The organism is Bifidobacterium stellenboschense (assembly GCF_000741785.1).
Taxonomy (GTDB): domain Bacteria; phylum Actinomycetota; class Actinomycetes; order Actinomycetales; family Bifidobacteriaceae; genus Bifidobacterium; species Bifidobacterium stellenboschense.
This window is the reverse complement of record NZ_JGZP01000012.1, coordinates 1-57671: the sequence shown is the minus strand read 5'-3', so window position 1 is coordinate 57671 and position 57671 is coordinate 1. Positions and strand designations below refer to the sequence as shown.

General features: G+C 67.0%; 27 protein-coding genes, 1 tRNA gene, 2 rRNA genes and 2 pseudogenes. 9 read left to right on the top strand and 23 right to left on the bottom strand.

The window, feature by feature from the left end:
• Positions 1–3: 3 nt before the first annotated feature.
• Complete coding sequence (locus BSTEL_RS05060; RefSeq protein ID WP_034527952.1) at positions 4–747, bottom strand: LysE/ArgO family amino acid transporter; 744 nt, start codon at positions 745–747, stop codon at positions 4–6.
• A gap of 347 nt (positions 748–1094) precedes the next feature.
• Here BSTEL_RS05060 and BSTEL_RS05055 point away from each other — a divergent pair, with 347 nt between their 5' ends.
• Entirely contained in the window at positions 1095–2651 is a 1557-nt protein-coding gene (locus BSTEL_RS05055; RefSeq protein WP_034527950.1) for an aminotransferase-like domain-containing protein, read from the top strand.
• 101 nt (positions 2652–2752) lie between these two features.
• On the opposite strand, the gene BSTEL_RS05050 is transcribed toward BSTEL_RS05055, so the two are convergent.
• Both BSTEL_RS05050 and BSTEL_RS05045 read right to left on the bottom strand, forming a co-directional pair.
• Positions 2753–3619, bottom strand: coding sequence for an aldo/keto reductase (locus tag BSTEL_RS05050; RefSeq protein WP_034527948.1), 867 nt, complete (start codon positions 3617–3619; stop codon positions 2753–2755).
• A 142-nt stretch (positions 3620–3761) separates the two neighbouring features.
• Entirely contained in the window at positions 3762–13211 is a 9450-nt protein-coding gene (locus BSTEL_RS05045) for a Spy0128 family protein (RefSeq protein ID WP_034527946.1), read from the bottom strand.
• 393 nt (positions 13212–13604) lie between these two features.
• On the opposite strand from BSTEL_RS05045, the gene BSTEL_RS05040 reads away from it, so the two are divergent.
• Positions 13605–14939, top strand: a complete 1335-nt coding sequence (locus tag BSTEL_RS05040; protein WP_034527944.1) for an RNA-binding domain-containing protein — start codon at positions 13605–13607, stop codon at positions 14937–14939.
• Between the two features lie 83 nt (positions 14940–15022).
• Here BSTEL_RS05040 and BSTEL_RS05035 read toward each other — a convergent pair whose 3' ends face one another.
• The 3 genes from BSTEL_RS05035 to BSTEL_RS05025 all read right to left on the bottom strand — a co-directional run bounded on the left by BSTEL_RS05035 (position 15023) and on the right by BSTEL_RS05025 (position 20442).
• The gene (locus tag BSTEL_RS05035; RefSeq protein ID WP_034527941.1) at positions 15023–17287 is read right to left on the bottom strand and encodes a DUF2207 domain-containing protein; all 2265 of its coding nucleotides are present in this window, start codon (positions 17285–17287) and stop codon (positions 15023–15025) included.
• 79 nt (positions 17288–17366) lie between these two features.
• On the bottom strand, positions 17367–17954 hold the full coding sequence (locus BSTEL_RS05030) for a LemA family protein (protein ID WP_034527938.1): 588 nt from the start codon (positions 17952–17954) through the stop codon (positions 17367–17369).
• A 541-nt stretch (positions 17955–18495) separates the two neighbouring features.
• Complete coding sequence (locus BSTEL_RS05025; protein ID WP_084686123.1) at positions 18496–20442, bottom strand: InlB B-repeat-containing protein; 1947 nt, start codon at positions 20440–20442, stop codon at positions 18496–18498.
• A gap of 315 nt (positions 20443–20757) precedes the next feature.
• Between BSTEL_RS05025 and BSTEL_RS05020 the strand changes: the two genes are divergently transcribed.
• Positions 20758–21978 carry a trans-sulfuration enzyme family protein gene (locus BSTEL_RS05020; RefSeq protein ID WP_034527933.1) on the top strand — a complete coding sequence of 407 codons (1221 nt, stop codon included), beginning with the start codon at positions 20758–20760 and terminating at the stop codon, positions 21976–21978.
• Positions 21979–22275: 297 nt separating this feature from the next.
• Here the strand turns inward: BSTEL_RS05020 and BSTEL_RS05015 are convergent, their stop codons facing one another.
• The 14 genes and pseudogenes from BSTEL_RS05015 to BSTEL_RS04955 form a co-directional block, all read right to left on the bottom strand.
• The gene (locus tag BSTEL_RS05015; RefSeq protein WP_034527931.1) at positions 22276–24993 is read right to left on the bottom strand and encodes a polyribonucleotide nucleotidyltransferase; all 2718 of its coding nucleotides are present in this window, start codon (positions 24991–24993) and stop codon (positions 22276–22278) included.
• A gap of 311 nt (positions 24994–25304) precedes the next feature.
• On the bottom strand, positions 25305–25574 hold the full coding sequence (gene rpsO / locus BSTEL_RS05010; protein WP_034527929.1) for a 30S ribosomal protein S15: 270 nt from the start codon (positions 25572–25574) through the stop codon (positions 25305–25307).
• Between the two features lie 114 nt (positions 25575–25688).
• Positions 25689–26372: a membrane protein gene (locus BSTEL_RS05005; protein WP_034527926.1), complete on the bottom strand. Its 684-nt coding sequence runs from the start codon at positions 26370–26372 to the stop codon at positions 25689–25691.
• A gap of 251 nt (positions 26373–26623) precedes the next feature.
• Positions 26624–26956, bottom strand: coding sequence for a type II toxin-antitoxin system RelE family toxin (locus tag BSTEL_RS05000; protein ID WP_034527923.1), 333 nt, complete (start codon positions 26954–26956; stop codon positions 26624–26626).
• A complete protein-coding gene (locus tag BSTEL_RS04995; RefSeq protein WP_034527920.1) occupies positions 26953–27273 on the bottom strand; it encodes a type II toxin-antitoxin system Phd/YefM family antitoxin in 321 nt (106 codons plus the stop codon). Before BSTEL_RS04995 ends, BSTEL_RS05000 begins: the two co-directional genes overlap by 4 nt.
• 182 nt (positions 27274–27455) lie before the next feature.
• Positions 27456–30263, bottom strand: a complete 2808-nt coding sequence (locus BSTEL_RS04990; RefSeq protein ID WP_034528422.1) for a DNA methyltransferase — start codon at positions 30261–30263, stop codon at positions 27456–27458.
• 131 nt (positions 30264–30394) lie between these two features.
• A tRNA-Gly gene (locus BSTEL_RS04985) sits at positions 30395–30468 on the bottom strand.
• A gap of 100 nt (positions 30469–30568) precedes the next feature.
• Positions 30569–31534, bottom strand: a complete 966-nt coding sequence (locus BSTEL_RS04980; protein ID WP_034527918.1) for a biotin--[acetyl-CoA-carboxylase] ligase — start codon at positions 31532–31534, stop codon at positions 30569–30571.
• A gap of 352 nt (positions 31535–31886) precedes the next feature.
• Positions 31887–33737, bottom strand: coding sequence for an alpha-amylase family protein (locus BSTEL_RS04975; protein ID WP_034527916.1), 1851 nt, complete (start codon positions 33735–33737; stop codon positions 31887–31889).
• Positions 33738–34119: 382 nt separating this feature from the next.
• Positions 34120–34596, bottom strand: coding sequence for a holo-ACP synthase (locus BSTEL_RS04970; RefSeq protein WP_034528420.1), 477 nt, complete (start codon positions 34594–34596; stop codon positions 34120–34122).
• A 282-nt stretch (positions 34597–34878) separates the two neighbouring features.
• Positions 34879–38980 (bottom strand): annotated as a pseudogene (locus BSTEL_RS12990) (beta-ketoacyl synthase N-terminal-like domain-containing protein); the annotation flags it as partial.
• Between the two features lie 191 nt (positions 38981–39171).
• A pseudogene (locus BSTEL_RS12985) lies at positions 39172–44500 on the bottom strand (fatty acid synthase subunit beta domain-containing protein); the annotation flags it as partial.
• Positions 44501–44657: 157 nt separating this feature from the next.
• On the bottom strand, positions 44658–46283 hold the full coding sequence (locus BSTEL_RS04960; protein ID WP_034527913.1) for an acyl-CoA carboxylase subunit beta: 1626 nt from the start codon (positions 46281–46283) through the stop codon (positions 44658–44660).
• Positions 46280–48172 (bottom strand): ATP-binding protein, encoded by a 1893-nt coding sequence (locus BSTEL_RS04955; protein WP_034527911.1) that lies wholly within the window; start codon positions 48170–48172, stop codon positions 46280–46282. Before BSTEL_RS04955 ends, BSTEL_RS04960 begins: the two co-directional genes overlap by 4 nt.
• A 230-nt stretch (positions 48173–48402) precedes the next feature.
• On the opposite strand from BSTEL_RS04955, the gene BSTEL_RS04950 reads away from it, so the two are divergent.
• Positions 48403–49011, top strand: coding sequence for a biotin transporter BioY (locus tag BSTEL_RS04950; protein ID WP_034527908.1), 609 nt, complete (start codon positions 48403–48405; stop codon positions 49009–49011).
• 202 nt (positions 49012–49213) lie between these two features.
• On the opposite strand, the gene BSTEL_RS04945 is transcribed toward BSTEL_RS04950, so the two are convergent.
• Positions 49214–50095, bottom strand: coding sequence for a biotin--[acetyl-CoA-carboxylase] ligase (locus BSTEL_RS04945; RefSeq protein ID WP_034528418.1), 882 nt, complete (start codon positions 50093–50095; stop codon positions 49214–49216).
• Between the two features lie 139 nt (positions 50096–50234).
• Here BSTEL_RS04945 and BSTEL_RS04940 point away from each other — a divergent pair, with 139 nt between their 5' ends.
• The 5 genes from BSTEL_RS04940 to BSTEL_RS12325 all read left to right on the top strand — a co-directional run bounded on the left by BSTEL_RS04940 (position 50235) and on the right by BSTEL_RS12325 (position 56877).
• Entirely contained in the window at positions 50235–52460 is a 2226-nt protein-coding gene (locus tag BSTEL_RS04940; protein ID WP_051922861.1) for a DUF6020 family protein, read from the top strand.
• 171 nt (positions 52461–52631) lie between these two features.
• On the top strand, positions 52632–53822 hold the full coding sequence (locus BSTEL_RS04935; protein WP_051922860.1) for a hypothetical protein: 1191 nt from the start codon (positions 52632–52634) through the stop codon (positions 53820–53822).
• Between the two features lie 4 nt (positions 53823–53826).
• Positions 53827–54516 carry an ATP-binding cassette domain-containing protein gene (locus BSTEL_RS04930; protein ID WP_084686122.1) on the top strand — a complete coding sequence of 230 codons (690 nt, stop codon included), beginning with the start codon at positions 53827–53829 and terminating at the stop codon, positions 54514–54516.
• 32 nt (positions 54517–54548) lie between these two features.
• Positions 54549–55727 carry a hypothetical protein gene (locus tag BSTEL_RS04925; protein ID WP_156963171.1) on the top strand — a complete coding sequence of 393 codons (1179 nt, stop codon included), beginning with the start codon at positions 54549–54551 and terminating at the stop codon, positions 55725–55727.
• Between the two features lie 124 nt (positions 55728–55851).
• The gene (locus tag BSTEL_RS12325; RefSeq protein ID WP_034527906.1) at positions 55852–56877 is read left to right on the top strand and encodes a helix-turn-helix domain-containing protein; all 1026 of its coding nucleotides are present in this window, start codon (positions 55852–55854) and stop codon (positions 56875–56877) included.
• A 318-nt stretch (positions 56878–57195) separates the two neighbouring features.
• On the opposite strand, the gene rrf is transcribed toward BSTEL_RS12325, so the two are convergent.
• Together rrf and BSTEL_RS04910 are read right to left on the bottom strand one after the other, a co-directional pair.
• Positions 57196–57311: ribosomal RNA gene (gene rrf, locus BSTEL_RS04915) — 5S ribosomal RNA — on the bottom strand.
• A gap of 155 nt (positions 57312–57466) precedes the next feature.
• Positions 57467–57671, bottom strand: a 23S ribosomal RNA gene (locus tag BSTEL_RS04910); the annotation flags it as partial.

The window sequence follows — 57671 nt, the reverse complement described above, 5'->3', positions numbered from 1 at the left end:
GCGTCAGAGGACGGCGAGGGCGAAGTCGATGAGGAGTTTGACGCCATAGAGGGTGATGACGCCGCCGCACACGCGGTTGAGGACGTCGATGATCTTCGGGCTGAACTTGTGGGCGAACGCGTTGACGACGAGCGTGACGCCGAGGAACCACAGCACGGAGGCGGTCTCCACGCCGGTGATGAACGGGGTGGTCTGGCCGGCGTGCAGCGTGGCTGCGAACGCGCCGAGCATCAGTGTGCCGTCGATGATGGCCTGCGGGTTGAACCAGGTGACCGCGCAGGCGGTGCCGATCGTGTCGATGAGTCCGCGTGCGCCGAGATGGGTGGCGGGGCGGGCGATTCCCGGACGGCCTGCGGCCGGACCACCCTCACCCGCTTCGCGGGAGCTCCCGCCAGCGGGAGCAGAGAGAGGGGTCGCGTCGGCACGAACACCCGGCGCCACGGAGACGGCGGCGTTGTCGGCGGTGCGACGCTTGGGGAGGACGAGACCCATGCCGATGCGGATGACGACGAGTCCGCCGAGGCCGAGCACGATGTTCTCCAGCCATGGGTGCGCCTGCATGATCGCGCCGATGCCGAAGAAGCAGGACAGGCTCAGTGCCATGTCGAAGCAGATGACGATGAGCGCGGTGATGAGCGCGTTGCGGCGCGTGCGCGTCAACGCCGAATTGATGACGAACAGGTTCTGCATGCCGATCGGCGCGATATACGCCAATCCCATCGTGAGCCCCTGAATATACAGTCCCATCCTCGCTCCTCGTTCCCTCGGCTCCCCTTGTCAGAGAAACCGGCGACCAGTATCCGCATTACGGATCCCGCCTGTCCCTCGGCTCCCCTTGTCAGGGGAGCTGGCGGCCGCAGGCCGACTGAGGGGTAGTCACGGCAACCCCTCAACCGGCTTTTTGATTTTGGCTGGGCGATTCACACCCAGCCAAAACCAGCCAAATACCGTTCAGCCAGCCAGCCATATACGAATTGCATATCATGCAATCCGCATCGTTCCAATACCGTTGCCATATCCTACGCAGCGGATTACACTTGGCAACCAGCCAAGATTATCTTGCTTCACCCAACCAAAATCCATAAGGAACCACCATGCCGCGCACCACGCCGCTTGACATCGATTGGACGCCGGACCGCACGAACACCACGCCCGTCACCGAACAGATCGTCGATTATATGTGCGGGCGCATCGCGTCCGGCGCATGGCCAATCGGCGCACGGCTCCCCAGCCAACGCGCGCTCGCGGAATCATTCGGCGTGAACCGGTCCACCATCATCGCCGCCGTGCAGGAGCTCGCCGACTACGGCATCGTCGAAGGCCGGCACGGGGCGGGTACGCGCATCGTGAGCAACACGTGGTCGCTGATGCTGCCCGGCGCGCCCGACTGGGCGGACTACGTCTCATCCGGATTCTTCAAGGCGAACAACACGACCATCCAAGCCATCAACCGGCTTGAATTCGACGCCACGAAGACGCGACTCGGCACCGGCGAGCTCGATCCTCGGCTTTTCCCGCGCGACATGTGGCGGCGCGTGGCGAGCGAGGCGGCCGCCGAGATCGACGCGCTCGGTTACCCGCCGCCGGAAGGATTGGACGTGCTGCGGGAGGCGATCGCCGCGCACATGCGCGATTGGGGCGTCGACTGCCGCCCTGGACAGGTGCTCGTCTCCTCGGGAGCATTGCAGGGATTGCAGATGATTTCGGTGAGCCTGTTATCGGCCGGATCGACCGTCTACGCGGAGGCGCCGAGCTACATCAAGTCGCTGCAGGTGTTCCAGTCGGCGGGTATGCGGCTCGCCGGCGTGCCGATGGACGGCGACGGTCTCGACGCGGACGCGCTGGGCGCGCTGCTCGACGGGAACGGCACGGCGGACCATACGGCCGTCACTGCGACGAGACGCGAAGGGCCCCGACAACCCGCGCCCGACACACCCGCCTTCCCCCGCAACCGCTCCGGCATCATTCGACAGGACGGTTCCGTCCTCTACACGATTCCCACGAACCACAATCCGACCGGCGTCACGATGCCCGAGCAGCGCCGCCGCACGCTCATCGACGCGTGCGTGACGCACCGGATGCCGATCATCGAGGATTGCGCGTATCAGGATCTCGTCTTCGAGGGAACCACGCCGCGCGCGCTCAAATCCTATGACGAGACGGGCATGGTGATCACGCTGGGCAGCGCGTCGAAGGCGCTCGCGCCGGGACTGCGCATCGGGTGGATCGTGGCCGACGAGCGAATCGTACACCGTCTCGCGGACGTGAAGATGCAGATGGATTACGGTGCGAGCACGCTCAGCCAATGGGTGTTCGCACGGTTCCTGACGAGCGGACTGTACGCGGAATATCTGGAGCGTCTGCGCGCCGAACTGCGTCGCCGGCGCGACGCGGCGCTGGAGACGCTGGAACGGCTGTTCGCCGGTCGCGCGCATTGGAACGTTCCGCACGGCGGGTTCTACATCTGGCTCACGTTCGACGAGCCGGTGCGCATGGGACGGCTGTTCCAGCAGGCCGCCGACCGCGGCGTGCTGCTCAATCCGGGCGACATCTACGATTTCGAGGGCGACAACGCCCTGCGCCTGAGCTACTCCTACACCACCCCGGAGGAGTTCGCCGGGGCGGCGCAGATAGTGGCCGGACTGGTGTGAGGCCGGGAATCAGCCGAGCTTGGCGGGCCGAGCCGTCAAGCGGACGGTCCGGTGGACCGTCCGTAGGCGAGGCCGAACGGCGACAGCCGTGAGGCGATGAATCAGCCGAGCTTGGCGAGGTCCTCTTCCGTGAGTTCGAGCTGGTCGGCCTTGAGGGAGTCGAGGATCGTCTCGGGGCGGTGGGCGCCGGGGATGACGAACATGTGGTCGCCCTTGGCGAGCTCCCACGCGAGCGTGACCTGCTGGTAGCTCACGCCGTGCGCGGCCGCGACCTCGCGGAACGGGTCGAACTTGGATTCGTCGTACGGGTGGCGGTAGCCGCCGAGCGGGCTCCAACACACGAACGCGAGGCCGAGCTTCGCGCAGTAGTCGAGCGTGTCCTGCGTCTCCAGGTGGATCGGCGAATACTGGTTCTGCACGGCGACGAGCTTGTCGCCGAGGATCGAACGCGCGATGTCGATCTGTTCGATCGACGCGTTGGACACGCCGGCCACGCGGGCCACGCCCTCGTCGACGAGCTGCTTCAGCGCTTCGATGGACTCGTTGTACGGCACTTCCGGATCGTGGCGGTGCAGGTACAACAGGTCGATGGTGTCGACGCCGAGCGCCATCGCCGACTGCTTGCCGTATTCGATGAGATGCTCCGGTTTGCCGTCGCGCGGCCACAGCGGCTCGCCGTGTTCGCCCCACACGCGACGCAGTCCGATCTTCGTGGCGACGGTCACCTCGCTCTTCGGCCCCTTCCACGTGTCGAGTGCCTCGTGCACGAGCTTCTCGCCGGTCTGTTCCTCCTCGCCGGGCGTGTAGTACGCCCACGCGGTGTCGATGTGGCGGCAGCCGGCGTCGAGCGAGGCGTGCAGCGTCTCGATGCCGACCTCATGCCCGCGGTTGTTCTCGATGGTCAGCGGCATTTCGCCGTGTCCGATCGCGGTGGTGGAGAATGGTCCCAGATTACGGTACAGCGCCATGATGCGTCCTTGTCCTTCCGTGGTTTCCCGTTGATGTCACGTTGCGCACGACCGACCGTATGCGAACATATACGAAACGACCGTGCCCGTGAAGTCCAGCGTAGACTTCACGGGCACGGTCATCAAGTCAGGCGAACATCACCTACCGGCGGTGGCGTCCGTTCGCCGTGCCGGTGCCGGCCACGTCGCGCCTGCGGCGTTCCGCCATGAGGATCGCCGCTCCCCCGCCGAGCAGCAGCAGGGCGATCAGGGCGGGCATGGCCACGCCGGCGCCGGTGGTGCTCAGCGGCGGCGTGTACGTGTTCTCGAACGCGGGCGCCTTGTGGTCGCGACCGAACAGGCCGGACTGGTAGGCGGCGGTGGCGGTCATCGTGCCGTCGAGGTTGTCGGTGACGGTCACCTTGGCCGTGTACACGGTGGTGTCGTAGGTGACGCCGGTCGCGTCGCCCTTCGACTCGCGGATCGTGTACGTGTATTCGCCCGCCTTGTCGAACGTGATCGGCGTGAACGCGATCGCGCCGTCCGCCGAGTTCTTCGCGGTCTGGATGGTCTTGCCGTCCGCGTCGCGCAGCTCGAACGTGAATTCGCCGTCCTTCAAGTCACGGCCCTTGATGGTCTTGGTGGCCGTGAACGTGAATTCGGTGGGTGCGGGCGCGTACGTGTTGGCGAACACGGCATCCTCGTCCTTGACGGGCGTGGATTCGACCGTGCCGTCGGCGGCGTCCGAACCGTTCGAGGTGGAACCGGCGGACTGCGTGGTGCGGGCGATCGCGTGCGTGGCGGTCATCGTGCCGTCATGGTTGTCCGTGACGGTGACGGTGACGGTGTACACGGTGTCGTCGTAGGTCACGCCGCCCAGGTCGCCGGCGGTTTCGCGCACGGTGTACGCGTAGGTGCCGGGCTTGTCGTACGTGATCTCGCCGAAGGAGACCTTGCCGTCCGCGGCATTCGTGACGGTCTTGACGCCGTCCTTCGCGCCTTCGGGCATCGGGGCGGTGGAACCGTCCGCGCCGATCGCGCCGGTGAGGGTGAACGTGAACTCGCCCTTGTCGAGCGCACGGCCGTCGAGCGTCTTCGTGAAGTCGAACGCGTCGGTCGTGGCGCCGCCGGAGTACGTGTTCTCGAAGGAGAACAGAGCACCGGTGGCCGGGTCTGCGGTGGCGCTCATCGTGCCGTCGCCGTTGTCGTGCAACGTGACGGTGAATTCGCGCGTGAGGTCCGCGTCGTTCGTGACGCCCGCGACGTCGCCGGATTCGGTGACGGTGTACGTGAGCGTGCGGTCGGTCCGGCCAGCGAGGTCGGCGAAGTGGTAGACGACCTTGCCGAAGTCGACGTTGCCGGCATCATCGTTCTTCGCGGTGACTTCGGTCTTGTCGGTGGCGGTCTTGCCGTCCGCGCCGAGCACGTGGAGCGGCGCGCCGTCCTTGCCTTTGAGCGTGAACGTGAACCGGCCCTTGAGCTGGGCGAGGGTGGTGTCGTAGTCGCCGCCGTCGAGCAGCTTCACGCCCTTGAACTCGATCGGGGTGGAGTCCGTGGTCGTGTAGTTGTTCTCGAACGCGAGACCGTTCTTGCCGTCCGCGTCGAGGCCGCTCGTGGTGAGCTTGAGCGTGCCGTTGTGATCCGTGTCCGCCACGTTCACGGTGAACGTGTGCGTGCGGGTCACGGCGGTCACGCCGCCGGGAAGGTTCGTTTCGGATTCGACGACCGTGTACGTGTGGTCCCCGAGATCCTTGAGCGTGTAGCTCAGGGCCTTGTCGAACGTGATCTTGCCGGTGGCGTCGCTGGTGCCGGTGGCGACCGGGGTGCCGGTGGCGTCCGTGCCTTCGTACACGTCGAACGTGTACCGGTCGTTCGCGGTGAGTTTGCGGCCGGTCATGGTCTTCGTGCCGGTGAGGGTGAGGGTGGCGGAGGCGGCGTACGTGTTCGTGAAGGAGAACAGGTTGGCCGTGTCGGCGGGCGCGGTGGTCACGTCGAGCTTGCCGGTACCGTCGTCCTTCACCGTGACGGTGAAGTCGTGCGTCGTGGTCGCGTCGTTGGTGACGCCTGCGACGGTCTTGGCATCCTCCGAGACCTCATAGGTGAAGGTCTTGGAGCGGGTGCCGTCGGCGGCGGGCGTGACGTCGGCCAGGTCGGCGAGCGTGTAGTGCAGCGTGCCGAAGTCCACGACGCCGGCCGCGGTGTTGGACGCGGTGAGCTTGGTCTTGTCGACGAGCTTGCCCGCGTCGGAGCCGGTGCCGTCCACGTGGATGGGGGCGCCGTCCTTGCCGGTGAGCGTGAACGTGAACGCGTTCGCGAAGTGCGCGGTCTGGTCGCTGCCATCGTCACCGGTCACCTTCTTGACGCCGGCGATGGCGGTCTGGCCGGCCGCGGCGTAGGTGTTGGTGAACGTCGGCTGCTGGACGCCGGACTTGCCGTCGACCTTCACCGTGGTGGTGAGCTTGCCGTTGCCGGCGTTGGTGACGGTCACCGTGTAGGTGTGGCCGGCGGTGTCGTAGGTGACGCCGGGCAGCTTGCCGTTGCCGGCGGGCGTGACCTCGTTCACGGTGTAGGTGAACGTCTTCGACTTCGCGCCGCCCAGGTCGCCCAGCTTGTAGGCGATCGGGTCGAACGTCACGGAACCGTCGGTCCTGGCGGCCTTGGTCTGGAGGACCTTGCCGGTCGTGGTCGCGCCTTCATGCAGCTGGAACGTGAAGTCGTTCTCCAGGATCGGGCGGGCGGAGCCGTCCGAGTTCCTGAAGTCCTTCTTCGCGCCGAGCGTGGCCGCGCCGGCCGCGTCGTAGGTGTTCGTGAACTCGGCGGTGCCGGTGCCGCTGTTCGCGTCGGTGACGGCGGCCTTGAGCGCGCCGGCCGTCTTGTCGAGCGTCACCTTGACCTGCACGTACTGCCACGTGTGGTCGTAGGTGATGCCGTTCCTGACGTCGTTCACGGCGTCGGCGGGCACGACCTCGCGGATGGAGTACGTGTGCGTGCCGGTCGTGTCGAAGTCGAGCCCGTCGAAGGTGACGTCGCCGTTCGCGTCGTTGGCCTTCGTCTGGAGCAGCTTCGTCTGGTCGCCGTCGCCGAACTGGACGCCGTCGTACAGCTGGAACGTGAACTGGCCGTCCTTGAGCGTCGCGCCGTTCAGGGTCTTGTGGGCCTTGAGCCGCGCGGCGACCTTGGTGGGCGTGTACGTGTTCGTGAACACGGGGCGTCCGGTGTCGATTCTGTCGGCCGGGACCGGGTCGCCGTTCTCGTACTTGAACGCGGGGGCGACGGTGAGGTAGCCGTTGCCGTCGACCGCGACCGTGACGTCGACCGTGTAGACGGTCGTGTCATAGGCCATGCCGGCTTCGGAGCCCTTGGCCTCGGCGATCTCATAGCGGTAGGTCTTCGCGCCGCCGTCCGCCGCGAGGTCGGCGTCGGTGAACTGCACGTCCTTGAACGCGGCCTCGCCGTTGGCGGCGTTTTCGGCCGTGAGGCTCGTGGCTTCGGTCACCTTGCCGGAGGCGTCGACCACGTGGAGCGGCGCGTTCTTGACCGGTGTGAGCGTGAACTTGAACTTGCCGGCGGTGAGCGGGTTGGCTCCGCTCAGATCGGTGTAGGACTTATAGACCTTCGGGCTCCAGTTCTGGGAGAGCTTAGCGTACGTGTTGGTGATCGTCGCGACCGGATCGCCGGTGGCGGGGTCGGCCTTGACGGCCTTGCCCTGCTTGGCGGAATCAGGATCGACCTTGGAGACGAGCTCCATGGCGGTCTTGGCGGTCAGCTTGCCGGCGCCGTCATCGGTCACGGTGACGGTGGCGCGGTAGAGGTCGGTGGAGTAGCTGACGCCGGGGAGGGCGTCGGCCGCCGAGGGCTGGACCTCGCTGATGTTGTACACGTAGGTGCCGGCCTTCGTGTAGGTCATCTGGCCGAAGCCGAACACGTCGCCGTTGGTGGCGGTGTGCGTGAGCACGCCGTTCTGTGCGCCCGCAGGCATCGGCACGTCGGCCTTGGCGACGGTCGCCTTGTTCGCGGCGAGCGTGCCGCCCACGGCTTCGAGCTTGAAGTCGAAGCGGTCGGTGCCGTCGGTCTTCCAGTCGCGGCCGTCGAGCTTCTTCTGCGCGTGCAGTTCGGCGGTGGCGGACGTGGGCGTGTACATGTTGTCGAACGCGGTGTCCTCGGAGTCGGTGGCGCCGGACGTGTTCGAGCCATTGCCGCTGATCGTGTAGGAGGTCTGCAGCGTGCCGCTGCCGGCGTCCTTGACGGTCACCGTGATGGTGCGGGTCGACGCGTCGTAGGCGATGCCGTCCTTCACGTCGCCGGTCTTGGCCGGAGTCTGGCCGTCGGGACCGAGTTCGGCCGCCGTGTAGGTCAGCGTCCAGGTCTTCGCGGCGGCGTCATAGGTGGCGTAGCCGTCGGTCACGGCCTGGTTGAGCGACGCGGGCGTGTAGTCGATCCAGTTGAAGGTGACGTGGCCGGAGGCTTCGCCGGCTGCGGGAGCCGTGTTCGTCGCGGTCTGTATCGGCGTCTTGCCGTCCGTGCCGTCGCCCTGGTACAGACCGAAGGTGTACGCGTTGGCCTTGAGTTGCGGCGCGACGGAGCCCTCGGCGGCGGTGATCTTCTTGTGGAGCAGGAAGAACGCGTGTCCGGCGGGCGCGTAGGCGTTGGTGAACGTGGACGCGTCGGTCGCGGACTTGTCGGCGTCGGTCGTCGCCGCGGCGTTGTCGTAGACGGTGGAGGCGATGGCGAGCGTGCCGTCGCCGTTGTCCTTCACCGTGACCGTGACGTTTCCGACGTGCTCGTCCTTCTGCGTGCCGGTCTTCACGTTGCCGGCCTCGGTGACCGCGAACTTGAAGACGCCCGGCTTGCTGAAGTGGAGGCCGTCGAAGGTGAATGCGGCGGGCTGTCCGTCCTTCGCTCCGGTGACGGTGGTCTCAAGCGTGTCGGCCTTCTTGTCGGAGCCGAGGACGATGGAGTCGTCCTTCAGTCCGGCACGGGCGGCCTTGGCGGCATCCGTGTTGTCGGAGGCGGCGGCGAGACGGAACGTGAACGTCTCGTTCGGATCCATGTCGCGGCCGGTCAGGGTCTTGCGCCCGGCGACGGACGTCTCGGCCGGCGTCAGATCATAGGTGTTGGAGAACACGGGGCGGCCGTTGTCGAGCTTGGACGGGTCGACCGCGTTGCCGTTCGCATCGAGGATGGTGGTGGTGTAGCCGAGCACCTGCCTGCCGTCCTTGTCCTCGGTGAGGCCGACCTTGACCTTCACCGTGTAGGCGGTGAGGTCGTAGGTCATGCCGTTCAGCGTGGCGGTCCTGCCGTCGGCGCTGGGCGTGGCGCCCGCGGGCACGTTCTCCTTGAGCGTGTACTCGTAGGTCTTGCCGTCGTCGCGGGCGGATGTGAGCTTGATGAGGCCGAACGAGGCGACGCCGGCACTGGTGACGTTCGCCGTGGCGGAATCGCCGGTGGCGCCGTCAGGCAGCGGGGCGCCGTCCTGCGCAGTGAGCGTGAACGAGAACATGCTGTCGGTCAGCGGCTTGGAACCGGTCTCATCGGCGTACTTCTTGGTGACGAGCAGGCCGAGGTTGGCCTCCTGCGCCTTGAAGACGTTGGTCACGGCCGCGACGTTGCCGTCGACCGCGACATTGCCGGCGGACGTGCCGTCGTCGTTCTGCGCCTTGGTCATGACGACGCCGCCGTTGGACAGCTTGCCGTTGCCGTCATCGGTGATGGTGACCGTCACGTCGTACAGCGCGTTCGAATAGTCGACGCCGGGGATGGCGTGCTCGCCGCTGTTCGCGGTGGGCGTGCGCTCGAACACGGTGTAGTGGTATTCGCCGGCCCTGTCGTAGGTGATGTCGCCGAACGCATGCGTCTTGCCGTCGGTCACCGTGAGCGAGGCGTAGCCGTTCTTCGCGCCCGCGGGCAGCGGAGCGTCCTCGGTGGGCGCCGCCGGCTGCAGGCGGAACTCGAACGAATCGCCGTCACGCCACTGGCGGCCGGTGAGCGTCTTCTGCACCTTGATGGCGCCGGAGGTCGTGACCGGCGTGGGCTTGTACGTGTTGTCGAACGTCCAGTCGCCGTGGTTCTCGTCGATGCCCTCGATCTTCGCCTGGCCGCCCTTGATCTCGAGCTTGCCGGAGGCGTTGCGCGTGACGGTGAACACGACGTTCGCGGTACGGGTGTCGACGGTCATGCCGTCGCCGCCCTTGCCGGCCTCCTTGACCGTGTAGGCGTAGGTGCCGGGTTCGGGGAACGTGAAGTCGCCGAACGTGAACGGCGAGGCGCTGCCGTCGGCGCCGTCGCCGGTCTTGCCGACGGTGGCGGTGGCGTCGGCGGGCATGGCGGCCTTGAGCGCGGCCTCGCCCACGCCCTTGCTGTTCGCGGCGTCCGCGGCGAGCTGGAACGTGAACGTGTCGGAATCGCTCCATGCGCGGCCGGTCAGCTGCTTGTACAGGGTGACGGAGCCCTTTACGGCGGCGGGCTTGCGCTTGTCGTACATGTTGAACGACGTGCCGTCGGAGACGGCGAGGCCGAAGCCCTTGGCGCGGTCCAGCGCGTTCGCGGCCTGTTCGGCGTCCGTGCCGGGGAGCATGAAGTAGCGCGGCGTGGAGTCGAGCTCGTAGGCGGTGCCGTCCGTGCCGGTGGGGGCTTGGGTCTCCACGAAGTAGTAGAGCGTGTTGGTCTCGAGCGGCTTGTCGGCGGAGCCGAACGTGGCGACGCCGTTGGCGTCGGTGGTGACCTCGCCGCCGGACCGCGTGGCGGCGGTCTTCACCTGGTCGAAGGTGACGTGCGTGCCGGACAGCCTGTTCATGTCGACCGTGTAGAGCGCGAACTTCGCGCCGGCGAGCTTGCGGGAGAGGTCGTCGGCGTCGGTCTTGGTGATGGAGATCGAGCCGGCGGCGCCGTCGGTGCCGGAGTTCGGGTTGGTGACGGTCCAGTCCTTCTTGTTGATGTCCTCGCCGTTGGCGACGCCTTCCAGCGTGGCCGTGTTGGTGAGGTTCACCTTGTCGCCGGGCTTGCCGTTGGGCTTCACGTCATAGGTCACGGTGACGGGCGTGGAGTCCGGCAGGGTGAGCGTGAGCTTGGTGGTGGGGTTCCCGTTCGCGTCGGTCACGTCCTCGACCTTGACGGGCACGATGAGCGTGGCGCCCGTGTTGCTGTTGGTGACGGTGAGCGAGGCGGGGATGAACGTGCCTTCGGCGTCCATCACGTCGGACAGGGTGACGGTGTCCGCATTCTTGATGAGGTCGGCGCCCTGCGGGTTCACCTTGATGGTGTAGCGCACGCGGTTGAGGTCCTTGATCTGCGCGGCGGACTTGTCGATGACCTTGCTGTCGCCGGTCACGGTGCTGGAATCCTCGCCGAAGTGGGTGCTGCCGGAGTCGGCGGTCGCCGTGTTGGTGAAGGAGACCGCGCCGCCGGTGGTCTTGGCGGCGGTGGAGTAGGTGAGCACGGCATACGCCTTGTCGGAGCCGTCGGTCTGCACGACGCCGCTGGTGGGAATCGTGAACGTGAGCGTGCCGTTCGCGTTCGTCATGACCGCGTCGAGGTCCTGCTTGTCGAAGGCGCCCGGATTATAGCCGGCCTGCACCTTGTAGGTGCCGCCGGGCACGTAGCTCATGCCCTGGGGGAGGGTGTCGTTGACGACGATCGGCTTGCCGTCGAGCTCGGTCTTGCCGACGCCGTTGTACGGGTCGTCGTCCTCGTTGACGGTCACCTTCCACGTGGCGACCCACGCGCCCTTGGTGGCGTCGTTCGGGTCGATCGTCGACCAGTCGAAGTCCTTGACCCACTTCATCGAGCCGGTCTTGGACACGAGGTTCGTGTTCTCGATGTCGTAGGAGTCGCTGGCGGAGGTGGTCTTGCCGTTGACCTTCACGCTGGCCGTGTTCTTGTACGTGCCGGGCGTCTTGTCGCTCGTGGTGGCGTAGCGGACGGTCACGTCCTGCTTGCCGACGGCGGCCTTGAGCGTGTCGGTCGCCTTGAACGTGATGGTGAACTGGTCGTTCGTCTTGTTGTAGGCGAGCGTGTAGTCGACGCCTTCGGCGAGCGTCGTGTCGCCGATCGTGAGCGTCGGTTTGCCGTCGAACGTGAACGTGGCGCCGTCGGGCTCGGAGAGCTTGTCGGTGAACGTCACCTTGGACGGGTCGGTGCCGGCGGCCATCTTGGAGAACTCCACGGTGGACGTCCACGTGGCCTTGCCGTTGGCGGCGATGGCGGCCTGATCGGTGTCGAGCTTCTTGGTGACGTATGTGTTGGTGTCCTTCGGCGTGTACTTGCCGGAGTCCTCGCCGCCGGGCCGGTCGCTCGGATCGGGCGGGGTGATCTTCGCGTCGTTGTTCACCGTGGCGGTCGACGAGGCGTCATCGAGCGCGGTGTGGTACACGATGTAGTAGGTCTGCGCGCCCGCGTCGGCGGGGAACGTGTAGGTGAAGCTCTTCGCGGAGGCGTCGAGCGTGCCGGAGGCGACGGGGTTCTTCCAGTCGGTGCCCTTGATGACCTCGTACGTGCCGGTGTAGTGCTGGCCGTCTTTGATGGCGTCGGTGAACACGTAGCCGCCCATGTCGGCCTTGAGGTTGCCGGTGTTGAGTTCGACGGTCCACTTGATGTCGGAGGCGGTGCCGGTGCCGTCGTTCTTGTGGATCATCTTGTAGCTGAGGTTCGGCGTGACGTCCGCCTCGCCGGGCTTGTCGGCGCCGTTCCACGTCCATTGCGCGGTGTTCTGGGCGTCATCGAGCTTGCCGCCCTGCGCGAGCGTCTTCTTCGCCTCGTCGGTGAGCTTCGCCTTGTAGGTGAGCTGGTAGCCGTTCTTGTCGGCCTTGGCGAGATCGCCGAGGGCGATGGTGGCTTTCCGCCCCTCAATCGCGGCGTTGACGGGCTGGCCGTCGAGCTGGAAGGTGCCGTCGACGAACGTGAAGTTGGAGCCCATCGTGTCGGTGACGACCATGTTCGTCACGTCGAACTGGGGTTTCAGGGTGACGGTGAACGTGACGGTGCCGTCGTCGTTGATCGTGTAGTTCTTCTGGCCGTTCACCTTGGACTTGTCGATGGTGATGGTGATGTCGCCGCCGCCACCGGGGAACGTGATGTGCTCCTGGTTGCCGTCGCCGCCGGCGTCCTCGCCGAGCGTGAAGTCGAAGCTCACGTACGAGGTGATCTCGGAGGGGTGCTGGGTGAGCCAGTCCTTGTTCCAATGCGCGGTGACCACGCCGTCCGCGATCTGCCACGTGCCGGCCACGTTGCCGTCCTTGTCGTAGAGCGTGGAGGTCTTCACGTCCTTCACGTCGATGTTCTTCGGGAACGTGTAGGAGCGGTTCGGGCTGTCGAGCGTGGGCTTCTGTTCGTCGGCGAAGTCGAAGCTGATGGACCCGTAGAACGTCTGGCCGACCGTGGCCTTGTCGGTGTTCGGATCGAACTTCTGCGTATGGTTCTTGTCCTTGTAGACGTCGACGGTCACGCCGCTTGTGACCTCGACGGCCGGTGCGTCGGGATTGTAGACCGTCTCCGCCGCGACCGCGGACGGCGTGAGGTTCACGCCCGTCAGCAGCATCGCCACGGCGGCGATCAACGCCACCAGCACCTTGCCTATGTTGCCTGTGTTCCTGCCTATCTTGTTCTCCAGCGATTCCATGGCCGAACGCCCCTTACTGGCTGTGTTCCTGGTTCTCTCCGTCGTGAAGCGTCTGAACGAGCCCGCCTCGATGGCGCAGGGAATTCCCAATACGCCTATACGCGTCGAACGTAGCCCCCCCCCCCGGGACAAAACCGACCGGAGAATCAGCGGAATTCCAGCGATGCCAACGTTGGCAATACATTCAGTGGCGTGTCTCACATCGCGAAGGCGCTTTCGCCATCCGATCGAATGCACACGACCGGAATCAATCAATCGAATCTTATACTATAAGATAATATAAGATAATGTAAGATAGTAGAAGAAACAGCCGGCAATCACGATAGTCCGGAGCCACGAGCTCATGGCCCGTCCGGGCCGCGATTCCACCACGATAACGATAAGGAGACCACGATGACGTCGCTCCACGAGAATCTCATCACCGAATTCAAACGGGATTGGGTGGATGGTGCGAAACGCACAGCGGTCGCCTTCGCCAACACGGACGGCGGCGTCATCTATCTCGGCGTGGAAGACGACGGCACACCAATAGGCGTTCCGGACGCGGACGAGAGCATGCGACGCGCCACCCAGGCGATAGCGGACGGCATTCACCCCGACCTGATGGGATTCACCTCGGTGGAGACGGAACAAATGAACGACGTTCCCGTGGTGGCCGTACACATCCAACGCGGTACGAACCGTCCCTATTATCTGGCCGACAAGGGAATCAGACCTGCCGGAGTGTACGTCCGTTCCGGCGCGGCGTCGATTCCCGCCAGCGAATCCGCAATCGTCGATATGATCCGCCAGACGGCTGGCGACTCCTTTGAGGACGCGGTGTCACTGCAACAGACATTGACGTTCACGGCCGCCGAGCTTGCGTTTTCCGATACCGGACTCGCCTTCACCGAAGCCACCCAACGCACGCTGGGTCTACGCGCCGATGATGGCAGATACACGAACCTGGCATGGCTGCTTTCCGACCAGTGCACGGTCTCCATCAAAGCCGCCGCGTTCGCCGACGATGACAAGGAGACGTTCCTGAACCGGCAGGAATTCAGCGGATCGCTGCTCACCCAGTTCAACCAGGTCAATGAATTCATCAACCGGCACAACACCGTGGTCTCGCACACCGGCGACGACATGCGCCGCGTCGATGACTACGATTACACGCCGCTGGTGTTGCGCGAGGCTCTGCTCAATCTCATCGTGCACCGCGACTATGGGCTGTCCGGCCCGTCACTGGTCAGCGTGTTCGCCGACCGTATGGAATTCCTCAATCTTGGCGGCCTTCCCGGCAGGTTCACCCGTGAGGACATGATGAACGGCATCTCCGCCCAACGCAATCCGAAACTAGCGAACGTGTTCTACCGGCTGCGGCTCGTGGAGGCGTATGGAACGGGAATCCGCCGCATCATGGGGGATTATCGGGATTCCAAGGAACAACCATCATTCCATATCACCGATCACACGTTCCGGCTGGTGTTGCCCAAGCACGCATCGTCCCACGCCACCGCCCACGGTCACGATGCCGCCGCAAGCCACGATACGGAGCAGCCGCTGTCCCCCAACGAACGCATGGTACTCGACTATGCGCGAAATCACGGCGTTATCACCCGGCGACAGGCACAGGCGCTCACCGGACTATCCCAAGCCTCCGCCTACCAGATAATCGCATCGCTGGCGGGACGTGGCATGCTCGCCCGAACCGGGAAAGCGCGCTCCACACGCTACATGCCGGTATAGCCGCTTCGCAGTGCGGCACTCCACGTCACGCCGTCCCGCGCAGATGCTCTCCGCCAGAGCCACTGCCGGAGAGCATCGCCGGGCTACCGGCCGCCGCCCGAGCCGCCGCCGGAACCGCCGCCGCCTCCGCCGAAACCGCCGCCGCCGGACGAGGAGGACGGCGCGGCGGCGGAGATCGTCGAGGCGACCGAATCGAATCCGGAGCTCAATTGCGAGCCGATGTCGCCCAGTCCGCCGGCGAACGCGTCGCCGCCGAAACCCCCCATGCCGCCGGACGACGAACCGTCCGACCACGGGCCGGAGGACCCGAACCCGCCGCCGTGACCATACCGGCGATGCCACTCGTGACGACGGTAGTTCCAGTACCACACGGAACCGGCGCCGTACGCGTCGAGCCATGCAGGATCGGCGAGCTGCGGGTAGGCTTTGGCGAGTTCGGCCGCCATCTTCCCGGAGATGCCGAACGCGGCCGCGTACACCATGTACCAGTCCCACAGGGCGAGGTCAGCGGGGCCGCGGTCGGTGAAGTCGGAGAAATCCTCCATGTACCGTTTGAGGCCGAGGCACCGGCCGGCGTAGTCCTCGCCGGCGGCCGTGAACCGTTTCGGCATGCCGGCGCCGAGGATGAACACGCTGGTCCACACGCTCGGGGCGCCCACGCACAGCTGCACGGCGATGTTCGAGGTGAGTACCGGGGAGGTGAGCAGCGCCGAGCCGAGGATCAGCAGGAACGCCATGGGAAGCATGTACCCCTTCGCCATGGAGCGCACGGCGTCGAGCATCGCGTATTCGTTCGCCGCGGCCGTCGTGAACCGCTCCATCGACTTGTAGCCGTCCCGCCAGTTCTTGCAGGCTGTCTTCATCTGCGTGAAGTCGAACACCGGGGAGCCGACGCGGCGCGAGATGTCGACGATGAGGTCGAGGCACGCGGATTCCGATCGGCAGAGCCCGAGCGAGGCGCGTTGCGGCGTGAACACGGCCGGCAGGATCACGATCGTGCTCGTCTCGTCGCTCGCCGCGACGAGCCGCGGGTCGGCGCCGATCATGCGCGACAGGCCGACCGGATCCGCGCGGCTCAGGTCGACGCCCCGGTACATCCACGAGGGCCCCGGGTAGATGGCGACCGCCTTCTTCACCGCGAGCGCCATCACGGTGCCGGCGAGCGAGCACTCGTTCAGCATGCGGTCGGCGCGTTTGCCAGTGATGCCGCCGACCGGCAGCCCGTCCATCGCGTCCATGAGCCGTGCCGCGCTGGCGGGGCTCACCTGCGGCGGGTCGCGCCAGTAGACGATCGGGCCGTGATAGCCGGCGAGGCGGCGCGACCGGAATGCGGCGATGAGTCCCCACGCGCACAGGCCGATCGCGGCGGCGGCAAGCGCTCCCCACCAGCCGAGCTGCGTCCACGCCTCGCGACGCCGCCCGTCGCGCCACTCCTGTTCCTTGGCGCGTTCGGTGGATGTGAGGTCGGCGAGCGCGTCGTCGTGTACGGTGTGCGCGATGTCGCCGGCGAATCGGGAGTCGTAGGCGGCGACGACGTTGAGATAGTCGCCGGAGCGGAGGTCGTGGACGGTGAAGTCGAACGTGCCGTCGCCGGTGCGGCCGTCGGCGTCCGTATCGGTTTCGCTGTCGCGTTCGGTGTGCAGCCAGCTCCACACGTTCGACGCGCCGGCGCCGCCGGGGAAGCGCACGCTGCCGGTGATGGTCCCGGCGGGCACCTGGCTGGTGCTCTTGATCGGCTCCCATTGGAAGGTGGTGACGTCGTCGTGTTTCGTGGCGATGTCGTGCATGGTGAACGACACGTCGAATTTCAGGCTGTCGGTCTCCTTGGTGGCGGGGATGTTCCAGCCGATTTCGATGGTTTTGGTGCCGTCCGTCGCGTCGGCGCCGTCGAGTCCGTCCCTGCCGGGCTCGTAGGGTCGCGGGTCGTCGGCGCCGTCGGTCACGTCGGCGATGTACCAGTGGTTCGCGTATTTGAGGTCCCAGGTGCCGTCGTTGATGGGTTCGGGGTTCTGCGGGTCGATGCGCGTGTACGTTTCGCCGGTGGTGACGTTGCGCACGGTGATGTCGGTGATGTCGGTGAGCTTGCCGCGTTCGAGCGTGTACTGCCAGTACAGCTGCTTCCAACGTTTCGTATACCCGTCGTCGTCCTCACGCGCCTTGAGCCGGTAGTCGTAGCGCGTGTCGACCTTGAGGTCGCCTTCTGCGGTGGCGACGGCCGTGTAGTCGATGGTGCGGCAGCTGAGCAGGGCGCCGCCGACGAGGCCGCTGTGCCCGAGGAGCAGGATGCCCACGAGGATCGCCGTGGCGATGAGGGCGTTGACCGCCGATCTGACCAGTCCGTGTCGCATGTTGCCGTCCCGTCCGTGCCGTTTGTTCGTGTCGTTCGTGCTCTACATGTTCGGTGTCCGCCGGTCACCCGTCCGGCGGTCAGAACCTCACCTGCGGCACGGCGCGGCTCGCCTCGTCCGCCGCGAAGTACTGCGCCTGCGTGAAGTGGAAGAGCCCCGCGATGATGTTGCTCGGCACGGTCTCGATGCGCGTGTTGTACTTCATCACCACGTCGTTGTAGAACTGGCGGGCGAACGCGATCTTCTGCTCCAACGCCTGCAGCTGGTTCTGGAGGTTCATGAAGTTCTGGTTGGCTTGCAGCTGCGGGTATGCCTCGGCCGTGGCCGTGAGGTTGACCAGGGCGCGCGACAGCTGGTTCTCGGCGGCGGCGCGCTGGGCGATCGTGGCGCCCGGGTTCGCGGCGGCGGCCATCGCGCCGGCGCGCGCGGCCGTCACCTGCGTGAGCACGCCGGACTCGTGCGCCGCATAGCCTTTCACCGTCTCCACGAGGTTCGGAATCAGGTCGGCGCGCTGTTTCAACTGCACGTCAATCTGCGCCCAACCGTTGCCTACCCGGTTGCGCAGCTGTACGAGGCCGTTGTAGGCGGCGATCGCCCACGCGACCAGTCCGATGATGACCGCCAGAATCACCACCACAATCACTATCGCCACTGCCGCACCGCCCATGGCCCGCTCCTTCGTCCGTGGGACACGGCCGCGCATGCACGCGCCCATGTTCCGCAATCGTCCGATCGTCGTCCGATCGTCCACGATCATCCGTAACCGCTTGCACCCCATTCTTCCACGCCCCGCGCCACACCGGTAGATATCTACCGGTCATCGCCCCGCCCGGCGTGTCACCCCACCCACATCCCATGGTGCGGCAACACATAATCTCCATAACGGCGAAATCAAGCCGTTTTCCGACACCGCACCATGGGTGATTCACCGCACCATGGGAAGTCGGAGTACACGCCACCGGGACACCGCCGTACCGGCATCCCCTAGCTGGTCTTTTGGTGGTTTCTCAGGCAACGACAAGCCCATTAACAAAAACAGAGGTCCGGAACATCGTAAGATGTTCCGGACCCCCTTGAGTTGGCGGCCGTTAGGCCATACATCCGGCATGAGACGATTTCGAAGGCGATCTCATACCCTCAACTGCATGTGAAGAAGCTTGACCGGACGCCAACCCAAGCTTCGGGGAGCCTGAATCGGCATGGCACGATCAGGCGCGCTTGCGCAGCAGCATGATGGCGGCGGCACCGGCGATCGCGACGACCGCGAACACCGCGATGCCCGCGATGGCGGAACCGGTCTCGCCGAGGATGGCGCCATCGTTCTTCTTCGCGTCGGACTTCGTCGCGGCCTGCGGCTTGGACTGGTCACCCTTGGCGACGACCTTGGTCCACTGCGCCACGATCTTGTACACGTTGCCGGTCGCGGTATCGGTCGCCTTCACGGCGGAACCATCCTTGTCGGTGCCGGTCTCGGCGTACTTCCAACCGGACAGCTTGTAGCCGTCGCGAGTGATCTCGTCGGTGGTGGGAAGCTTGTCCAGGATGGTGTCGCCCTTGGCGACCTGCACGGAGAAGTCGCCGACTTCGCCGTTGATGTTGCCGCCGTTCGTGTTGTACACGACGGTGAACTGCTCGACGTTCATATCGGGGTCGGGGTCGGCCACATCCCACAGGGCGATGACGGTCACGTCACCGGTCACGGTATCGGTCGCCTTGACGGTCGTGTTGGTGCCGTGCGCGACGACATCCTCGTAGTGCCAGCCGCGGAACGTGTACCCGTCGCGCTTGAGCTTCGGCAGCTTGTCCAGCAGCGTGTCGTTCTCGGCCGCGGTGAACTGCACATCACCGGACTGACCGTCGAACTCACCGCCCTCGATCACACCGCCCTTGGTCTTCACCGTCACGTTGTACGTCTTGACGTTCATGCCGGAATCCGGGTCGGCCACATCCCACAGGGCGATGACGGTCACGTCACCGGTCACGGTATCGGTCGCCTTGACGGTCGTGTTGGTGCCGTGCGCGACGACATCCTCGTAGTGCCAGCCGCGGAACGTGTACCCGTCGCGCTTGAGCTTCGGCAGCTTGTCCAGCAGCGTGTCGTTCTCGGCCGCGGTGAACTTCACATCACCGGACTGACCGTCGAACTCACCGCCCTCGATCACACCGCCCTTGGTCTTCACCGTCACATCGTACGTCTTGACGTTCATGCCGGAATCCGGGTCGGCAACATCCCACAGGGCGCGCACGACGAGATCCTTGGTGACGGTATCACCCTCGCCGACCTTCGTGGAGGTGCCGTAGGACTGGTTGTCGTTCTCATCCCAGCCGTAATACCAGCCACGCTGCACGAAACCATCGCGCTTGAGGGACGGCAGCACGGAAAGCAGGTTGTCGCCCTCGCCGACGGTGATGGACACGTCACCGGTCTGGCCCTTGGCCTCGCCGTCCTGAACGGTGCCGCCGTTGGTGCGCACGACCACCGTATGCGTGGTCACCTGCATACCGGGATCGACCTTGTCGAGGTTCCACGTGGCGTAGACGGTGACGTTGCCCTTCACCGTGTCCTGGGCACCGACCTGGGTGCCGGCGTTGTCAGCGTAATGCCAGGCGACGAAATCGAACCCGTCACGCTTGAGCTTCGGCAGCACGGAGAGGAGGTTCGTGCCTTCCTTCACCTGATACTGGAGGTCGCCCGTCTGGCCGGCGTTCTCGCCGTTCTGGACGGTGCCGCCGTTGGTGCTCACGATAACGTTGTAGGTCGCCGTCGGCTGCTCGGGAGTCAGAGAGGTCCACTGGGCCTGAACCTCGTAATAATCCTTGCCGAGCTTGGCGACGTCACTGCTCTGGACGGGCGTGCCATCGGTGTACGCCCAACCGGCGAACTTGTAGCCGTCGCGCTGGAGGTCGACAGCGGTCGGCAGCTTGTCCAGAATCGTCTGTCCCGCGGGGACCTGCACGCTGCCATCGCCGCTCACACCGTTGATGCTACCACCGTTCATGTGGTACAGGACGGGCACGGACTGCTGGTTTGCCACCTGCGAATTAGTGGTTTCGGTAGCGGCCGGCGTACTCTCCTCGGCCTGGGCCGTCATAGGTGCCAACACCGCCAATGCGGCGATTGCAGTGGCACCCGCAATAATCTTCTTCAAAGTCATGATGGTACCTCGACAGTACTTTCCTACTATCTCCTTGAGTTATTCATTCCCATCAGGTGCCTTCGAAAATCCCTCAGGATACGCGAAATTCCTCTTCACTGAAATCTCACAGAGAGAAGATACCCCCCCCCCCGCGGACAAATCTCACCCAACGAGACATGCCGGGCCGATCCGTATGGGCGAGACCCGGGGCACCGCGGGCACCGCAATCCCCACGGTTCTTCCTATGGACGGCTATCAAACGGCGGGATTCCGCGGGTTTCCGCAGACCACGCGCACTCGCGCGGGAAACGCGCGACTGCTAGAGATGGAACCATGACCTCAGATCTCGTGCATCATGGCGAATCCTTCGACGGCACGCCGCTCGGATTCGCGACCAAATCCATCCACCTCGGCAACGGGGTCGACGCCGAAACCGGCGCGATTCGCCGTCCGATCACGCTGGCGAACGCCTACGCTCTGCCCTACGATCCCTCCGACATCAACTGGTCCAGTTCCGACGTGAACCTGTACACGCGCAACGGCCATCCGAACCAGCGCTATCTGGAGGCGAAGCTCGCGAATCTGGAAGGCACGGAGGACGCGGTCGTGCTCGCCTCCGGCGTCGCCGCCCTCGCCGCCACGTTCACCACGCTCCTGAATCGCGGCGACCACGCGATCTTCTCCGACACGACGTATATCGCCGCCTACCGTCTGCTCAACCAGATCCTGCCGGAGAAGTACGGCATCGAGACGTCGATCGTCGACACGTCGGATCCGAAGAACATCGAGGACGCGATCCGCCCGAACACGAAGCTCGTGCACATCGAGACGCCCGCCAACCCGACCCTCAAGGTCACGGACATCGAAGCTGCGGCGAAGCTCGCGCACGACGCGGGCGCGCTGCTGTCCGTCGACAACACGTTCAACTCGCCGTTCAACGTGCGTCCCGCCGATCTCGGCGCGGACGTCGTCATCGAAAGCCTCACCAAGTACATCAACGGCCACGGCGACGCGCTCGGCGGTGCCATCGCCACCTGCAAGGAGCTCACCGACCAGATCCGCTTCACCTATCAGGTGAACTACGGCGGCATCATCTCGCCGTTCAACGCGTGGCTCATCAACCGCGGCTCGGTCACACTCCCCCTGCGCATGCGTCAGCACAACGCCTCCGCACTGGCCATCGCGAAGCACTTGGAAAGCCTGCCGCAGGTGCGGTTCGTCGCCTATCCGGGGCTCGAATCCCACCCGCATCACGACGTGGCGGCACGTCAGCTCGCCCGCCCGGATGCGGGATTCGGCGGCGTGCTCTCGTTCGGCCTCGACACCGACCATGACGGGCACAACCGGTTCGTGAGCAAGCTCAACGTGATCACGTCGGCCGTCTCGCTCGGCCACGACGAAAGCCTGATCGTGTTCCTCGGCGAGGACGACGAACGCCAGTACCTGTACCCGGAGGAGTTCCACCGCGGATTCTTCCGTCTCGCCGTCGGTCTGGAGGACACCGACGACCTCATCCGCGACATCGACCACGCCCTCGCCGAATCCGAACTGTAGCGCCCCACCACCAACACCCCACACCAACACCCCATGGTGCGGCAACACACAATCTCCACAACGGCGGAATACCAACGTTTTCCACCACCGCACCATGGGAGTTTTACCGCACCATGGGAATAACGGCGGGGAATAACGGTAGGGAATGACGGCGGGGAATGACGGCAAGGGAATAACGACATACAAATAGGGGGCCGCACCGGGAGATAATTCCGGTGCGGCCCCCTACGTTTGATCGGCAGCCCCTATGTTCGTCGTGCTACGCCGAGGTGGCGATCAGACCGAATCGATCAGCGATCAGTCCTCGAACGGATCGAAGTCGCGACGGACGCGGCGGCGCGGGCGCTCGGTGCGCTCGATGCGGTCCGCGTGGTACTCGTCGTAGTTCTCGTCGGTCGCGTAGCGCGGGTTGCGGTCGTAGCCGCCACGGCCGCGGCCGCCGCGACGATCGTCACGGTCGGAACGACGGTCGTCGCGGTCGTCGGAACGACGGCGACGCGGACGATCGTCATCGCGGGAGGCGCGACGGTCGTCACGGTCGTCGTAGTCGCGGTCGGAACGACGGCGACGCGGACGATCATCGTAATCACGATCGCGGTCGTCGTAGTCGCGCTCGACGCGGCGGCGACGCGGACGATCATCGTAGTCACGGTCGTCGCGGTCGTCGGAACGACGACGGCGCGGACGATCGTCGAAATCGTCGTCGCGGTCGCGGCGGTCGTCACGGTCGCGGCGCGGGCCGCGGGCGCCGCGACGGTCGTCGCGATCGCCGCGGGCCGGACGGTCACCGCCGCGGCGCGCGTTGTTCTCCTGATCCTCGAAACCGGGGATCGCGAGGGAGATCTTGCCGCGATCGTCGACGCCCTGGACGACGACCTCGACGGTGTCGCCCTCCTTGAGCACGTCCTCGACCTGATCGATGCGCTCACCGTTGGTGAGGTTGCGGATCTGCGAGATGTGCAGCAGGCCGTCGGTGCCCGGCGTGAGGTTCACGAACGCGCCGAACGACGTGGTCTTGACGACCTTGCCGTTGTAGGTCTCGCCGGCCTGCGGCACGTGCGGGTTGGCGATGGAGTCGATGATCTGCTTCGCCTTCTCGGCGGCCTCGCCGCCTTCGGAGGAGATGAAGACGGTGCCGTCGTCCTCAATCGCGATCTCGGCGCCGGTGTCCTCCTGGATCTGGTTGATCATCTTGCCCTTCGGGCCGATGACCTCGCCAATCTTCTCGACCGGGACGGTGGTGGTGATGATGCGCGGGGCGAACTCGCTCATCTCGGCCGGGCCGTCGATGCACTCGTTGATGACCTCGAGGATCGTGGTGCGGGCGTCCTTCGCCTGCTGCAGCGCGGCGGCGAGGATGTCGGCCGGGATGCCGTCCAGCTTGGTGTCGAGCTGCAGGGCGGTGATGAACTCGGAGGTGCCGGCCACCTTGAAGTCCATGTCGCCGAACGCGTCCTCGGCGCCCAGGATGTCGGTCAGGGTCTTGTAGATGTGCTGGCCGTCGACGTCGCCGGAGACCAGACCCATCGCGATGCCCGCGACCGGGGCCTTCAGCGGCACGCCCGCCGCGAGCAGCGACAGGGTGGAGGCGCACACGGAGCCCATGGAGGTGGAGCCGTTGGAGCCGATGGCCTCGGAGACCTGACGGATCGCGTACGGGAACTCCTCACGGCTCGGCAGCACCGGCACGAGGGCCTTCTCGGCGAGGGCGCCATGGCCGATCTCGCGACGCTTCGGGGAGCCGACGCGGCCGGTCTCGCCGGTGGAGTACGGCGGCATCTCGTAGTTGTGCATGTAGCGCTTGGACTGCGGGCCGGACAGGGAGTCGAGCTGCTGCTCCATCTTGAGCATGTTCAGCGTGGTGATGCCCAGGATCTGGGTCTCGCCGCGCTGGAAGAGGGCGGAGCCGTGGACGCGCGGCACGATGTCCACCTCGGCGGACAGGGTGCGGATGTCCTTGAGGCCGCGGCCGTCGATGCGGTAGTCCTCGGTGAGGATGCGGCGGCGCACGATCTGGCGCTGCAGCTCCTTGAACGCGTTGCCGAGTTCCTTGTCCTTCTCGGCGTCGTCCATGTCGGTGAACTCGTTGGCGAGGATCTCGCGCACGTGCTCCTTGATCTCGTGGATGCGCTCCTGACGCGGCAGCTTCTCCGCGATGGTCAGCGCCTCGTCGAGATCCTTGTGGGCGATCTCGTCGATGCGGTTGTAGAGATCCTCGGTGTACTCCGGGAACAGCGGGAACTCGCGGGTCTCCTTCGCGGCGGCGGCCTTGAGCTCGTTCTGGGCCTCGCAGATGACCTTGATGAACGGCTTGGCGGCCTCAAGGCCCTCGGCCACGACGGTCTCGTCCGGCTTGGTCTGGCCCTCGTCGTAGATGAGGTGCCAGGCGTTCTTGCCGGCGCCCGCCTCGATCATGGCGATCGCGACATCACCGTTGTCGATCACGCGGCCGGCGACCACGATCTCGAACACGGCGCGCTCACGCTCGGACCAGGTCGGGAAGGCGACCCACTGGCCGTCGATGAGGGCCAGGCGCACGCCGGAGACCGGGCCGGAGAACGGCAGGCCGGAGATCATGGTGGAGGCGGAGGCCGCGTTGAGGGCGACCACGTCGTACGCGTCGTCCGGGTTGACGGACAGGATCGTCTCGACGACCTGCACCTCGTTGCGCAGCGTGTGCGGGAACAGCGGGCGCAGCGGACGGTCGATGATGCGGCAGGCGAGAATCGCGTCGTTGGACGGGCGGCCTTCGCGGCGGAAGAAGGAGCCGGGGATCTTGCCGGCGGCGTACATCTTCTCCTCGACGTCGACGGTCAGCGGGAAGAAGTCGTAGTTCTCCTTCGGGCTGTTGCCGGCGGTGGTGGTGCTCAGCACCATGGTGTCGTCGTCCAGGTAGGCGGCGACGGCACCGTCGGCCTGCTGGGCGAGACGGCCGGTCTCGAAGCGCAGCGTGCGCTTGCCGAACGACCCATTGTCGATGATGGCCTCTGCGGCCTTGATTTCGGGACCCTCCATAGGGTTCCTCCTTTGCCTTGTCTTTTCCTACAAACATGCGGCCCTTCTTCAGCCGGGCCAGGCTCTTACATTCGCTTTCGTTCCGGCGGCACGGCCCATCCGTTCGGACCTCCGTTCGGGCCTCCCGCCGCCGCCATGCGCGACCCCCGGCCGCGCCCTCGTGTCAACTCACGATTCGTAAACCGGATTCTCTCGCCGACCGCACCTCGCGGCCCGTCCTCTCGAATCCGTCCCCTCTTCGGTTGTGTTGCCGTTTGGCAGGCGTATGTAAAACGCCCGAACGCCGTAAGGCGCCCGGGCGGAAGTCTGTACTATCGACGCAGACCAAGCTTCTCGATCAGCGCACGGTAACGGTTGATGTCGTTGCGCTTGAGGTAGTCGAGCAGGGAGCGACGGTCACCGATCATCATCTGCATGCCGCGACGGGAGTGGTGGTCGTGCTGGTGCTTCTTCAGGTGCTCGGTCAGGTCGGAGATGCGCTTGGAGAGCAGCGCGACCTGGACCTCCGGGGAGCCGGTGTCGCCCTCGTGCGTCGCGAACTCGTTGATGATCTGGGACTTCTCTTCAGCCGTAAGTGCCACGGCATCCTCCTTATGGTCGTTGCGCGGTGCCCCATGCTCGGTGCGTGGAGCGCTCTCTATCCGCGGGCGATTTACGCCAAATGGAAACTATAGGACGCGGTGCGGACGTGCGTGTCACGCGGCGACGGTGGTGAGCAGACCGCCGAACATGACGACGAGCAGCGCCGCCGCCTCGATCGCGAAGAACAGGATGAACGACGCCCAGCTGCGCGTGAGCACGTTGAGCGGCGACTCCTTCCGGATGACGACGAGCAGGCCCACCCAGATCACGGCGAACACGGCCACGCCGAATCCGGCGGCGATGATGCCGAGGTTGGCCGCGTTCGCGATGGTCGCCGATTCGCCGTACACGACGTACGTCGAATACCAGAAGTCGAGTCTGAGCAGCGCCACGCCGGCGACGAACTGTTCGGCGGCGAGACCGATCGCGAACAGGATGCGCCAGATCCAGCGCCCGGAGTCGACGATCGCGACGCCCAGCATGGCGATGGCCGTCAGGGTGACCGTCCACGAGAGGAACGCCATGCCCTGCGGCGTGAACGCGTCGAGGTGCATGGTCAGCCACGCGGTGTCGTTGACGGCGAGCGCGCGCCCGTACCAGTACGGCGCGATGATCGCGACGAGCACGGCCGCGGCGTACACGGCCCAGCGCACGGGGTGGGAGCGTCCGCGTTCGATGTCCGCGAGCGACAGGTCGGTCTCGGGGATCGTCGCCTCCGGATGCTTCGACACCTCGACCGTCTCGACCTTGCCGTCCACGATCTCGGTGGCCTCGTTGCGTTCGCTCTCGTCCGCCATATACCGCCTCGCTTGCCGTCGTTCCTTCACATCCGTCGCGCCAAGGCCGACCGCAGCCGTGGCGCGCGCTGTTTTCCTCCGTCCACGATACTGCACGCCACCGGCGAAGCGGGCACCCCGCGCAATCATTCATGTTTCGGCGCCGGCAATCACGAAACGGCGGGTACGAAACGCCCGCTTGCGGTGATTCCGCCGTTGCGATCCGCGAATCTCCGGGGCGACGATTCGACTGTCATGGCGGACGATCCGGTTCAGATGTCGTAGCTTCGTCGTCTTTTGTCCGCGATCCGGTACACTTCGTCGTCCGCGCGGATGCCGACCACGATGATGAGCATGCGGCTGTCGGTGCGAATCGGCTTGTAGACGACGCGTACGCCGATGTTCCTGAACTTGATTTTGCATAGTCCGGCGAGCTTCGTCTTGTTGTCGTTGCGCAACGGCTTCCCGTACCCGCCCTCGGTCGCGAGAAGCGGATTCTCGGCGACCTTCCGCAATCCTTTGATGACCTGGGCTTGAATCGAGGCGTCGAACTTGCTGAAATCATGTTCCGCTTCGGGGAGCCACTCCCGCTCCCATGCGGTCACTCGAATTCGACCTCCGGAGCGGCGGCGATGTCCGCCTCCGTGATGCCGGCGTGCCGCATGACATCATGCTCGTTGATGGTGGTCCCGTTCCAATGGTTCAAACGCTCTTCGGCCATGCGGGCGTCGTCCATGTCCTCCAGGTATTCCTGGATCCGATTGTATTGGTCGATGTCGAGGATGACTGCCGTCGGCTTGTTGCGGTTGAGGACGACCACGGGGGCCTTGCGGGCGAGGAGGCATGTTTCGGTGGCCTTGCCGCGGTTGAGGTCGCTGATGGAGACCGTCTGGTTGATGCGGGGCAGTGTGGAAACGCTCATCGATTCCTCCTTATATCGTTGTCTATGACGATATTAACATCATCATAGACAACGACAGATTCGTTCTCGACACCGCATCCTCCGGATGTATGCGCGGGTAGCGGGACATGATTGCGCGAACCTTGTCTATGTCGAACATGGGCGGGCTCCTCTCTCCCTCTTCGTTTTGTTTTCGGTCTGTCTCAGACCTTGGTCAGGTCCTGGTAGCGGTCGAAGAGGATTTGGAGGCGTTCGTCGTCCGATCCGCAGGGTCTGCCGGCACCGAACGCGACATCGACGATGCGGTCGAGCCGTTCGTGGGCCTTGAGCAGGTCGGGGTGCATGAGCAGCGGGTTATACAGGTCGGCGAGGCTTTCGCCCGGATGGTTCGCGCGCGCCTCGATCACCCCGCGTCCGGCCTCGATGACCTTCCCGCGCATGGCATCGGACAGCTTCGGCAATGGGAGCGTGTTCCAGACGACGGTATTGCTGAATCGACAGTCCGATTTCATCTGCCCGCCAATGGTTTTCTGCCACGTGATGAACATCGACGACTCGATGATAGAGAACGCGAATCCCTCGGCATCGCCAGTGGTGAACACCTGATCCCCGGCAATCACCTCCGGTCCAAGCAACGCACAGGTAGCCCACCTGCGACGGCCGCTGAACACTTTGGGAATGGCGAGATACGCTTCCTCCGGCTGGTGGTTCTCACCGAACAGCTGCGGCGTCGCCGCGCGTTCCCGCGTCGCCGCACGCTTGCTCTGTTCCCGGAAGGACTTTACCGCTTCGACCCTCGTCTTGAGATACGGGGATTTGAGGATGTCGGACGCGGGCGCGTCGGCGAGCCACAGGCACCAGCGTTCGATGCCGTTGATGAGCTCGCGTCCCATACGGAACGGGCGCACGTACTTCGCGGCGATCGGATCGCCCATCGCCTTCGCGTATTCGTCCGCATCGTTGATGAGCAGGTTGCCGCCGTCCAACGGCATCGAGCCGAAATCGACCCGGCCGAGCATCGGCGAAAGCGGTCCGACCTTCTGGCTGCGCTTCTCCGCGTACACGTCCGGCCCGTCGAGCAGGTACCCGTTGACGTGCCGCGGATGCGTGGCCTCCGGCTCGCCGTCGATGTCGGGGTATTCGAACAGGATGGGCGGTTTCGTCGCGTCGTCGGCACGGTCCATGCCGATGATGACGACGTGGACGTGCGCATTGTCCGTGGACTGCGCGTTCCACGCGAACGTGCGATGCGCGAACGCGATGCGCCACCCGTCCGCCATGATCGGCCCGAACAGGTGGGGCACGGGCTGGCCCTGCGTGATCGAGTTCGTGCTGACGAGCGCGAACGCCGCCGAAGGCTTGGTCAGATACCGCGACGCCTTGCGGAACCAGCCGGTCGCATAGTCGAGATACCCGTCGTAGTCCCCACCCCACACGGCCTTCAGATCGCCCGTCTGCTCCGGCGTCTTGCTGATATGGCCGAGGAACGGCGGATTGCCCATCACATAATCGCACTCGTCGCCGGGCAGCAGGTCGTTCCAGTCGTAGCGCAGGGCGTTCGCCTGCACGATGTTGCCGGAATCCTTGAACGGAAGCCGGTCGAGACCCCTGCCGGACACCGATTCGGTCTCATCGAGCATCTGCTGCTCCGCGATCCACAACGCGGTACGCGCCACCGCGCACGCGAACCCGTTGATCTCCACGCCGTACATCTGCGCGATCGACACCTTGACGCTGAATCCCTCCATGTCGAACGCGATCTGGTCGCCCTGCAACGCCTCGATGATCCGGTTCTCCAACCGTCGCACGCAGATGAACGTCTCCGTAAGGAAATTACCCGAACCGGCCGCGAAATCCGCCCACTTGAGGCCTGCGAGACGATCCTGGTAATCCTGAAGCCCCTGACGCCACTCCTTGAACGCGCGCCCCTTCTCCACGGCCGGACGGGCGGCGATCAGCCGATCGCATTCGGCGGTCAACCCGTCGAGGAACAACGGGTCGATGAGCCGGTGGATGTTCGTCACACTCGTATAATGCATGCCGCCGCGCCGCCGCTCGTCATGGCTGAGCGTCTCCTCCATGAGCGAACCGAAAATGACCGGGCTGATGCCGCTCCAGTCGAACCCCTCGCTGATCTCCATGAGCGCGTCCTGAATGTCCCGTCCCATCGGCGGTATCTCGATCTGGTCACGGAACAGGCCGCCGTCCACATACGGGAAACACGCGAGGGCCGCATCCAGGTATTTGCTCCGACCATCCTCGGGCGTATCGAGCACGTCGAACAGGTCCTCGATGTCGCCGCGCAGATGCCGCGGATCGGACGCCTTCACCAAGTCGCGGAAACTGTTGGCCGGAAACAGGCCCGCATCCTCGGCATACAGGCAGAAGACGATCCGCACCGTCAGCATCGCCAGATCGTCATGCGCCTTCGCCTCGTCCGGATCGTCGTAGCAGGACGCGAGGGCGTCGTGCAGCCTCGCACCCAACTGGCCCGCCTTCTCCGACAACTGCTGCTGGACGATGGTACGGCTGCGCCCCCGGTCGAACAGGCCCGCCAGCTCGCCGACATGATCAGGCAGCTCCTCCAACGCGAACTCCGAGCGCGGCGCCTTCGCCAACGGGTCCGACTCCAGATCATAAAGACGGAACACGCCGAAATTGCAGGTAATCAACACCACCGGCCGCTCCGACGGCGGCAACGCGTTCGCATAATCCAACGCCTGACGCACCGGCGTCTTCATCACACCCTGCCGTGGCTCCTCCTTATCCAAATCCACGCCAAGGCTCTTCTGCTCGACCAGCACACGCGCCTCGACCATCAGCACGTCGATCAGACCATTGCCCGCCGTACGCCGCTCGAACCACAACACCTGCCGGTCGCTCAACCGGTCCACATGCAGCACGTCGCCCAGCAGATCCATCCAGAACTGCTGGGTCTCGCTGTTCTCATCGCCACGACCACGCCACCGCTCCACGAACGCCCCGGCGCGCATCCTCAACTCATCAGCCATGCCCACCATCATCCCCGATGGCATGCCCCAATCGGCGCAGCGGAAACACCATGTTCTCACCGTGTTCTCACGGGGGCCAAAACAACCCCCTGAAAAACAAAAGAACCGTTGGAATTCCAACGGTTCTTGAGTGGAGCGGATGACGGGAATCGAACCCGCGTAATCAGTTTGGAAGACTGAGGCTCTACCATTGAGCTACATCCGCGCATCATCCCATCGAATCACTCCGATGAAACAACTCGTGCCATTATACACAAGGCCACGCGACGCACAACCCGCGCGACGCCGTCGTGTCGCATCGCGCGTCATGCGGGCAGTACGCCGACGTCGGCGGTGCGCACGACGTGCGTTGCGCCGGCGTCGTCGCAGATTGTGAGCGACGCGTCGTCGTTCAACGCGACGGCCTCGCCTTCCAGCGAACTGCCATCGGTGAAGTGCGCGACGGCGCGGCGTCCGAGCGTGACGCACACGCCGGCCGTCTCGCGCCGCAACGCCGCCGCCGCGTCGCGCGGACCGGCGGCGAACGCGGCGAGACGGCGGCGCAGCGCGGCGACGGTTCCGGCGGCGATTCGGTCGCGCAGCTCCTCCCCCGACGGCAACGGCGCGTAGTGCAGTTGCAGCGACGTGGCCTGCGGCGTGGGCAGCCGGTCAGCAGGCACGGCGAGGTTCAGTCCGACGCCGAAGATGATGGCGACGCGACCGGCATCGTCGGACGTTTCAACCGATGATTCACCACCCGATGCGTCTGTTCCCGATTCGGCCGTGTCCGGCAGTGGCACGAGTTCGGCGAGGATGCCGCCGAGCTTCTTGTCGCCGACGAAGATGTCGTTCGGCCATTTGAGTCCGAGACGGTCGGCGGGGGCGGCGCGCAGCGGCTTCGCGCCGACGGCCACGAGCGCGTCGCGGATGCCGTCGAGTGTGGCGAGGCCGGCGGTCATCTGCAGCCAGCCGTTGACGGTCTCGTCGACGGCGAGCGCGCGCGGCACGGTCACGACGTACGACACGGTGGACGACTCCCCCGGTGCGCTCTCCCACGTGTGGTCGAGACGTCCGCGGCCGGCGGTCTGACGGTCGGCGACGACGACGGCGACATACGGGCGGTCCGATGCGGCGGAGCCACCTGCGACCGCCCCGGCGGCACCCGCGAGCTTCCCCGATGCGACCAGTTCGCGCGCAAGCGTGTTCGTCGATCCGGTCTGGTCGACGGCGATGACGCGGTCGGCGACCTGTGCCGTGCGCGGCATGCGCGCGTTGTTTCCCAGGATTCCCATATGGGCGACTGTAGCGCGCGGCGACGGGCCATGCCGCGGTTCTTCCGCCGTCGCGGGATACCGCCGCCGGAGAGCACCGGGACATCCGGGCCGCCAAGTCTACCGGGCCACCGGGCCACCGGAGGGCACCGACCTACCGGGAGCACTAGGCCACCGCCTGCATCGCGACCGGATTCCCGCCATCGGACTCAACGGATATGGATGACCCCGGCCGTGCGGGAAGGGGATCCGCGCGGCCGGGGCCACAGGTGGGACGGCATCGCGTCCGAGAGGAATAGGACACGATGCCGATGATGGTACGTCGTGGAGCGGCGCGTGCGGCGTCACCCCACGACGACGATTCTGGGAACGCTCACTCGTGGGCGACGATGATCTTCGCCTCGTAGGGCTTCAGATCGACGCGCTCGGGGAGCGTGACGTCGGCGGTGCTGTCGAGCACAGCGTAGGTGTCGGCGTTGGTGAAGTTGAACAGGCCGACGATCGTGCGCTCGCCCTCCTTGCGCAGGACGCCGAGGATCGCGTCGTCGTGCGTGTCCCACGTGGTCACCCACGCGTCCGGGCCGAAGCACGGGTCGTCGCGCATCTCGCGCAGCGACTCCATGCCCTCCCACAGGCGGTTCTGGAGCGTGCCGGGCGTGTTGCGTTCGGCGGCCTTCTTCCAGTCGAACTTGCTGCGGTGCAGGTTGCGGCTGTCGGCCACGCGGTCCGGGTCCTCCTTGTAGTCCCAGCCGTTGAGCTGGCCGATCTCGTCGCCGCAGTTGAGCATCGGGAAGCCGCGCAGGAACGCCATCGCGCGGTGCAGGAGCAGGTCACGGTCGATGGCCTTCTCGTAGGCGGGCTTGTCGTGGGTGATGAGCGCCTTCTCGACGCCGCACAGGGAGGCGGCGGTGCCGCAGCTGCGGGCGTCCTTGCTGGCCTCGTCGTAGTTGTACAGTTCGCCCATGGCCCAGCTGCCGGGCACGGTGCCCTCGTAGAAGTGGTACAGGAACTCCTTGTGCTTGAGCGGGTCGATGGCAAGGCGCACCTCCTCGTCCTCGTCGAGGCCCCAGCCGATGTCGTCGTGGCAGCGCAGGTAGTTGACGAACCAGCAGTTGTCCGGCAGGGCGTTGAGCTTGTCGGCCTGACGCTTGAGCAGGCGCACGTCGCCGCTGGCGAGCGCGGCCCACAGGTTCACCATGATGGACACGTTGTACAGCATGTGACATTCGGGGCGCTCGGGGGTGCCGAAGTAGGCGGCGAGCTCCTTGGGGGCCATGACGACCTCGCCCTTGAGGACGACGGCCGGGCAGACGATCTCCAGCATCATGCGCATCATGCGCACGATGGTGTGGACCTGCGGCAGGTTGCGGCAGTTGGTGCCGAACTGCTTCCAGATGTACGGCACCGCGTCGAGGCGGAACACTTCGACGCCGAGGTTGGCGAGGTGCATGACGGAGGTCATCATCGCGGTGAAGACCTTCGGGTTGCGGTAGTTGAGGTCCCACTGGAACGGGTAGAACTGGGTCATGACCCACTTGCCCATCTTCTCGTTCCAGGAGAAGTTGCCGGGGGCGGTGTTCGGGAAGACCTGCGGGACGACGGCGTCGTACTGGTCGGGGATGGTGCGGTCGTCGTAGCAGAAGTAGTAGTCCTGGTATTCGGGGTCGCCGGCCTCGGCGGCCTTCGCCCAGCGGTGGGAGGAGGCGGTGTGGTTCATCACGAAGTCGAGGCACAGGCTGATGCCGGCCTTGCGCAGCTTCTTGGTGAGGGCGGCGAGGTCCTCGTTGGAGCCGAGCAGCGGGTCGACGGTGTCGAAGTCCTCGATGGCGTAGCCACCGTCGTTGTCCGGGTGGGGCATCTTCAGCAGCGGCATGAGGTGCAGATAGGTGAGCTTCTGCTCCTTCAGGTAGTCGATCTTGCCGGCGAGCTTCTTCAGGTCGCCCGCGAACAGGTCGGTGTACATGGTCATGCCGAACATGTCGCCGCGCTTGTACCATTCCGGGTCCTTCTCGCGCTCGATGTCGAGCTTCTTCAGGTCGGCGGGGCGCGCGGCGTAGGCGTCGGCCATGGCGCGCTCGAAGACGGCGAGCTCCGGGGAGTCGCCGTACAGCATGCGGAACAGGGATTCGAATTCGTCGTGATGGCGGGCGAGTCGCGCGGCGAACACGTCGTCGGTCGCGGGCGCGGACTTGGTCTTGGACTTGGCTTCGGTGGTTTCGGCCATCTGTGACTCCTTTTAGCTGCGATGCCTAACTTCGTCGTTGGTTGTTGTGCGATGACGGTGTCCAGTGTAACGTCGCGCGCGCGTGTTATCAAACCGGTTCGATAATCGGCGTGTCAAACCGTTTCGACACACGTCGCCCCAACGGTAACAGCGTTTGCACCCATCCACTCACCCATCCACTCACCCATCCATCCTCTCCACCACTCACCCATCCATCCTCTCCACCACTCACCCATCCACCCTCTCCACCATTCACCCACCACCCCGCCATTCCCATGGTGCGGCAACACACAATCTCCACAACGGCGGAAAATGGCCGTTTTGCGGCACCGCACCATGGGGACTTCACCGCACCATGGGGACTTCACCGCACCATGGGAGATTAGGCGGACTCGAGGAGCGCGACGGCGGAGGCGACGCCGGCGTCGTGGGTGAGGGAGACGTGCCAGCGGAGGGAGGGAGATGGAGACGTGATGGTTCCCTCCCCGGTCGGCGGCAACGACGGCATCACTGGCACGGACTCGCGCAGTGCGTGCGCGACGTCGGCGCGCGGCGCGACGTGCGGGCGGCCGTGCGCGTCGTCGAGGATCTCGACGCCGGACCAGGGGAAATCGTCGATCGTATACGGCAAAGCCCCCTCCCCCACGGCCTCGCACCATGCTTTAAGGACCGCCTCCTTGCCGGCCCATTTCGCGGCGAGATGCACCGCCTCGCCGTCGTGCTTGGCCGCCGCGCGGGCCGCGGCCTGGCGCGTCTCGCGCACCGAGAACAACGCCCGCATGCGCGAGCCGGGCAGCGCGAGCTGTTCGGCGAACGCCGCCACGTCGACCACGTCGTGACCGAGACCGAGTACCGACATGATGACCTCCCCATCGGTGTGCATGCGAATCGATACGCATACGAGAAACATGTATACGGATATGAAAAAGCCTCCCTCTGACGAGGGAGGTGGCGCGACGCGCCGGAGGGAGAGACCGCGGGAAGCGCGCCGCTGTCTCTCCCCCAGTCGGCTTCGCCGACAGCCCCCTCGTCAGAGGGGGCCGATCACGATGGCCGGGCATGGTGCCGACTCGACGCCGCCGGCCCGGTCGGCTTCGCCGACAGCCCCCTCGCGGAGGGGGCCGATCAACGCCTCACCACATCAGGCTTCGAAGTAGCCGGAGGCGTTCAGGCGGGCGTCCGGATCGAGGAGCATGGCCTTCTCGACCTCGTGGGCGTCGTAGCGCGTACCGTCCGCGAGACGCGTGCCGTCCTCGCGGAAGCGGCGGTTGTCGATCGGCTCGTAGAGCGCGGCGCGGCCCATCATACCTTCCTCGAGTCGGCGCTGGCCGGCGGCGAGACGGGCGTTCGCGCGTTCGCGCCACGCCACGAGCGCCGCCTCGCCGTCCGCCTTCGCGACGGACGCCTCGAACGCGCCGGGGTGCACGAGCGCCACGAAGCCGGAGACGTGGCCGAAGCCGAGCGACGTGGCGAGACCGGCCTTGACCGGCTTGCCGGCCGCGGAACGGCCGAACACGTCCTCGCCGCCGCCGATGCGCAGCGGCTTCCTCAGCCAGGTCATGTGGTCGTCCTTCGCGAGCTTCGGATCGACGCAGTCGAGCGCCGCGTTCGCCGGGATGACGCCGGAGGCGAACAGCTGCGTCAAGCCGTTGACCTGGAAGATGCAGGCGCCGCCCTTCGCATGGCCGGTGACCGTCTTCTGCGAGATGACGAACAGCGGGTTGCCGTCGGTGCGGCCGATGGCGTGCGCCAGCGTGTTGTGCAGTTCGGACTCGTTCGGATCGTTCGCGTTGGTGGACGTGTCGTGCTTGGAGACCACGGCGATGTCGTCGGGCGTGACGCCGAGCTTCGCGAGGTCCCTCACCAGCTTCGAGTCGCGTCCGCCGAGGCCCGCCGCCAGGGCGCCGAGGCCCGGGGCCGGAATCGACGTGTGGGCGCCGTCCGCATAGGAGTGGATGAAGCCGATCACGCCGGCGACCGGCAGACCCAGCTTCAACGCGATGTCGCCTCGCGTGAGCAGGATCGTGCCGCCGCCCTGGGACTCCAGGAAGCCGCCGCGGCGACGGTCGTTCGCGCGGCTGAAGAAGCGCGCGTCGATGCCCTTGCCGTACATCTCGGCGGAGTTGGCGGTCGCGTTCATGTTGCCGAATCCGATCACCGACTCCACGCCGATGTCATCGATCGCGCCGGTGACGACGAAATCGGCCTTGCCGAGCGCGATCTTGTCGGCGCCCTCCTCCAGCGACACCGCGGCGGTGGCGCAGGCGGAGACCGGCTGGATCATGTTGCCGTAGCCGCCGATGTAGCTCTGCATGACGTGCGCGGCGACGACGTTCGGCAGCGCCTCCTGCAGGATGTCCGTCGGGATCTCGTGGTTGAGGAAGCGGTCGAGGTAGAGCTTGCGCATCGAAGCCATGCCGCCGAAGCCGGTGCCCTGCGTGGAGGCGACGAGCGACGGGTGGATCGCCTGGAGGATCTCCGCCGGGTTGAATCCGGCCGACAGGTACGCGTCCACGGTGGTGACGATGTTCCACAGCGCGATGCGGTCCACGTCGCCGACCATCGAGGCGGGGATGCCCCACTTGACCGGGTCGAAGCCCTTCGGGAACTGGCCGCCGACCGTGCGGGTCATGGCGGCGCGGCGCGGCACGCGGATCATCGAACCGGCGTGGCGGGTCACGTTCCATTCGCCGGACTCGTCGTCGCGGGCGATGGACGTGTGGGCCTCGTCGAGCTTGACGTACTCGCGGGCGACCTGCTCGGTGGGCACGGAGAAGGTGACGTCATGGTCGAGGTAGACCTCGGCCTCCTCCTCGTCGGCGCCGTCCTTGTAGTCGTCGCCCATGCCCTCCTCGAACGGGCGGATGCCGGAGCGGGCCACGACCTCGTCGTGGTAACGGTCGGCGATGTCCTCCTCGGGCACGAGGTTGCCGTCGGTGTCGTACCAGCCGGGCTTCGGGCTGTCGGCCCACGTGAGCAGACCCATGTTCCACGCGAGTTCGAGCACGGCGCCGGCGTTGAGGTCGACGGTGCCGTCCGGGTGGATGCCGAGTTCGGCCTGGGCGCGCGTGCGGCCGGAGCCCCACGGGCCCAGCTCGCCGACGGACACGATGACGATCTCATCCTCCGGTCGGGCGGTCACGCCCGCCCAGTCGGCGAGGTCCACGTGCGGCTGGTGCGGGACGACCGGCGTGGGGAGGGCCTTGATGACGGCCTTCGCGGCTCCCGCCGGCGTGGCCGACTGGGGAAGACTCACGGATTGACCACCCTCAGTCGCGACATTCGTCGCGCCAGCTCCCGCCAGCGGGAGCCCGGCGGTCTCCTTCGCGGCGTCGGCCGCCGCGTCCGCCTCGGCTTCGGCACGCAGCGCCTTGATGTCGATCGGTTCGCTGCCGAGACCACCGGTCAAGTCCACGTCGAGCGGCGCCTCGGCGGCCGCCTTGCGCGAGTCGGCGGTGCACAGGTCGAGCAGCTTGACCGCGATCTGGGCGGTGGAATACGTGTGGATGCCGTGGCGTTCGACGACGGCGACGAGCGGGTCGTTGCCGCCCATCAGGCCGGTGCCGCGCACCCAGCCGATCTTCGGGTGGGCGAAGGTGACGCGGTCCGACCAGGCGTCGCGCTCGGCGCGGGCGCGGTTGACGATCGCGTCGAACGCGGACTTGACCTCGCCGTACGCGCCGTCGCCGCCGAACACGCCGCGGTTCGGCGAGCCGGGCAGCACTACGTGCAGCTTGTGCTGCACGTCGGTGTCGGCGCCGATGCGGGACAGTCCGGCGATCGCGCGCTCGACGCCCCACAGCATGAGGCGGGCCTGCGATTCGAACAGTTCGCCGGAGTCGGCGAGCGTGCCGTGCACCGGAGGGGCGGCGAACGGGAAGAACAGGGTCGGCTCGTAGGCGGGCTTGAGGATTGTGGTGGTCGCGCCGGTCGTCTTCTTCTGGACGTGACCCACCCAGTCCACGAGCGCGTCCACGTCGCGGAAGCTGGACAGGTTCGCGGGCACGAGCCACAGCTTGGCGTCGCCGGTGGCGTGCTCGCGGTACGCCTGGCGGCCCCACGCCTTGATGGACGGCCTGAAGCTGTGCGAGGTGGCGATCACGGTGGCGCCGCCGGCGAGCAGGCCTTCGACCACCTGGGCGGCGATCGAGTTCGGGCTCACGCCGGTGACCACGGCCACGTCGCCCGCGAAGCGGGAGGCCTGCGCGTCGGACGAGGCCGGCTCGAGCGCCTCGGAGGCGATGCGGGCGAACGCGGATTTGAGCGCCTCGCCATGCTCGGCAGCTCCCGCCAGCGGGAGCCGGGAGAGGAACCACTTGGCTTCGGCGGCGACGGCCTTGCCGAGGCCGATGAAGCTGCCGGCGAGCGCGTCCGCGTCGCTTCGTAGTAGGCGCGGGCGAGGTCCTCGCGGGCGGAGGCCCAACGGTCGTCGAAGAGGATGGCCTTGTTCGCGTCGAAACGCGGCTCGACCTGCTTGGGCCAGTCGGAGCCGAGTTCGGCGCTGACGGCCGCGACCACGGCCGCGTTCTCATCCTCGCCGGCCTCGGGCGCCGGGGCGGCCACACCGAGCTCGTTCAGCACGAACCGTGCGGTGGCGGCGAGCACGCCGTTGGCGCCGGTGACCTTCTCGGCGAACGCGTCGAGCGCGGCGGAGTCGACCACGGCACCGCCCGCGGCACCACCGGAGGACGGCTTGGAGACGGCCACGCCCTTGGTCTGTCCGACCAGGGCGACCGCGTCGTCGATGAGCTTGTCGGCAGCGGCCGCGTTGGCGGCGGCACCGGTCGGCAGCTTGGCGAGGTCGCCGCCGCGCGAGCTGGAGCCTCGCGGGTGTCAAGCAGGAGCGCGGCGGTCGTGGCGGCCACCCAGCCTTCGCCGAGCCGCCACACGCCGGTCACGCGTTCGCGGATGTGCGCCGGCTTGACGCCGGCCGCGCCGAACAGGGCGCGCAGACGGTCGCGGATCGCGTCGGAGAGGACCGGGCCGAACGGCTTGTAGTTCGGGGCGGCCTTGTTCACGATCTGGGCGAGCTGGGTGAGCGTCGCCTCGGCGGCGCCGTCCACGCTGGCCACGCCCAGCTCCGAGCTGATGTCCATGAGCAGCTGGTTGCGGCGGGAGGACACGCCGTTGGTGAGCGTGTCGGTGGTGTCGGAGGCGCCGATCTGGTCGAGGCGCACCTTGGCCGAGTAGGCCATGAGCACGCCGATCGCGTCGGCGGCCTTGAACGGCAGGTCGGCGACGGAGCCGGTGGCGGCGGAACCGAGTTCGGCGACGGCGGAGGCACCGCTCACCGTGGCTCCCTCTGACGAGGGAGCTGTCGGCGCAGCCGATTGAGGGAGAGACCTCGCGGCAGGGCTGGGAGCGGTCGCTCCCCCAGTCACGCTGCGCGTGCCAGCCCCCTCGTCCGAGGGGGCCGAATCGGCCGGAGCGGCCGAAGCGGCGGAAGCGCTCTCCGGTTCCTCCTCGGGCACGAGGCTGTCCGAATCGGTCATGTACACACGGCCTTCGTCGCGGCCCACGTTGTAGACGGTGACGTCGGTGCCGGCGAACTCGGGCAGACGCAGGGTCTTGGCACCGAGGTTGGCGAGCGTCGGCGCGTTGCCGAGGCCGACCTCCACGTACTCCTCCACGCCGAGACCGCCCTGCGCGGCCTTGTGGAAGAGCAGCGACTGGGTCTCGATCCAGCGCACCGGGGAGGCGAACTGCCAGGAGAGCAGTTCGGTGAGCAGCAGGCGGCCGAGCTTCTGGTCGTCGGCGGCGTAGGAGTCCCACACGGCCGGATCGTCGAGCGCGGCCTTGATGCGCTCGGAGGGCACGACCTCGAGGATCTTCGCCGCGAACTCCTTGGTCATCTCGAACGGCGTGGCCACGAGGTTCGGGATGTAGCGGCCGACGAGGCGGCCACGGTAGTCGATGTATGCGGGAAGCAGCGCATCAAGCTTGTCGCGGAACTCCGGCACACCCTTCCTGAGCAGCGTGGAGTGGAACGGCACGTCGATGCCGGGCACGAGCATGAACGCCGGCTTGCCGCCCGCCTCCTTGGCGCGGCGGTTCGCGTCCGCCTGCAGCGCCTTGAGGCCCGCGATCGTGCCGGCGACCGCGTACTGCGCGCCGGCCAGGTTGTAGTTGACGATCTGCAGGAACTCGCCGGTCTTCTCGGACACGGATTCGACGTACGCCTTCACTTGCGAGTCGCCCACGCCGAACTGGTTCGGGCGAAGCGCACCCATGCGGTAGTTGGAGCGGCCCTGCGCGTCGCGCGGGATGAGGTGGTGCATCGTGGAGCCGCGGTGGAATACGAGTTCGAGCACGGTCTCCAGCGGGATCACGCCGGCGAACGCGGACAGCGCGTTGTATTCGCCAAGAGAGTGGCCGGCGAAGTAGGCGGGCCAGATGTCGCTGCCGGATTCGCGCAGGCGAGCGGTCTGCGCGAACGCGACGGTGGCGAGCGCGACCTGCGTGAACTGCGTGAGGTTGAGCAGGCCTTCCGGGTGGCGGTAGGTGACGCCGTTGGCGGTGAGCTCCTTGGGGTTGTCGCGCACGAGGGCGAGGATCGAGAACCCGAGCCTGTCACGGGTGAGCTTGTCGGCGCGTTCCCACACGTCGCGGGCGGCGGGCGACTTGGCGCGCTCGTCGAGGACCATGCCCTGCTTCTGGATGCCCTGGCCGGGGTAGACGAACGCGGCCTCGGGGGCGCGCACCAGGGCGGTGCCGCGGGAGACGAGCTGGCCGTCGATGCGGCAGGTGACCTCGAGGGCCATGCCGCCGTGGCGCACCTTGCCGACGCGTTCGACGGAGATCTCGACCTCGTCGTTCAGCTGGACCATGCCGTACATGTTGTAGGTCCAGCCGGCGATCTCGTAGTGGGAGCCCTTCTCGTCGGCCGCCTGCACCGCGTGCTGGGCGGTGGCGGACAGCCACATGCCGTGCACGAGCGGCGCGGCGAGGCCGGAGATCGCGGCGCCGCGCTTGGAGGTGTGGATCGGGTTGAAGTCGCCGGAGGTGCGGGCGAACGCGGTCATGTCGTTCGGCGCGGTCACCTTGACGCGGCGCAGGAGCCTTCGCGGAGTGGATTCGATTTCGTCGTGCTGCGCGTCGCCGAACTCCGGGGAGTCGACGGGCAGCGCGTCGGAGTAGACGCGGCCGCGGATCGCGAAACGTTCGGTCTCGCGGGCGAGCAGCGTGCCGTCGGCGGCGGTGTGGGTCACGTGGATGGTGACGACGCGGCCGGACGCGGATTCGAAGTAGTCCTCGGCCCAGGAGGTGAGCGTGACGGTCTCGCCGACGTGCTTCAACAGTTCATCCTCGGTCTCTTCGAGTTCGATGAGATGGTCGAGGTGGACGGCGTTGAGCAGACCCTCAATGACCGGATAGCCGTTCACGGACACGGAACCGAGCGCCGCGTAGATCGCCGGCCAGGCGGGGCCGACGAGCGCGTCCGGCGCGATGCGGGAGGCGCGCAGCGTACCCGGCAGGGCGCCGCCGGTAGCCGCCTCGTGGTCGTAGCCGAGGTTCGCGGAGAACGTGTAGGTGGCGTGCGCCTCGCCGAACGGACGCGAAGCGGCCGTGGCCGCGGTCTCTCCCCCAGTCACGCTGCGCGTGCCAGCCCCCTCGTCAGAGGGGGCCGAAATGGCCGGCATCGCGGTCAGCTTGTCGCCGGTGATGGCGGTGTTGCCGATGCCGGCGGTGGCGGCGAGCATCGCGTACACGTCCGGGATCAGCCGTTCGCGGTTGACGATCGGCATGCCGCCGGTCGCGTCGGTCGGCACGGTGAGCGGGATGACGATGTCGCGCACGGCGTGCTTCGACTTGCCGCCGTCCGGATCGTCGTCCCAATACGTGTCGAGATGGATGTCGAGGTCGTATTCGCCGTTCGCGGCATCCACGGCGCGGATCTCATAGTCCTTGTCGCCGAGCTTGGTGCCGTAGGCCGGGTTGTCGGTCACGTGGCCCACCCAGGAGATGTTCGGCGACTTGCGGATGAAGTCCTCGGCGTTCCCGGCCTCGCCAAGCGTCGCGTACGCGGTCTCGGAAACGGCGCCGGACTCCTTCGCGCGTTCCAGCGCGGCGGCCTCGAAACGGCCGAGGATGTCGGCCACCGGCTCGTCGACGGTGGTGATGCCGGCCACGGAGATCGGACCGGGGATGACGCGCACGGAATCCGCGGAATAACGCGGATCCTCGGACTGCCAGAGCTGATCCTGGCCCCACCAGCGCAGCAGATCGTTGTCGATGACCGGCACGAACGGCATCGGCTTCGGGTATTCGCGCACGAGCACCGGGAACCACGCCTCATCGGCCGGAGTGACCGTGAGCTCGGCGGCCTGCGAGTAGGCGGCGGCCAGCGCCTCGAGCGCGGGCGCCGGATCGGCAATCACGTCGTCGCGGGTCACGTCGAGCTTCGAATCGAACTCGCCGGAATCCACGTCGGCCACACGCGCCTCGATGCGGTGGAGCAGATGCAGGAAACGGTCGGCGTACGTGTCGTCCACCCACGGGTAGGCGAGGTCGGCGAACCGCTGCGCCCACTGAAGGTAGGTCATCGAGGCCAGATCGCCGAAGTACGGCTTGGCGGTGCGGTCCAGCGCGGCGATGATCTCGTCGCGGCGGGACTCGAGCTCCTCGGGGTGCTTCATGACGCGCACGAGCAGACGGCCGCACACGGCGGAGGCGTTCTCCACCTCGTAGATGTCGGCGTGCAGGTGGCTCAGACCGGACGCGACACCGCCCACAGACTTGCCGGACGGCACCCAGCGCTCGCCGGCGGGGGCGAACGGGTCGTCGGCCGCGCCGGACGCGGCGACGGTCTCGGCGGTGATGCCGGGGGTCTTGACGAGCAGCTGCTTGACCTCGGGGCTGGTGTGCGCCTCCTTGGCGGTCATGACGGCGGTGCCGACGAGCACGCCATCGACCGGCATGTCGGGCAGGCCGTAGGCGCGCGACCACTGGCCGGACAGGTAGTCGGCGGCGCGTTCCGGCGTGCCGATGCCGCCGCCGGCGACGAGCACGAGGTTGTCGCAGGCGCGCACTTCGGCGTAGGTGGAGGTGAGCAGGTCGTCGAGCGACTCCCAGCTGTGGTGGCCGCCGGCGGCGCCGCCTTCGACCTGCATGAGGATGACGGTCGGGGCGACGGCCTTGGCGATGCGGATCACCTGACGGATCTGGTCGACGGTGCCGGGCTTGAAGCTCACGTACGGCAGGCCGTCCTTCTTGAGCTGCACGACCAACGCCACGGCCTCGTCGAGCTCGGGCACGCCGGCGGAGACGACGACGCCGTCGATCGGCGCGCCGGACGCGCGCTTCTTCGGCACGATGCGGGAGGAGCCGAACTGGAGGTTCCACAGGTAACGGTCCATGAACATGGCGTTGAACTCGACGGTGCGGCCTTCGTCGAGCAGCTCCTCGAGCTTGGCGACGTGACGGTCGAACACCTCGGCGGTGACCTGGCCGCCGCCGGCGAGCTCCGCCCAGTAGCCTGCGTTCGCCGCCGCGGCGACGATCTCCGGGTCGACGGTGGTGGGGGTCATGCCGGGCAGCAGCACCGGCGGCTTGCCGGTGAGCTCGGAGAACTTGGTGACGAGGCGGTCGCCGGCGGGCGTGTGCGCCACGCGCGGGGCGAACGCCTTCCAGTTCTGGGTGCGCAGCGTCTCGGCCTCGGCCGGGTCGAGCGTGGAGAGGGCGGCGCGCTCGGCGAGCGTGGTCGCTTCGACGACGCCCACGCCGGTGCCTTCGACCACGTTGCCGATGAGCTTGCCGAGCGTGGAGCCCGGGCCCATGTCCACGATCCACAGTTTGGCCGGGTCGGTGTCGGTCAGGGCCTCGCGCACGCGGGCGGCCCAATCCACATGGTTGAGCAGCACCTCCTCGGCGAGCGCGCGGGCGCGGTCGGTGTCGAAGCCGCAGGCCTCGGCCCAGGCGATCGTCTGGTCGACGGCGGGCTTCATGAGCGGGGAGTGGAACGGCAGAGTCACGTCGAGGTATTCGAGCACGGGCGCGAACACGGCGCCGCCGCGCACCTTCTCCTCGCGCAGGGCGGCCTGCTTCTTGTGCTCCTTGGCGACTTCGACGGCGAAGGCGGCGAGGTCGTCCGGGAAGCCGGAGATCACGTGGTGGTCGTCCGAGTTGGTCACGGCGATGGCAATCGGTCCGCGCGGGTTGTTGACGCGGGCGGCGAGCGTCTCGACCTGGGCGCGGGTGGCGCCGCGCACCGACAGCATCGGCGTGGCCTCGCCGTGCAGCGGGTTCAGGGCGAGTTCGCGGGCGGCGCGCGTGCCGGCGGCGCCGATCAGGGCGGCGGTGGCGAGGATCTCGTCGATCTGGTCGCGGGCGGCTTCGATGGAGCCGATCCGTTCGATGGCCTTGGCCATGTGGACGGCGAGCACGCCCTGCGAGTGGCCGAGCACGGCGGCCGGCTTGGCGGCGGGCAGCGTGTAGCCGAGGTGTTCGAGGTCGATGAGCGCGCCGAGCTGGGTGAGGGCGATGCCTTCGACGGAGGCGGTGGCGTCGGCGGCCGCGCCGAGGCGGGCCGGGTTCGGCGTGAAGCCGAACAGGTCGACCGGGCGGCCGGTGGTGGCGAGCAGGTCGGCGTTCACCGGCGTGAGCTTCGTGTAGGCGGCGTCGACGTGCGCGTGCAGCGCCTCGGCGAGCGTCGGATCGGTGGTCTGGTCGGCGAGCGCGACCGGCCACGGCGTGGACTGGCCCGCGAAGGCGAGCGCGTGCGGCGTCTCGCCTGCGGCGAGCTGGTCGAGGAAGAATGTGCTCATTGGTGTTCCTTGTCTGTGTTCTTCTGTTGCGTAAGTCTGTATGCCCGCCCCCGCTGGCGGGGGCTGTCGGCGGTAGCCGACTGGGGGTGGTCTTCACGGAGGAACCACCCTCAGTCCCGCGCCTGCGGGACAGCTCCCGCCGGCGGGAGCGGGACCGCTACAGCGGCTGGTTGCCGTGGTGCTTGTCGTTCGGGCGGACGCGGCGTTTGCTGGCGAGCGTGCCGAGCGAGGCGACGATCGCCTCGCGCGTCTGCTCGGGGTCGATCATCGCGTCGATCTGTCCGAGTTCGAGCGAGAGGTTCGCGTTGACGGTGGTCTCCTCGTAGTCGGCGATGTACTTCGCGCGCAGCGCCTCCACGTCCCTGCCGGACGCCTTGGCCTTGGCGAGGTCGTGGCGGTGGATGATGTTCACCGCGCCGGCCGCGCCGAGCACCGCGATCTGCGAGCTCGGCCAGGCGAAGTTCATGTCGGCGCCGATGGCCTTGGAGCCCATCACGATGTACGCGCCGCCGAACGCCTTGCGCAGCACGACGGTGACGAGCGGCACCTGCGCGTTCGCGTACGCGTAGATGACCTTCGCGCCGCGGCGGATGATGCCCGCATGCTCCTGTTCGGCGCCGGGCTTGTAGCCGGGCGTGTCCACGAGGGTGACGACGGGCAGGTTGAACGCGTCGCACAGGCGCACGAACCGGGCGATCTTCTCGGAGGAGTCCACGTCGAGGATGCCGGCGTTCACGTTCGGCTGGTTCGCGACGATGCCGACCGGCCGGCCTTCGATGCATGCGAATCCGACGAGCGCGGACGCGGCGAACAGTTCGTGCACCTGCACGAACTCGCCGTAGTCGACGATGCAGCGGATCACGTCGAGCATGTCGTACGGCTGGCGGTCGTTGTCGGGAACGATGCGCGCGAGCCGTTTCGCGGTCTCGCGTTCGGCGCGCGTGGCGGCGTACGCGTAGACGGGCGGCTTCTCACCGCAGTTGGACGGCAGGTAGGCAAGCACGGTGCGCGCGTAGTCGATCGCGTCGGACTCGTCGGCGCCGAGGTAGTGCGCGACGCCCGACCTGCGGTTGTGGACTTCGCCGCCGCCCAGGTCGGCCATCGAGATGGTCTCGCCGGTCGCGGCCTTGACGACGTCCGGTCCGGTGACGAACATGTCGGAGTTCTCGCGCGTCATGATGATGAGGTCGGTCAGGGCCGGGCAGTAGACGGCGCCGCCCGCGCACGGCCCGAGGATGAGCGAGATCTGCGGCACGTAGCCGCTCGCCTCGCACGTCTTGCGGAAGATGCGCCCGTACTGGGTGAGCGCGGCGACGCCCTCCTGGATGCGCGCGCCGCCCGAATCGACGATGGCGACGATCGGCACCTTGAGCGCGATGGCCATGTCCATGAGGTGGCAGATTTTCTCGCCCTCCGCGGTGCCGAGCGTGCCGCCCTTGACGGAGAAGTCCTGCGCGTAGACGGCGACCTTGCGCCCGTAGACGAGACCGAAGCCGCAGATCACGGCCGCGCCCGCGTTTCCGGCGTTGATGTCACCGCCCTGGAAGCGGCCGATCTCCTCGAAGCTGCCGGTGTCGAACAGCAGGTCGAGGCGTTCGCGCGCGGTCTTCTTGTGCTTGGCGTGCTGCTTGTCGCGCGCGCGACGTTCGGCGTCGCGTGCGAGTTCGGCGGCCTTGACGACGGCCGCGCGCAGCGGCTGCCGGCCGTCCCCGGCGGCGACGCCGCGCTCGCCGCCCTGCTTCACGGCGTCGCGCACGGCGGGCAGTTCCACGATGTCGGTCATTCCGCGGCCTCCTTGTCCTTGTGGTCCACGTCGCCGGCCGAGCCGGACGCCCCAACCACGTCCAGCGTGACCAGCGTGTCGCCGGCTTCGACGCCGTCCGCCGGGCCGACGAAGATCTTCGTCACCGTGCCCGCGGCCGGCGCGTACACGTAGTTCTCCATCTTCATCGATTCGAGCACGACGATGAGGTCGCCCTTCGCGACGTCCTGGCCTTCGGCCACGTTGACGCGCGTGACGACGGCCTGCATCGGCGCGGCGATGATGCCGGACTTCGCGCCGTCGTCGACCGGACCGCGCGCCGTGCCGGCTCCGGCGTGCGCGCCGGAACCGCGCAACGGCTGCGTGGGGCGTTTCGCGCCGCGCGCCCGTGCGCCGCCGGTGAGGTTTTCGACGATGTCGAGCGGCACGGTGAGTTTGACGCGTTTGTCGTTCATTTCGATGACGAACGTCTCGGACGCGACCTTCGCGTCCGCGCCGGCGGCACCGGCCGCGCCGGCGAGCGACGCCGGCTGCCCGCCGCGCGCCGCGTTCGCCTCACGGTCGAGATACGTGCGTTCCAGCCATTTCGTGCTCACGTCGAACGCGTGACCGTGCTCGGCGGTGAACGCGTCGTCGCGGAAGATCTCCTTGAACAGCGGGATCGGCGTCGGCACGCCCTCGATGACCGTCTCGTCGAGCACGCGGCGCACGCGCGCCACGGCGGCGGCGCGGTCCTGCGCGGTGACGACGACCTTGCCCATCATCGAATCGAACTTCGGCGACACCGTGTCGCCTTCGACCACGCCCGTGTCGATGCGCACGCCGGGGCCGGACGGCCACACGATGCGCTCCAGCGTGCCGGAGGACGGCGTGAGGTTCGTGGCCGGATCCTCGGAGGTGATACGCAGCTCGAAGCTGTGGCCGCGCGGTTCGGGCGCGGGCGTGAGCTCGCCGCCGGCGGCGATGTTCAGCTGTTCGCGCACGAGGTCGAGGCCGCACACCTCCTCGGAGACGGTGTGCTCGACCTGCAGGCGCGGGTTCACCTCGAGGAAGTAGACCTTGCCGTTCGGCGTGACCATGAACTCGCAGGTGCCGAGTCCCGTGTAGCCGACGGTGGTGAACAGGCGTCGGGAGTATTCGACGAGCGTCTCCGTCACCTTGTCCGTCAGGAACGGCGCGGGCGCCTCCTCGACGAGCTTCTGGTTGCGCCGCTGCAGCGAGCAGTCGCGCGTCGAGTAGACGGTGAAGTCGCCGTGGGAGTCGCGCCCGGACTGCGTTTCGACGTGTCGCGCCTTGTCGATGAACTTCTCGATGAAGTATTCGTCGAGGTCGCCGCCTTCGAGCGCGTCGTGGTTCGTGTAGAAGCGGCGCAGCTCCTCGTCGTCGCGCACGACGGTGATGCCGTGCCCGCCGCCGCCGTCGGTGCGCTTCATCATGATCGGGTAGCCGTGCGTGTGCGCGAAGTCGAGCAGCGTGCGGATGTCCTTGACCGATTCGGACAGGCCGGGCACGGGCGGCACCTTGGCGCGCAATGCGACGCGGCGCGCGGTGATCTTGTCGCCGAGCTCGGTGAGCGCCGAGTGGTGCGGCCCCACCCAGATCGCGCCGGCCTCCTCGACCTTGGCGGCGAAGGACGGCACTTCGGAGAGGAACCCGTATCCGGGGTGCACGGCGTCCGCGCCGGAGCGCTTCAGGATGTCGATGAGCAGGTCCTCGTTGAGATACGTGTCCTGGTAGGTGTCGCCGGGCAGCAGGTACGCCTCGTCGGCGAGCGACACGTATTGCGCCCCGCGGTCCTGTTCGGCGTAGACGGCCACCGTGGCGATGCCCATCTCACGCGCGGTGCGGACCACGCGCATGGCGATTTCACCACGATTGGCGATAAGTAGTTTCTTGACGGATTGCCCCATACCGTCAGATTCTGCTCTTCGAAACTGACGGTTTCAATCAAAACGTCTACAAAACGTGATGCGAACTTTTGTTACCTTCCACAAACGTCACCGTAGCTTGACGGTCCTATCCTCGGTTGCAACACCGGCGGTGGCCCTCGACCACCGCGCCGGAAAGGCCGCGGATCATCCGGCGGCCGGGCGGAATCCGCCGTTCGGATCCGCTCTTTCACGAGAAGGGAACCATCATCATGCAGTCCAACACCCCCACGCCGGCCGCGCAACCGTCCGCCGCCAAGTCCGTCTCCGTCGCGCGCCGCGTCGCCGCCGTCTCCTGGAAGCCGGCACTGTTCGCCGTGCTCATGTGGGTCTCCGCCGCCGCGGGCGAGATTCCGATTCCGGGCACGCCGGTGCCGATCACGTTGCAGACGTTCGTCGTGATGCTCGCCGGCCTCATGCTCACGTGGCGTCAGGCGGGCGCCGCCGTCGCCGCGTATCTCGCGGCCGGCGCGGCCGGTCTGCCGGTGTTCGCCGGCGGCGCCTCCACGATGGCGCTCGTCGGACCGAGCGCCGGCTTCCTGCTCGGCTTCCTGCCGGGTGTGGTCGTCATCGCCCTGATCAAGGGCAAGACGGGCGCACACGGTGCGAAGGCGACGTTCCTCGCCGCGCTGCGCTACTTCGCGGCCGCGTTCCTCGGCGGCGTCGTGGTCGTCTACGCGTTCGGATTCCTCGTCCAGTCCGCGCTGACCGGCGCGCCGATCGCCGTCGTCGCCATCGCCTCGATGGGCTTCGTGATCGGCGACGTCGTCAAGGCCGCCGTCGCGTCCCTCGTCGCCGCCGGTCTGGCCAAGCTCCGCTGACACCCATTGGCATCGGCCCCCTCTGACGAGGGGGCTCCCGGCGAAGCCGGGTGGGGGAGAGACCGCGGCCGCAGGCTGGAGGAAACGGAATCGGCCGTAGGCCGATGCGATATCCCCGCGGCCTACGGCCTCTCCTCTGCTCTCCCCCAGTCTCACTACGTTCGACAGCCCCCTCGTCAGAGGGGGCCTAGTCATATACCGCTTACTGCAGCAAGCCCACTTCGCTGGCGAGGAGGGCGCGTACGGCACCGTCCCCCGTACGCACGCTGATCGACGCGTCATCGTTCAACGCGATCACCTCGCCGTGTACGGCGCTGCCGTCGATGAGCTGCGCGTCGACGGTGCGTCCCATCATCCAGCACACGTGGCGCATCTCGGCGCGCAGACGCCCCGCCTGCACGAGCGGCGCGGCGATGAACGCCTCCAACCGGGAACGCATCGACTCGACATACCGCGCGATGATGAGATCGCGCAATGCATCGACCGGCGGCAGCGGCCCCACGTTCATCTGCAGCGACGTGGCCTGGGCCGTGGGCAGGTGGTCGGCCGGCATGAACAGGTTCAATCCCGCGCTGAACACGAGGGCGCGGCGGTCGGGATCCCCATGCAGCGGCATCACCTCGGCGACCGTGCCGCCCAGCTTCAACCCATGGCAGTACAGGTCGTTCGGCCATTTGAGCTGGAACCCGCACTCATCATCGAACGGGCGGGCGCCGCAATCATCGATGGCACCCTCCAACGCGTCCAAGAGGGACAGTTCGGCGATCATCGCCAGCCATCCGTTGACCATCTCGTCGTCCGCGATTGTCTCGGGAATCACGCTCACGAACGTCGCGGACAATGATCTGCCCGGCGCCGTGATCCACTGGCGTCCGAATCTGACCAACGCGTTGCTCAGATAGTCGGCGGTGATCACGGTGACCGGCAGCTCCCCCTCGCCGCGTTCCAACACGATTTCGCCGCGTTCGAGCATGCGCCGTGCCTCGGCGTGCGTCGAATCCATATCCGCGACCGACACGACCTTGTCCGCGATGCGCCTCGTATGCTCCAGCTCCGATGCTGCGACCTTCAACAGTGAAATCATGCCCACCACCATACGCCCCGCCTCCCCCAACCCCTATCTCGGCGCGATTATGGTGCGCAAAACATCTGTTTTGCGCACCATAATCGCGCCGAGAGGTGAGTTGACCGACAAGGATGGGCCGACGATAGAATACTGCCCTATGAGTGACGTCACGAAGAATCCCTCCCCGGAGCACCGCCCCATCGACCGCATCGGCATCGTGGCGCGGTGGGCGCTGGCCGTGGCGGCGGTGCTGTGGCTCTCCTGGTGCACGGCCGTCGGCCCGTTGTATTGGGAGGATTCCTCGATCGCCGCGTTCAATTGGCTGAACGCGTTGTACGGTCTTCTCGCCTTCGTCATCTACATGACCATCATCGTCGTGTTGGTGCGCGTGGGCAGACGGGAGCCTCCGCTCGGCTGGCATACGGACCGCGCGACCGGCGAGCGCACGCCGCGCCGCATCCTGCCGGAGCGGCTGCGTCGGCGCCATTCCCGAATCCCCGCCGACACGGAATCCAGCGACGCCGCCCCAACCGGCACCACCGCATCCGACGGCACCGCTCCCGAAACAAACGCATCATCCAAGCAAGACTCCAGCGTACCGACCACCCGTCGCGCGCGGTGGTGCGCCCGCATGCGCACCACCGCGGCGCACACGCGGGCGTTCCTCTCCCGCTGGATCGTGCGCCTCACCGACCGTCGCTGGAAGCTGTGGACCATCTTCCTCGTCGGCTGGCTGTGGGCGCCGACCACGCTGTTCGCCGCGTTCGGCGCGGACCTGCGCAGCCAGGCGCGCGAGTTCAGTTGGGCGTGGAACCAGTGGACCGGCTTGAAGCAGCCGTACATCGGCTTCTTCTCGTTCGCCCCGATGGACATCTACCCGACCGCCCACTACCTGTGGCCCACCGACCCGACGTATCTGACCGACCAGCACAACATCGTGCTCACCCTGTTCTACGGGTCGACGATGGCCGCGAGCCGGTACCTGACCGGGTCGAACGACTGGGGCGTGATTGCGCTCGCGGCGGCCCAGTTCCTGTTCGCCGTCTGCTGCACGGCGGCGACCGCGCACCGCTTCCTCAACCTGCCGTGGATGCGCCGCACCGACGTGCGCACGGCCCGGCGCGACTTCGCGCACCCGGAGCGCGGCAGCCAGTTCCGTCCACGCGCGTTCGCCCGTCCCGAACGTGGCATGCGCCCCGCGCTGCCACCCGAGGCGGCGCACGCGGACGTGCGGCTCGCGGTGGTCGTGTTCTTCCTCGTCTGCCCGATGGCCGTGTTCTCGACGATCTCGCTGACGAAATCCCCGCTGTTCGCGTTCGCGTTCCTCTGGGCGTTCGGATTCTGGTACGAGCTCCACGCCCTCGCCGATGCCTCCCGAACCAACGCCTCCCGAACCGACGCATCCGGCACCCGCACCGCCAAGCCCCTTATCCTCCGTCTCCCCCGCCGCACGCTCGTCGCGTTCACCGCGGCGAACGCCATCATGCTGATCTCCGCGAAATACGCGTGGTACGTGCTGCTCTTCGAGTTCGTGCTCGCCATCGCCGCCGACCGCCGCCGTTGGGCCACCTACGTGGTCGCGATCCTCCTGCCGACGATCCTCATCCACGGCGGCATCTCGATGGCGATCTCCTCGGGCGCGATCATCGGCGGCGACCCGATCGAAAGCCACGGCGTGCAGTTGCAGATGATCGCCCGCGTCGCCGAACGCGCGCCGGAGACGATCCCCGAATCGGCGCGCAAGGAGCTCGCACCCGTCTTCAACCTCGACCAGATGGCCGACGCGTACTTCCCGCAGGACGCTGACCCGGTGAAATCCTCCGGCATCCAGTCGAAGAAGGTGAGCTACCGCTGGCGTTCCGTCAAACCCGACGACATGAAGAACTTCAACAAGGCATGGCTCGAGATCGTCAAGGCGAACCCGGTGGTGGCGATGGACGCGCTGATGGCGAAATGCTACGGCTACTTCGACATCGCGGACCTGCCGTACGTGTCGATGAACTACTACGTGGACAGCGACTACGTGCAGAAGAACTCGACGTGGCTCAAATACGTCAACCACGCCTGGCGCGAGCGCGTGGCCACGTTCGCCGACTCGTGGGGCGCGATCCCGGTGCTCGGCTGGGTGACGCACGGCAACTTCTATGTGATCCTGACGTTGCTCATCGGCGCGGCCGAGGTGATCCTGAAACGGTGGCGCTCGCTCGCCTGGCACCTGCCGCTGCTGCTGCTCATGGGCGTGATGATCACCGCGCCGGCGAACAACTTCGAACGCCACATGCTCCCCGTCGCCTTCTGCTTCGCCTTCCTCTGCCTCACCTTCCACCGCGATTCGCGCGACACAGATAGCAGCGTCACCGTCGCCACCGGAGCCCGCCCATAGGCATATAGCCGTCCGCGCGCCGGGCTCCGCCGCTCCGGCCATACGGGTTCATCCCGATTGGACGACGATGTCATCCTCCGGATGACAGGTTCTCTCCCGCAACCTACCGGAACGCCATACGGTGGAAACGTCACACGGACGTGACGGATACGGCGAGGGAGAAGATTCACGATGCACAGGAAAACAATCTCCAAGACCTCCAAGACCTCCTCCGCCACCACGTCCAAGCCCGCCCGCACCGGCGTCACCGTCTCCGTGATCGTCCTGCTGGCGGCGCTGCTGCTGTCGACGGGAGTGGCCGGCGGGTTCCTGCTCACCCGCTCGCGCATCCCCCAGTCGTTGGAATCCTCCACGCCGGCCGGTTCGATGACGGTCGCATCCACCCGGTTCGACGATTCCCGTTCCGTCCAACTCACGCTGACGCTCGGCGCCTCCGCGACCGTCACCTCACCCGTGTCCGGCACGGTCACCTCGTCGGATTGCGCGACGAACGCGACCGTCGCATCGGGCAGCGCCCCAATCGCCGTGGACGCCGTCCCCCTGCTCGCGCTCAACACCGCCACCCCGCCGTACCGTCGTCTCGCGAGCGGCACGCAGGGACCGGACGCCCGCGCGTTGAACGACGCGTTGCGCGCGCTCGGCTACGCCGCCCCCGATTCCGACTGGTTCGTCTGGGATTCGATCGTCGCCTACAACGCGCTCGCCGGCAATGTGGGCGCGCGCCGCATCACCAAGGACGACGGCTGGGCCATCGACCCCTCGTTCTTCATCTGGCTGCCAGCCGCCGCCGTGACCGTCGCCGACTGCCGGATCGCGGTCGGCCGGCAGGCCACGCAGGGCGCGGACCTGTTCGCCACGTCCGGCGCGCCCGTCAAAGCCACGTTGCCCGCGTCCCAGTCCGGCGCGCAATCGTCGGGCGCGGTCGCCGGCGACCGCATCCTCACCGTGAACGGCCAGGACTTCCCCATCACCGCCGGTACCGCCGAAATCACCGACGCGGCGACGCTCGCCGCGATCGCCGCCAGCACCGAATACCGTCTCGCCTCGCTCGGCGCCGGTTCCGGCGGAGGCAACAGCGGCGGCGCATCCGGTTCCGGCGGCGGCACCGGAACCGGCGAAGGCGGCGCGCTCCAGGTCTCGTTCACGTGGCGTCTCGCGAATCCGATCGAGTCGATCACCGTGCCGCCATCCGCGCTCTACCGCACGTCGGGCGTCACCGCGTGCGTGAGCGTCACGGGCAAGCCCACGCCGGTCACGATCATCGCCTCGCAGCTCGGCAAGACGATGGTCTCGCCCGACGGCGTCGATCCGTTCACCACGGTCGACGTCGCCCCCACCACCAGCAAGCCGTGCCGGGAGTAACGCCATGAACACCGACACCGTCATTCCGGCCGATACCGTCACCGCAGCCGACACCGCCGACACCGCTGCCGACACCGTTCCCGCCAAACGCGTCGTCCTCACCGACGTGGGCCACACCTTCGACCCGACCGGCGAGGACATGCTCTTCCGGCATCTCACTGTCACGCTGCTCCCCCGGCACGTGTACGCGCTCACCGGCCCGTCCGGCTCCGGCAAGTCGACGCTGCTGTCGATCATCGCCGGCTGGACCGCGCCCGCGCAAGGCACGGTGGAGCGCATCGGCTGCGACCGCGTCAACTGGGTGCTGCAGAACCCGCATGGCGTGGCCCGCCGCAGCGCCATCGACCATGTGTCGCTCCCGTTCATCGCACGCGGAGAAAACCGCCACGATGCCGAATCGCACGCGCTCGGCCTGCTCTACGCGTTCGGTCTCACGCGGCTCGCCTTCAAGCCGTTCAGCGACCTGTCCGGCGGCGAGGCGCAGCGGCTCATGCTCGCCCGCGGCGTGGCCAGCGGCGCCGACCTGATGCTCGTCGACGAGCCGACCGCGCAGCTCGACCTCACCACCGCCGCCACGGTGAACGAGCGTCTCCACGCGTTGTCGCTCGGCGGCGCGATCGTCGTGGTCGCCACGCACGATCCGCGCACGCGCGACGCATGCACCGACCTCATCGACCTCGGCGACTGGCAGTGACCGGCCGTGACCGGCAGCAGGAGGGCATCATCATGAACCAGCCGAAACAGTCGCGACGACAACCGCGGAAGCAGCGCGAACGGTCCCATCCCCGCATGCGCCTCGCCGGAGTCCTCGACGAGGCCGTGCGCAATCTCGCAACCGGCACGTCGCACGCGTGCGGGATGGCCCTGACGCTCGCCTTCCTGCTGCTCCTGTGCGCGGGCGCGGACCTCATGGCGATTACGAAGATCCAGCGCGAGGCGGACGCGTTCGTCGCCGCGGGCGGTTCCACCACCGTCATCACATATACGGGCCGCATCGACGGCACCGCGTGCGACCGTCTCGCCTCGCTCGACGGCGTCATCGCGGCCGGCGCGACGCGCGCCTCGCAGACGAAACTCACGTTCGCCGCGTTGCCGTCGACCGGCGTGCCCACGTATGAGGCGACGCCGGGCGCGATCGGCCTGTTCCGCAACAGCACGACGGGCGGGCGCGAGGCAAGACCCACGACGTTGAACGACGTGAACGGCGTATGGCTGTCGGGCGAGGCGGCGGCGCCGCTCGCCGCCCACGCCGGCAGCCGTCTCGCGTTGCGCGACGAGCGGACGCTCGACGTCGCCGGCGTCTACGACTGGCCGGACGACGGGCGGCAGAGCGGCTACTCGTATGCGGCGGTCACGCCCGTCCCCGCGGGGTACGGCGGCCTGTTCGACCAGTGTTGGGTGAAATCGTGGCCGGTCCCGGAGAACATCGAATCGTTGCTGCGCGTCACGACGGTCGGCGATGCGACGGGCACGCAGGAACGTCCGATGGTCTCGCAATTGAACACGTCGCGCGGACGCACGTTCGACGCGGCCGCGATGTACCGCGGGCGACTCACCGTATGGGCACCGATCGTGGCCGGCGTGGTCGCGCTGATCGCCGGATTCGTCTCCATATGGCGGCGACGGTTGGAGCTCGCGTCCGCGTTGCATTGCGGCGTGCCGAAACCGGCGATGGTCGTGCAGATCCTCGTCGAGACGGCCGCGTGGGCGATCGCCGCGACGCTGATGAGCGTGGTGGAGTTCACCTGGACATGGTTGGAGAACACGGCCACCGACGCGGCGGTGCTCACCACCGCGCTGCTGCGCGTGCCGGCCGCCGGGTATGCGGGCGTGATGACGGGCGCGCTGATCGGCGCGCTCCTGATCCGCGAACGCCACCTGTTCCGCTACTTCAAGACCCGCTGATCACCGATTCCCCTGTTCCCCCTTGCGGAATCGGCGATTCCCCTGCTCCCCCTGTGAGGGGGAGCTGTCGGCCAAAGGCCGACAGAGGGGGCCTCCCCGCGCCCGCACTCACTACACTGGAGACATGACTGATTTCCTGGACCTGCTGACGAGCGCCGCCGAAGCCGACGATGACGACGGTTCGGCCCGCGCCCGCATGGAGCGCGTCACGTTCGAGTCTCTGACGTCCGGATTGTCCGACGATCGCGTCGCGTCGCTGTTGCGTGTACTCGGTTTCGACGGCGGATTCGCGTGCTTCGCGATCGCGGGACGCCCGGCGGCCACCGTCGAGGCGACGATGCGCGGCGTGACGAAGGCGGTCGTCGACCTGGGCGGCGGCCTGCCGCTGGTCGGCGTGCGTGACGGCGTGGTCGCCGCGCTGATCCGCGTGGAGGCGGCGGTCAGCCCCGATGTGACGTGTACGGCGGTCGCGGGCGCATTCGATGCGACGGCGACGCCGTTGTGCCTCGGTCCGGTGCGTCACGGCGTATCCGGCGCGAAGTCGACGTTGATCGCCGCGCTGACGACGTTGTGCGCGGCCCCCGCACTGGTCGTCGGGCATGGTACGGACGTGACGGCCGCGGATGCGGCGGCTTCGGGTGCCGCGGGAACCGCGGGTGCGGTGGCTTCAGGCATGACGGCCGCGGGGACCGCCGGCGGACGGAAGTCCGTTGCCGCCGCCGGTGCCCGGAACGGCGGAAAGACGCGGGGTGCCGCCGCCGGGAATGTGGGCGATGCCGGCACCGCCGCGGGTTCCAGCGCGATGACGACACTCGCGCGCAAACGGATGCTCACGCCGTTGCGCGCCGAGGATGCGCTGCCAGAGCGCGCACTGCTCGGCGATGATGATGCACGACGCGAACTCGTGGATGTGGTGTACGGTTCGCTGGTCAGCCACGGTGCCGACGATCCGACGATGATGACGGTGTCCACGTTCCTCTCGTCCGGAGGATCATTGGAGACCACGGCGCGCACGCTCAACGTGCATCCGAACACGGTGCGCTACCGTCTCAAGCGCGCCGCCGACACGACCGGCTGGGACGCGACCAACCCCCGCGAAGCATATGTGTTGACCACAGCCATAGCCCTAGGCCGCATCAACGCCAAGTAGCACGCGTGGTGTGTGTCCTCCCGCCGGCGTGGGCGTGGCCTTGCGTGTTCCTCCCGCTGGCGGGAGGTGGCGCGCGCAGCGCGTCGGAGGGTGGTCCGGGGGTTGGCGGTCGGCTCCGGGCCGGCCGTCGGCCGGTGCCACCCCCACCCGGCTGCGCCGGGAGCCCCCGCCGGCGGGGGCGTGTTGTCCTCCCGCTGGCGGGAGGTGGCGCGCGGCACGCGCGTCGGAGGGTGGCCGTCGGCCCGCGTGGCCGGGGTGTCCGGGTATGACGAAGGCCCTTGGGAGCTGTGCTCGACCAAGGGCCTTCCTTATCGTGTGGTGCGGCGGCGTGCTACTCTCCCACATCCTCTCGGGTGCAGTACCATCGCCGTGCCAGGTCTTAGCTTCCGGGTTCGGAATGGGACCGGGCGTCTCTCCTGGCTATGACCGCCGCAAATCTTCAATTATCAGGGTTTCATATCCCTGATGGCTGGTGGTTTGGGGACCGGATGGTGGACGCTATGCTGATCGTCTTGTCGTGACGTCACGGTTGCTCCGTGTCGCGTGTATTCGCAGAAAGAGGTCGATGCCGTCCCAACATGGTTGGGATGTGTGTGTCGCGCTTCCCCGTTAGTACCGGTCGGCTCCACCCCTCGCGGGGCTTCCACGTCCGGCCTATCGACCACGTGTTCTACATGGGGGGTCACGGCTCCGAAGAGCCAGGGAATACTTATCTTGGAGCGGGCTTCCCGCTTAGATGCTTTCAGCGGTTATCCCTTCCGAACGCAGCCAACCGGCGGTGCCACTGGCGTGAC

Coding starts and splice junctions, on each gene's coding strand:
- BSTEL_RS04935 (WP_051922860.1), top strand. CDS start 52,632: ATGCACAGGAAAACAATCTCCAAGACCTCCAAGACCTCCTCCGCCACC.
- BSTEL_RS04995 (WP_034527920.1), bottom strand. CDS start 27,273: ATGAGCGTTTCCACACTGCCCCGCATCAACCAGACGGTCTCCATCAGC.
- BSTEL_RS12325 (WP_034527906.1), top strand. CDS start 55,852: ATGACTGATTTCCTGGACCTGCTGACGAGCGCCGCCGAAGCCGACGAT.
- BSTEL_RS04990 (WP_034528422.1), bottom strand. CDS start 30,263: ATGGCTGATGAGTTGAGGATGCGCGCCGGGGCGTTCGTGGAGCGGTGG.
- BSTEL_RS04930 (WP_084686122.1), top strand. CDS start 53,827: ATGAACACCGACACCGTCATTCCGGCCGATACCGTCACCGCAGCCGAC.
- BSTEL_RS04950 (WP_034527908.1), top strand. CDS start 48,403: ATGCAGTCCAACACCCCCACGCCGGCCGCGCAACCGTCCGCCGCCAAG.
- BSTEL_RS04945 (WP_034528418.1), bottom strand. CDS start 50,095: ATGATTTCACTGTTGAAGGTCGCAGCATCGGAGCTGGAGCATACGAGG.
- BSTEL_RS05030 (WP_034527938.1), bottom strand. CDS start 17,954: ATGGGCGGTGCGGCAGTGGCGATAGTGATTGTGGTGGTGATTCTGGCG.
- BSTEL_RS04960 (WP_034527913.1), bottom strand. CDS start 46,283: ATGACCGACATCGTGGAACTGCCCGCCGTGCGCGACGCCGTGAAGCAG.
- BSTEL_RS05005 (WP_034527926.1), bottom strand. CDS start 26,372: ATGGCGGACGAGAGCGAACGCAACGAGGCCACCGAGATCGTGGACGGC.
- BSTEL_RS04970 (WP_034528420.1), bottom strand. CDS start 34,596: ATGTCGGTACTCGGTCTCGGTCACGACGTGGTCGACGTGGCGGCGTTC.
- BSTEL_RS05035 (WP_034527941.1), bottom strand. CDS start 17,287: ATGCGACACGGACTGGTCAGATCGGCGGTCAACGCCCTCATCGCCACG.
- BSTEL_RS05045 (WP_034527946.1), bottom strand. CDS start 13,211: ATGGAATCGCTGGAGAACAAGATAGGCAGGAACACAGGCAACATAGGC.
- BSTEL_RS05060 (WP_034527952.1), bottom strand. CDS start 747: ATGGGACTGTATATTCAGGGGCTCACGATGGGATTGGCGTATATCGCG.
- BSTEL_RS04975 (WP_034527916.1), bottom strand. CDS start 33,737: ATGGCCGAAACCACCGAAGCCAAGTCCAAGACCAAGTCCGCGCCCGCG.
- BSTEL_RS04925 (WP_156963171.1), top strand. CDS start 54,549: ATGAACCAGCCGAAACAGTCGCGACGACAACCGCGGAAGCAGCGCGAA.
- BSTEL_RS05055 (WP_034527950.1), top strand. CDS start 1,095: ATGCCGCGCACCACGCCGCTTGACATCGATTGGACGCCGGACCGCACG.
- BSTEL_RS04940 (WP_051922861.1), top strand. CDS start 50,235: ATGAGTGACGTCACGAAGAATCCCTCCCCGGAGCACCGCCCCATCGAC.
- BSTEL_RS05020 (WP_034527933.1), top strand. CDS start 20,758: ATGACCTCAGATCTCGTGCATCATGGCGAATCCTTCGACGGCACGCCG.
- BSTEL_RS04980 (WP_034527918.1), bottom strand. CDS start 31,534: ATGGGAATCCTGGGAAACAACGCGCGCATGCCGCGCACGGCACAGGTC.
- BSTEL_RS04955 (WP_034527911.1), bottom strand. CDS start 48,172: ATGGGGCAATCCGTCAAGAAACTACTTATCGCCAATCGTGGTGAAATC.
- BSTEL_RS05040 (WP_034527944.1), top strand. CDS start 13,605: ATGACGTCGCTCCACGAGAATCTCATCACCGAATTCAAACGGGATTGG.
- BSTEL_RS05015 (WP_034527931.1), bottom strand. CDS start 24,993: ATGGAGGGTCCCGAAATCAAGGCCGCAGAGGCCATCATCGACAATGGG.
- BSTEL_RS05050 (WP_034527948.1), bottom strand. CDS start 3,619: ATGGCGCTGTACCGTAATCTGGGACCATTCTCCACCACCGCGATCGGA.
- BSTEL_RS05025 (WP_084686123.1), bottom strand. CDS start 20,442: ATGACTTTGAAGAAGATTATTGCGGGTGCCACTGCAATCGCCGCATTG.